Genomic DNA, 56248 nt, shown 5'->3' with positions numbered 1-56248 from the left:
GGGGCCCCGCGATAACCGGAGATGTGCAATCTGTGCTCCAGGTAGGCCCGGGTTTCATCGAAACGCAGCGGCCGCAGGCAGTAGGAGAAGCCGATCCGCTGGCGCAGCTGGCGCAGATGGGGCTTGGCCAGTCGGCTATCCAGCTCGGGCTGGCCGAACAGCACTATCTGCAACAGCTTGCTCGACTCGGTCTCCAGGTTGCCAAACAGCCGGATTGCTTCCAGCGTCTCGTCCGGCAGCGCCTGCGCCTCGTCGATCAGCACCACCACCCGGCTCCCCTGCCGATGCAGACTGATGAGGTGGCGATGGATGCGATCGGTCAGATCCAGCTCGCTCTGATCCCGCACCGCCAGTCCCAGCTCCAGCGCCAGGGCGATGCGCAGCTCGGCCGGCGTGAGATGGGGATTGGGCAGCCAGGCCAGACGCACCGGCCGCTCCTCCGAGCCCAGTTCGCTCAGCAGCTTGCGACAGAGCAGGGTCTTGCCGGTGCCGACTTCGCCGGTCACCTTGATGAAGCCCTCCCCCTGTGCCAGCGCCCAGTTGAGCACCTGCAGCGCCTCCTCATGCGGAGGCAGCCCGTAATAGAAACCGGTGTTGGGGGTGAGGCCGAAGGGGGCCTCCTGCAGCCCGAAGTGGTTCAGGTACATGTCGTCAGCTCCCATGCCAAGGCCGGATGGTCTGCAACAGACCACCCGCCAGCACCAGATCAGGGGACAGAGCCTGATACGCGTTCATGCCATCAACCCTTGGGGGGATACCATTTGTCGAGCAGTTCGGAGGAGCGCTGCAGTTCGTTCTGCCAGGTGTCCTTCTCCACCACGGTCGGTTTGAGCAGGATCACCAGCTCCACCTTCTTGGTGCTTTCGCGCCGGTTGGTGAAGGCCTCGCCGACCCAGGGAATGTCCCCCAGCAGCGGTACCTTGCTGACGATCTCCTGCTTGTCGGTCTTCATCAGGCCGCCGATGACAATGATGTCGCCGTTGTTGGCCTGCACCACGGTATCGGACTCGCGGATCGAGCTCTTGGCCAGCGGCAGTTCCAGCGGTTTAGCTGTGCCCACATTAATGATCTTTTTCTGTTCTTCGGTGTCGATGACGGAGGGGTGGATATGCAGCAGCACCTTGCCCTCTTCGTCGATCTGCGGCGTCACATCCAGTGCGATGCCGGAGAAGAAGGGGGTCAGCTCTACATTAGGCGTCACTATCGGCTCAGCCGTCCCCGTGGAGGTAACTGTAGTGGTCGAAGCGTTGGTGACGAAATACTCGTCGGTCCCTACCTTGATCACCGCCTTCTGGTTGTTGGTCGCCGTCACCCGCGGGCTGGAGAGGGTATTCACGTCCCCCTGGGTCTTGAGCAGGTTGACCGCCACGTTGAAGTTGCCGTCGGAAATTTTGAAGCCGGCCCCGCCCCCCAGCGCGCTGAAGATCTGGTTTGGCGTAGAGGGCAGCTGGGTCGGGGCAAGCGAGCCGCCGCCGGTGATGCCCTTGTTGCCATCCCAGCTGGCGGAGAGACCGCTCCAGTCCACCCCCTGCTCGTAACCCTCGTTGAGGGCCACCTCCAGGATCCGCGCCTCCAGCACCACCTGGCGCTTGAGGTGGTTCTCGGACTGGTTGAGGAACTCGCGCACCGCCTTGAGCTCCTTCGGATAGGCCCGGACGGTGACCAGACCCGCCTGCGGGCTGGTGATGACGGCGCGACCGTCACCGCTGCCGATCAGGGTCTGCAGGGTATCGCGCAGATCGGTCCAGTAGTCGCTGTTGGTGTCGGTCTCGATGCGGGTGCCGTTGCCGTCACTGCCCGAGCTGCCGTTGGAGGAGCGGTTGCTGGTGCTGTTGTTGGCACTGCCGTTGGCGTTATCTAAGTTGTTGTTATTACTATTGTTGTTGTCGTTAGAGGTCACCCCACCGGTGCTGACCGAGGTACGAGAGAGGCCGCGTCGGGACATCATCAGGTAGTTGACCGGAATAGTCTCGGTACGCAGCCCGGCCGGGTAGACGTGAAACACGTTGCCCTTGCGCTGCACGTCGAAGCCGTACATGTCCCCCACCACCGCCAGCACTTCGGTCAGGGTCACGTCCTTGAGCTCGACCGAGATCTGGCCGGCCACCCCGGGATGCACCGCCACGCTGTAGCGGGAGCCCTTGAACAGGGAACCGAAAAATTCCACCGCATCCACATCGTGCGCGGCGATGCGCAGCCTGGGCTCCGGCATGCTGATGGCCTGGGGCGGGCGGTTCAGTTGCAGCAGTTCGCTCTGTACCGACTTGGGTACGCTGGTCAATGCACCGGCCTTGCTCTGCTCGGTCATGGCGTGCCGAAGCGCGTCCTTGGCCTGCACGGGTTCTGGGTGGCGGTAGCTGGTACAGCCTGCCGTCAGCACGGCCACGGAAATCAGGCAGAGATGATGTTTTTTCATGTAATTAGTGCGCCCTGACTTGCAATTAAACTCGACAAACCTGGCCCCGCCCATCCCGGACGGAGCGCGTTCAGATGCGGATCTTGCTGGCAAACAGGGTCAGCGACTGGCGCTTGCCCCCCTTCTCCAGCACCACGGCATCTGCACTGATGGCCACCACGCGATAGCCCTCGACCTGCTGGCCGACCCGATAGCTGCTGCCGTTGAGCACCGCCAGTGCCGGGCCGTTGCCCAGCATGATGCTCTGCAGCCTGGGCAGACCGGCCTCGCGGGAACCGGTCGCACTGGCGCCACTGGTGACGCCGCTCAAGGGAGCGGTGGGATCCTGCAACACCTCTGTCTGTGCCTGTGTCTGTGCCTGGGCCAGCAGGGTGAACAGACACGCCCACAGGGGAAACCATCTAGCCACGAATGAACTCCTTGCTGGTGCTGAGGGTGTAGATCTCCATCTCCACCACGGCCCTGGGGTGCTCCTGCACCTGATAGTCAAACTGCTTCCAGTAGAAGTGGCGCGGCAGCGCCTCCAGCGCCTTGAGGTACTGGTAGACGTCGAAATAGCCGCCCTCCAGCTTGAGGCGGATGCCGTGCTTGAACAGGTTGATGCGCTGCTCGCCCGCCATCAACGGCTCGGGCGCCAGCGAGGTGAGCGCCACTATGTGCAGATTGGCGGAGCGCGACAGCAGCGCCTCCAGCACCTCAGGCATCTCGTGGGCCTGGATCAGATCCACCGTCTGGGCCTTGAGCGCCGCATCCAGCTTGCCGATCTCCTCATCCACGCCAGCCAGCTGGGTGCGCACATTTTGATCCGGATCCCGCGCCAGCCTGGCCTGCTTGCCCTGGTTCTCGAGATCCATGATCTCCAGATCCCGCTGGGCAGAACTCAGCGCCAGCCGATCCTGCTCCAGCCGCACGACGGCGGCATCCAGCCAGCCATAGGTAGCGATGGCACCGACCAGCACCACACCGGTCAGCATGATCAGCACCCGCTCACGCTGGCTGAGGGCGGCCAGCTTGTCCGCCCAGGCCTGCCACTGCGCTTTCAGGCTCATCAGGGCTTCTCCCGTTCGATGCCGCTGAGCTGGAAGGCCAGCCGGCCCTCCTTGTCGCGGCTCAAGGTCAATTCACCAAACTGCTTGCCCGCCAGACTGGGGGTCTGCTTGAAACGGTTGACCCAGGCCGGCACGTCCTGGCTGCGGCCGGCGAAACCGGACAGGTTGACACGCCCGTCGGCGATCTCGATCCGCTGCAAGGAGAGCTGCGGATCCCGGATGCGGGAGAGATCGGCCATCAGCCCGGCATAGCCCCTGGATTTTTGCAGCGCCAGGCTGCCCAGCTGCCTGATCAGGCCCTGCTTGGCGGTCAGCTCCTCCTGCCTGGTGGCAAGCTGTTGCTGCAGCAGGCCATCGGCCTGGTGACGGGCCAGCTCGGCATCCAGCCGCTGCGCCTCGCCGCGTTTGACCTCCAGTTCAGCCCGCAGCTGGGCCAGCTCGCGCGCGACCCCGTGCTGCTGCCAGCCGATGACGGCGGCGGCGCACAGCAGCGCCAGCACGCAAGCGCCCCACACCAGCGCCATCTGGTTGAGGCTGGCCCACTGCCGTCTGGGCCGAAACTCGGCGCCATAGAGGTTGATCTGACGTTTCATCAGGCATCCTCCCCCAGAGCAGCTGCATAGGCCGAGAGATATTCCACGCCGGACAGTAATTCGGACTTGTTGACCATGGCAGCCGACATGGCAAGCGCGCTCATTGCTCACCTCCCAGGGCGGCAGCATAGGCCGAGAGATATTCGACTCCAGACAGGATCGCCTTGTTGGCCATGGCGGAGACGGCAAAGCCGAAGGTCTGCTCCATGTGGCGCACCAGGGTGCCGATGAAGGGCGAGGCGATGGCGAGCTGCATCTGGCCGAGTTCCGGCAGCTTGAGCTGGCCCGCCAGGTAATCGAGGGAGCGCTGGATCTCCAGCGCCAGCGAGTCGAGCAGCATGGCGTCCGGCTCGTGCTCGCCGGCGAGGGCCGTGAAACCACGCAGCTGACGGGAGAAGCAGAGCCCCCCCTGATGGAACACCAGCAACTGCAGATCCTGCCCCTTCGGCTGCCACAACAGCATGCGCACCGTCTGATCCGGCTCGTAGAGGGCGGTCATCGCCAACTCGTCGCTGACGATGGCCTCCAGGGTCGCCACCTGATTGACCGCATCCGCCAGCTGCTGCACCCGGGCCTTGGGCACGCAGATCACGTTGATGCGCGGCCGGCCAGCGGGCGGGGTGGGCAGGTCCACATAATCCATGGCGAGCTGCAGCACGGGCTCGTTGACGTAATCCTTGACCGCCCAGGGCAGGGCGCCGGCCATTTCGGCATCGGGCACCGCCGGCTTGTCGATCTGGACCTGTTGATAAAGGCTGGCCGCGAGGGCGACTCGCACCTTAGACTTGGCGAGGCCGTGGCGGCTGAACAGCTCGCCCATGGCCTGAGACCACTCTTGCGGGCCGTTGATGGCGCGGGTGGCGAAGATGGGTGGGTTGCCGAGCGAAGCCAGCATGATCCGATCGCCGGCCAACAGGAGTCCCACCTGCCCGCCCGGGGTCGAACGTCTGAAAAGTTGTTTCATTGAAACCCGCACCTGGCCGCCAAAAATGGATTAAACCTTAGCATAAACAGAGCATTAGCCTCCAGATAAATGACGGATTACTCATTGCCACACCAGCCCCAATCCGGCTTGTCGTTGCCGTTGCAACCGGCCCTGCTGCCCTCGCCGCTGCAAGCTGTCTCGCACCCGCTGTTGAACGTCCATGATGTCCAGCTCTGGTGCAAACGGGACGATCTGATCCACCCCGCCATCTCGGGCAACAAGTGGCGCAAGCTCAAGTACCACCTGCGGTATGCCGAGGAGCAAGGCAAGCGCCATCTGCTCTCGTTTGGCGGCGCCTACTCCAATCATATCCATGCCCTGGCGGCGGCCGGGTGCCAATCTGGCCTGCGTACTACCGGCATCATACGCGGGGAACCGGAGGCCGTCAGCAACGCCACCCTGAGCGCGGCGAAAGGCTGGGGCATGGATCTCATTTTTGTCGACCGCCAGAGCTACCGGCGGCGGCAGGATCCCGCCTGGCTGGATCAATTCCAGGATGAAGAGACCCTGATAGTGCCGGAGGGAGGCAGCAGCCCGCTGGCCATCCCCGGGGTGGCCGAGCTGGTCGACGAGGTGCCCTTCTCGCCGGATCTCTGGGTGCTGCCCTGTGCCAGCGGCGGCACCCTGGCCGGACTCATCGCCGGCAAGCGGGATCCGGAACAGATCCTCGCCATCGCCGTGCTCAAGGGGGGGAGCTTCATCGCCGACGAGGTGAGCCGCCTCCATCCGGCCGCCGCCGACACGCCCGGCTGGCGGATCGCGCTGGATCACCACGACGGCGGCTATGCCAAATTCACTCCGGCGCTCTGGCAGTGGGTGCAGGCCTTCAGCGCCGAGACGGGTCTGCCACTCGAACCCATCTACAGCGGCAAGGCGATGTGGGGGCTGTTTCGCGAGCTGGCGGCCGGTCGCATCCCGCGCGGCAGCAAGATCGTCTTCATCCATACCGGCGGCATGCAGGGGCTGGCGGGACTGAGAGAGCAGGGGCGCCTGTGACGGACGGTCGGGCGCGGCGCAGGCGCTGAATCACCGCTCTTGACCACAAAAAAAGAGAGGGTCGCCCAAGCGACCCTCTCTTGCCTCCGTCAGGCGCCGGCCGGTTCCAGCACCAGCCGTTGTGGCTCGGCGAACCAGGGGCCCTGCCCGGCGTGCACCCCGAGGTGGCGCAGCATCTTCCACTCGTCGCCGCTCTCCACCCCCACGGCGATGACCCGGGTGCGGGTATTGGCACAGCCCCCCACCAGGCTGCGCACCGCCATCTGGTTGACCTGGCGGGTGTGGATCTCGCGCACCAGGCTGGGGTGCAGCTTGAGGAAGTTGATCTCGAACTCCTTGATGTACTGGGTGCTCACCACGTCCTGGCCGGCATGATCGATGGCCAGCTGGCAGCCCAGCATGCGCAGCGCCCGCAGCGGCCGCTTGAGCGCCTCGTAGTGGCGGGTCACCTGGGCCTCGGAGAGCTGCAGGATCAAGCGCTCGTTGGTGCTGCGCGGCAGCTGGAACAGATCGAAGAACAGCCAGCGCTGGAACTCCCGGTGCAGCAGGCTCTGGGCGCAGAGGGTCAGGCTGATGGGACAGCTCTGCTCGGAGCGCTGACGCAACAGGGTGAGGGTCTGTTGTGCCACCAACCGATCCAGCGGCAGCAGCAGCCCCGCCTTCTCCGCCATCGGCATGAAGACGCCGGCCTGCAGTTCCCGCCCCTGCTCGTCGTGGATCCGGATCAGCAGATCCTGCTGCAGCACCACCTGATCCCGCTCCTGCTGCACCGGCTGCACGTAGAAGTCGATGCCGTGCTCCTCGATGCGCCGGCCGATCAGGGTGCGCCAGCGCACCGTGCCCTTGCTGCTCTGCTCCTCGTCCAGCTGCTTCTCGTAGAGGAACCAGCCGGTGTGGCCCTGCAGCTGCGCGCTCTTGAGCGCCAGCTCCGCCTCCTCCTGCACCTTGAGCAGGAAGTCCTCGGCCTGATAGCAGACCGCCCCCAGATAGACGGCGGTGTCGGCATTGACCGCCTCGGGCCAGTGCAGCCGCTGCAGACTCTTGTGCAGCTGGCCGGCGGCATCCACCATCTCGCTCTCCGACATGTTGGGCAGCAGCACGGCAAACACCTGACCGGCATAGCGCGCCTGCAGGGCACCGCTGTGCTTGCGCACGAAGGCGGCGATGGAGGCGCTCGCCTCCATCAGCAGATCCTGGCTCTGGCGGCCGTTCAGCTCGGGATCCAGCTCCTCCAGCCCGGCCAGCTCGATCAGCAGCACGCCGCCACTCATCACGCTCGCTTCCATGATGGCGCTCTCCAGCCGGTTGTCGAAGAACAGCCGGTTGCCGATGCCGGTCAGCTTGTCGACGAAGGCGTTGCTGCGGATGAAGTTGTCGAAGCGGCTGCGCTCCTTGCGGGCATCCGCCAGCTCGGCCAGCAGATAATCGAGGGCCTGGCTGGCGGACTGCGGCCACTCGTCGGCCGGATCGTGGGCCAGCTTGGTCAGCTTGCCGTCCAGGATCAGCTGGGCTCGTTCCGCCAGCAGCTCGGCCCCGCGCAGTTGCAAACGCAGCCAGCGGATGGAGTACCAGAGACCGAACACCACGATGAAGATGCCCAGAGAGATGCCGGACATGGCCTTGATGGAGTACTCGAACTCCTTGAACGGTCGCTCCAGCTTGAAGTCGGCCTGCATGTCGGGTTGATGGGGAATGGCCTGGTGATAGGGGATCAGCAGGCTCTCGTCGGTCGGCTGCTGCACGTCGCGAAACCAGTAGATCCGCTGCTTGTTCTGGCGGATCTCCAGCTCAACCACGTGGGCCGAGCGCAGCAGGGTCGGCAGCCAGCGGGTGAGATCCTGATGATCGTCGGCGATCTCCAGCTGCTTGTCGATGATCTCCACCAGGGAGTTGACCTTCTTCTGCTGCAGCTCCATGCCCAGCTCGCGAAAGCTGAACACCCCGCCAAGCAGCACCATGGCCATGGCCGCGATGACGCACAGGGTAATAAACGAGACAAGCTGGGTGGTCAGTTTCATGTACCTTTCCGTATGCCCGACAACTTCCATGTGGCTTCATCGTATCAGCCAACCTTGAAGCGCGCCTATGGACGAAGATCCCGCTTCTGGAATTAAGCGGGCGAGCATACCCAAACAGGTGCGAGAACACCAAGCCCCGGACAGGGTGGCAGCCAAAAAAGGAGGATCAAGGAAGAGGAAAGGGAGGCAGGGCTCAGGGCCATGGCCGAATGACAGGCAGAAAAATGGTCCCGCAGAGGGGACCAAAAGAAACACTCATATCAAAACTAACACTCTGTGCTACTGACAAAAAAACAGATACAGGAGTATTGAACACACGGTGAGTCAAACCGCACGGCTACTCTAGCCACTTCAGATAAGCTGGACAATTGTCATTTATGACAGGTCAGCGATTGAATCTTCAGCAGCCGATTTTATAAAACCATTATTTATCAGCAGATTATAAATCTACGACACAAGTGTGATCGCCTCCGCTCAAATCGATGCAGCTAATGCACTATGATGATGCCACTCATATGCATCCTATTCGCCCATCAGGCAGGTGCCCCTTGCGAACCATCTCCCCACTCTGGCTCACTTTGTTGCTGTTCTGCCTGCCGCTGCTGGCCAGTCTTCCCCTCAGCCAGCTGCTCGGCGGTACCCTGGCCCACCAACTGCTGCAGAAGAAGAAAGAGGAGATCAATGCCGCCCTGGTGGAACGCCATCAGGTACTGGACGAGAGCATCCGCAACCAGCTGGTGCAGTTCCATTTTGACTGCGGCGAGCAGGACATGGCGTTGCTGCGAGCCCCCCGTTTTTACAACGAACACATCCGTATCCAGGGGCTGCTGCTCGCCTCCGGTGGCGGCTGCTCCAGCCTGGGGATGGATCTGCCCTTCACCCTGGCCGAACTGCCCCCCTACCCCAATCAGGATGCTTTCGGGATCGCGGCCACCCAGGCCCGCTTCAACACCGAACAGGAGATAGTCGCCTACTACCGCAGCGGCGGCAACATAGTCTACTGGGTGCTGAGCAACAGCTGGAGCCACGCTCTGCTGCAATATCCCTGCGCCAACTGCTTCTACCTCGAATTCAGCCAGCTGCAACCGGGGGGCTCCAGTCCGACCTTCCCCCGCGGCGACAGCGCCATCAAGGAGGAGGCAGGCAGTCAAAGCCTCAGCCTCAGTTTTCTCGATCCCCACGAGCAGATCCGGCAGACCCTGTGGGCCGGCCGGGCGCTCGAGCAGTACGCCCTGCAGCAGGCCCGCTACTACGGGCTCTGGTGCGGCGCCGCCATCGGGGCCCTGCTGGTCGCGGCCTACTGGGGGCTGCGCAACTACCGGCGCTCTCTCAAGGGATTGTTGCAGGCCGGGCTGGCGCGGCGGGAGTTCGTCCCCTTCTACCAACCCGTGGTGGACAGCCGCAGCCAGCAGGTGGTGGGATTCGAGGCGCTGCTGCGCTGGCAGCGGGGCGGCGGCCTGATCCCGCCAGGGGCCTTCATCGACTATGCAGAAGAGCAGGAGCTGATCCTGCCCATGACCAGCCAGCTGCTGGAAAAAGTCATCGCCGACCTGCCCAAGCTCATCCCCGGCCAGTGGGTCAGCGTCAACATAGTGGCCTCCCACCTGGAGCAACCGCACCTGCGCAACCTGCTGCTGCGCCACGGCTGGCCCTCTCCCGCCCAGCTCACCTTCGAGCTGACCGAGCGCAAGCCCATCACCGACATCGAGACGGCGAGCGCCGAGATCGGCGCCCTGCAGCAGCGGGGCTACCACTTCAAGCTGGATGACTTCGGCACCGGTTACGGCGGCTTCGCCTACCTGCAGCGGCTCGGCATCCGCCAGATCAAGATCGACAAGATGTTCGTCGACACCATAGGCACAGACGATCTCAAGCGCAGCGTGCTGGATGCCACCATCGCCTTTGGCCGCGAGTCGGGCATGGAGATGATCGCCGAGGGGGTCGAACGCCAGGATCAGGTGGACTATCTGGACCAGCACGGCGTGCACCTGATCCAGGGTTATGTCTATGCCCCGCCCATGGCCCTGACCAAGCTGAAGATTTGGCTGCTGGCCTGGTACCAGAACCACGGGGGCTAGCGCTGAGCCAGCCTCTGCCCCCTCGACCGCACAGGCGAGCACCACTCTGTGCTGGCAGCGGGTGAGGATGCGGCTCCCCTCATATCTTGCAACAAAATGTTTTTTCCTTGCGCGGACAACAGCCTTTATCATTGGCAGGGCCGTCACTGCGGTGACGTGCCATCCTGCTCCATACCCGTCGGCTCACGCCGCCCCGAGATGAGAACCACTGCCTATGAAGTCATTTATCCGGCAAGAGATTGCCCTGCCCGTCGGCCTGCTCACCCTGCTCTTCTTCAAGACGCTAGGTAGCGACCTGCTGACAGAGACAACTCCGCTCGGGATCTATCTTCCGGTGTCGGCTGTGCTGCTTGCCATCGTCACCTGGGCCATCTTCTCGGTGGTGCGCCACTCCGATGCCCTCGCCATCAAGCTGGGCGAACCCTTCGGCACCCTGATCCTGACCCTGTCGGTCATCTCGCTGGAGGTGGTGATGATCTCCTCGGTCATGCTGACCGGCGAACCCAATCCGGTGATGGCCCGCGACACCATGTTTGCGGTGGTGATGCTGGTGACCAACGGCCTGGTGGGCTTCACCCTGCTGTTTGGCGGCTGGCGCTACCACACCCAGAGCTTCAATCTGGACGGGGTCAAATCCTATCTGGTGGCCATCATTCCGCTGGCACTGCTCTGTCTGGTGCTGCCCAACTTCACCGAAGGGGGCAACATCGGCAGCATGTCGAGCGCCATGTCCTGGATGCTGATCATCATCTCTGTGCTGCTCTACGGCGTCTTCCTGCTAATCCAGACCCGCAGCCACAGCCACTTCTTCATCGACAGCGATCACGAGGATTACGAAGAGCACCACGGCCCGCTGCAGAGCAACGTCTACCACACCCTGTTGCTGCTGGCCTACCTGGTGGTGGTGATCCTGCTGGCCAAGACCCTCGCCATTCCCATCAACCACGGGGTCAAAGTGCTGGCGGCGCCGCCGGCGCTGGGGGGCTTCATCGTCGCCTGTATAGTGCTGGCCCCCGAGGCGGTCGGCGCCATCAAGGCGGCCTTCAACAATCAGCTGCAGCGGGCCATGAACCTCTACTTCGGCTCTGTGCTGGCCACCATCGCCCTCACAGTGCCCGCGGTGCTGTTCATCGGCGCCATGCTGGGGCAGGAGGTGCGCCTGGGCCTCTCCGCCGCCGACATGGTACTGCTTATCACCACTCTCATGGTGTGCAAGGTGACCTTCAGCAGCGGCCGCACCAATGCGCTGCACGGGGCTACCCACCTGGTGTTGTTCGTGGTCTACCTGTTCCTGATGTTCGAGCACGAGTAACCGCTGGATCATCGACCACAGCAACGAAAAGACCGCCCGATGGGCGGTCTTCTGTTATGGGCTGGGTGGCCGCTTAGAGGCTCGGCAGCACGCCGGTCGGGATCAGGTCGTTGTAGCTGGCACGGCCCAGCAGGGCGGCGGCCGCCTCGATGTCCGGCGCGAAGTACCTGTCCTTGTCGTAGAAGCTGACTTCTTCCCGCAGGCGGCCCTTGGCCAGCTCCACCAGCTCGGTGGAACGCAGCGGCGCGCGGAAATCCAGGCCCTGGGCCGCGGCCAGCAGCTCCACCGCCAGGATGCCGCGGGTGTTCTCGGCCATGTCCGCCAGCCGGCGGCCGGCGAAGGTGGCCATGGAGACGTGATCCTCCTGGTTGGCGGAGGTGGGCAGACTGTCCACCGAGGCCGGGTGGGCCAGGGTCTTGTTTTCGGAGGCGAGCGCCGCCGAGGTGACCTGGGCGATCATGAAGCCGGAGTTCACCCCGCCGTTGTTGACCAGGAAGGCCGGCAGACCGGACATGCGCGAGTCGATCAGCAGCGCCATGCGACGCTCTGAGAGCGAGCCTATCTCGGCGATGGCCAGCGCCAGGTTGTCGGCGGCGAAGGCCACGGGTTCTGCGTGGAAGTTGCCGCCGGAGAGAATGTCCTCATCCTCGGCAAACACCAGCGGGTTGTCGGAGACCGCGTTGGCCTCGCACACCAGCACCTCGGCCGCCTGACGGATCTGGGTCAGGCAGGCGCCCATCACCTGCGGTTGGCAGCGCAGGGAGTAAGGATCCTGCACCTTCTCGCAGTTGTGGTGGGACATGCCGATCTCGCTGCCATCCACCAGCAGGTGGCGGTAGCAGGCAGCCGCGTCGATCTGGCCGCGCTGGCCGCGCACCGCGTGGATGCGGGCATCGAACGGACGGCGGCTGCCGAGGGCCGCCTCCACGCTCATGGCCCCTATGGTGATGGCACCGGCGTAGAGATCCTCGGCGTGGAACAGCCCTTCCAGCGCGAAGGCGGTGCTCGCCTGGGTGCCGTTGAGCAGTGCCAGCCCCTCTTTCGGTGCCAGCGCGATGGACTCCAGCCCGGCAATCTTGAGGGCCGTGGTGGCATCGATCAGCTCGCCCTTGTGGCGGGCCTTGCCTTCACCGATCAGTAGACAGCTCATGTGGGCCAGCGGCGCCAGATCGCCGGAAGCGCCGACGGAGCCCTTCTTCGGCACCACCGGGTAGACCTCGGCGTTGATGAGGCGCATCAGGGCCTCCAGCACCAGTGGCCTGATGCCAGAAAAACCACGGGCGAGCGAGTTGAGTTTGAGCACCATCATCAGCCGCACGGTGGCGTCATCCATGTACTCGCCGATACCGGCGGCATGGGAGAGCACGATGGAGCGCTGCAGCTCGTCCAGCTGCTCCACCGGAATGCGGGTGTTGGCCAGGAGGCCGAAGCCGGTGTTGATGCCATACACCACCCGGTTTTGCTCGATCACCTTGGTGACCACGGCGGCGGAGGCGTGGATCCCCGCCAGGGCGGAGGGATCCAGCGAAACGTGTACCGGCTCGCGGCTGACGCGGCGCAGGGTGGCGAGATCCAGCTCGCCCGGGGTAATAGTCAATTCAAACATGGTGTTACACCTTTCCTTTGACACCGTTGGCGCCGTCAATCATCGGCAGATCCAGTTTCTCATCAACGGCACAGTTGATGGCAATTTCGTAGCCCGCATCGGCGTGACGCATCACCCCGGTGGCCGGGTCGTTGCGCAGCACGCGGCCGACCCGCTTGGCTGCGTCGTCGGTGCCGTCACAGACGATCACCACGCCGGAGTGCTGGGAGAAGCCCATGCCGACCCCGCCACCGTGGTGCAGGGAGACCCAGGTCGCCCCGCCGGCTGTGTTGAGCAGGGCGTTGAGCAGCGGCCAGTCGGAGACGGCGTCTGAGCCATCCATCATGGATTCGGTCTCGCGGTTCGGGCTCGCCACCGAGCCGGAGTCCAGGTGGTCGCGGCCGATGACGACGGGGGCTTTCAGCTCGCCGTTCTTCACCATCTCGTTGAAGGCCAGGCCGAGGCGTACCCGATCCTTGACCCCGACCCAGCAGATCCGCGCCGGCAGGCCCTGGAAGGCGATGCGCTCGCGGGCCATGTCGAGCCAGTTGTGCAGGTGGGGATCGTCCGGGATCAGCTCCTTCACCTTCTGATCGGTCTTGTAGATGTCTTCCGGATCGCCGGAGAGGGCCACCCAGCGGAACGGGCCAATGCCCTCGCAGAACAGCGGGCGGATGTAGGCCGGCACGAAGCCCGGGAAGTCGAAGGCATTCTTGACCCCCTCTTCCAGCGCCATCTGGCGGATGTTGTTGCCGTAATCGAGCGTGGCGGCGCCGCGGGCCTGCAGGGTCAGCATGGCCTCCACCTGGCGAGCCATGGAACGGCGGGCGGCCACATTGACCTCTTGCGGCGCGCTCTTCTGCAGGTCGCGCCACTGGGCCACGCTCCAGCCCTGGGGCAGGTAGCCGTGGATCGGGTCATGGGCGGAGGTCTGGTCGGTCACTACGTCCGGCGTGATGCCGCGGGCCACCAGCTCGGCGAAGACGTCGGCGGCGTTGCCGAGCAGGCCGACCGAGACGGCGCTGCCGCTCTGCCTGGCTTCCTCGACCATGGCCAGCGCCTCATCCAGGCTATGGGCCTTCTTGTCGACGTAGCGGGTCTTGAGGCGAAAATCGATGCGGGTCTCGTCGCACTCCACGGCGATCATCGAGAAGCCGGCCATGGTGGCGGCCAGCGGCTGGGCGCCGCCCATGCCACCGAGCCCGCCGGTGAGGATCCAGCGGCCCTTGGGCTCGCCGTTGAAGTGCTGGTTGGCCACCGCGAAGAAGGTCTCGTAGGTGCCCTGCACTATCCCCTGAGTACCGATGTAGATCCAAGAGCCGGCGGTCATCTGGCCGTACATCATCAGGCCCTTCTTATCGAGCTCGTTGAAGTGCTCCCAGTTGGCCCAGTGTGGCACCAGGTTGGAGTTGGCGATCAGCACCCGCGGTGCGTCCTTGTGGGTCTGGAACACGCCGACCGGCTTGCCGGATTGCACCAGTAGGGTCTCGTTCTCCTCCAGGCGGGTCAGCACCTCGACGATCTTGTCGTAGCAGGCCCAGTTGCGGGCGGCGCGACCGATGCCGCCGTACACCACCAGGGACTGGGGATGCTCGGCCACTTCCGGATCCAGGTTGTTCATCAGCATCCGCAGGGGCGCCTCGGTGAGCCAGCTCTTGGCAGTCAGCTGGGTGCCGTGGGGAGCACGGATGATCCGGCTCGGATCGTGGCGGGGATCCTGGTGTTGTACAGACATAGACACTCCTTGTTTAGCGATACGGTCAGGCGGCGCGGTGCGCCGCTACTTGGTCAACTGGTGAACCAGGCGCGCGGCCACGCGGGCGCTGCGGTTGTCCTGATCCAGGTTCGGGTTGTACTCGGCCAGATCGGCGAGCCTGAGCTTGCCGCTGGCCCGGATATGGGCGATCAGCGGTTCGATGACCGCCAGCTCCACGCCGCGGGCGGCAGGGGCACTTACCCCCGGCATCACGGCGGCGGGCAGCACGTCGAGATCGATGGTCAGATAGAGGTGGTCACAGCGGGCGATAAAGGCATCCAGCCCGTTGAGCAAGGCTGGCAGCTCGGTCGGCGTCATCGCCTCGTCCAGCACGTGCCACACCCCCAGCGCCTCGGCGCGGGCAAACAGGGCCGCCGTGTTGGCGGTCTCGGCCACCCCGAGGCAGGCATAGTTAAAGGGCGAGCCCTGGGCAGCGCACTGCTCGGCAATCTGGAAGAAGGGGGTGCCGGAACTCGCCTGCTCCAGCTTCATGCGCAGGTCGAAGTGGGCGTCGAAGTTGATGATGCCCACACGACCCTTGCCGTTGAGATGGCGGTTGAGGCCACTCCAGCTGCCGAAGGCCACCTCGTGGCCGCCTCCCAGCACCAGCGGGAACTGGCCCTGCCCCAGCGCAGCGGCGACCCGATCGGCCAGCCGGCCGTGGGCGGCGTCGAGATCCCCGTCCTCGCAGCACACGTCACCGCCGTCGTAGACGGGCTGACTCAGGTGCCAGGCCGTGTTGGCGAGCAGCTTGCGCACCGCCAGCGGCGCACCGGCCGCACCGACGCGCCCCTTGTTGCGGCGCACCCCTTCGTCGCAGGCGAAGCCGAGCAGCACCACGCCGGGTTCACCGCGTCCCTGCCAGGGCTGCACCCTGTCATGCCAGCGCAGGGCCAGTTCACCGTCTTCCGGATCCTGACGCCCCTGCCAGACCGACATGTCGATCCCGTTTAACTTATCCATGCAGGGTCTCCTCCCCGTTGACCACCCGGCTCACCAACTGATCGACGCCGATGAGGTAACTGAGTTCGGCCGGATGGCCACAGTTCCAGACCAGGAAATCCGCCAGCATGCCGACCCTGAGCTGTCCCAGGCGTTCCTGCTCGCCAAGCGCGCGGGCGGCGTGGCGAGTCACCCCGGCCATGGCCTCCACCGGGGTCAGGCCGAACAGGGTGCAGGCCATGTTCATGGCCATCCGCAGGGAGACGATGGGGGCCGTGCCCGGGTTGATGTCGGAGGAGACCGCCATCGGCACCCCTGCCTTGCGCAGGGCGGTGACCGGCGGCAGCTTGGTCTCCTTGAGGAAATAGAAGGCGGTGGGCAGCAGAGTCGCGACCACACCGCGGTGAGCCAGCGCCTGGACCCCTTCCGGATCCAGATACTCCAGATGATCCACCGAGAGGGCGCCGAAGTTGGCGGCCAGCGTGCTGCCCCCCAGGTTGGAGAGCTGATCCATGTGCCCTTTCACCGCCAAGCCATATTGATCCGCCGCCAGATAGACCTGCTCGGTCTGGGCCAGCGAGAAGCCGATGTGTTCACAGAAGACGTCCACCGCATCGGCCAGGCCCGCCTCGGCGGCGGCCGGGATGATCTCCTGACAGATGGTCTCGACCCAGGAGTCGGGATCGTCGCGATACTCCGGCGGCACCGCATGGGCTGCCAGCAGGGTGGTCTTGACCCGGATCGGCAGCGCCTCTCCCAGTCGGCGGGCCACCCGCAGCATCTTGAGCTCGTCTGCCAGGGTGAGGCCGTAGCCGGACTTGATCTCCACCGTGGTGACCCCTTCCCGGATCAGCGACTTGATCCGTGGCAGTGCCAGCTCAAACAGTTGATCCTCGCTGGCGGCACGGGTGGCACGCACCGTGCTGATGATGCCGCCGCCTTTGCGGGCGATCTCGGAATAAGGCACACCCTTCTGGCGCAGCTCGAACTCTTCGGCACGGCTGCCGGCGAAGATGAGGTGGGTGTGGCAATCGATGAGGCCGGGGGTAACCAGCTTGCCCTTCATGTCCTGCCAATGGGCGGGATAGGGGCCCTTGAGATCCTGCATGGGCACCAGGGCGTGGATCCTCCCCTCATGAACGCCGAGGGCATGGGGCTCCAGCAGACCGTAGTCAGCCAGATCGGAGCGCAGGGTGGCGGGTGTCACGTTGAGCCAGACCCGCTCGCAGTTCAACAGTTCCTTGTTCATACCGACCTCTAAATGTATATACATTAACTTATATCCGATCTCTGACGGGAAAGAAAGGATCAAGTTCACATCTTGATAACAGCGTGTTCATTAGAGCTTAAACACAAAAAAGCCCGCCAGAGGCGGGCTTTGTCAAAAATGATATGTATATACAATTAGCTGAGACTGGTCTTGGAGCTCAACTTGTAGCGGGAGCCTGGCGAGAGCAGGCGGGCATAGGAGACCAGATAACCACCTGACCAGGTACGCCGATGCAGCAGCAGGCAGGGGGTATCGACCCGTACCTGCAGCAAGCCGGCTTCGCCGGCGCTCGGCAGCACCGCCTCCACCACGTGCTCCATCTCGGAGAGGGGGCAGACCTCCATCAGATAACGATTGGGGGTCTGGCTGGCAAAATCCTGCTCGCCATACTCCGGCAGCCGCTCCGCATCGACGAAGCGCTCCTCCAGCTGCAGCGGCTCACCGTCGGCCTGATGGACGATGAGGCTGTGAAAGATGGGCGCCCCGACCCGCAGCCCCAGTTGCACCGCCACCTTCTCGTCGGCGGCCTGGCGCTGCAGCCGGATCACCCGGCCGCTGTACTCGCTGCCCCGCTCGGCGATCTCGTCGGCGATGTTGCGAATGGCCAGCAGCGGCGACTCGGTGCGCCGGTCCGCCACGAAGCTGCCGGAGCCGGCGGTGCGCACCAGCCAGCCCTCGGCCACCAGTTCGCGCAACGCCTTGTTGACCGTCATCCGGCTCACGGTGAACTGCTCGCACAGGGCGGCCTCGGTCGGGATCCGGTCGCCCGCCTGATAGTGGCGTTCGCGGATCCCGTCCAGGATGTGCTGCTTGATCTGCAGATAGAGGGCCGGTGCCAACGGGATGCTCCTCAGCGACGGCGATGGGGCGGACGCATGTCCGGCCAGGCGCGATAGACGTCCGGGATCTGCTCAGGCCCGCTGATGCAGAGATCGAGATCGTGCAGCAGACCGTCCTTGATGCCGTAGATCCAGCCGTGCACCGCCAGCTCCTGCCCCTTGCGCCAGGCGTTCTGGATGATGGTGGTGTGGCAGACGTTGGCCACCTGCTCGGCCACGTTCAGCTCGCACAGGTAGTCGAAGCGCTCGTGCTCATCCTCGATGGCATCCAGCTGCTCGCGATACTTGAAGTAGACATCCTTGATGTTGCGCAGCCAGTTGTCGATGAGCCCCAGCTCCTGGTTCTGCATCGCCGCCTTGACGCCGCCGCAGCCGTAGTGGCCGCAGACGATGATGTGCTTCACCTTGAGCACCTCGACCGCGTATTGCAGCACCGAGAGGCAGTTGAAGTCGGTGTGTACCACCAGGTTGGCGACGTTGCGGTGGACGAATACGTCCCCCGGCAGCAGCCCCATCAGCTGGTTGGCGGGTACCCGGCTGTCGGAGCAGCCAATCCAGAGGTATTCGGGGGCCTGCTGGGCGGAGAGGGTAGCAAAGAATTCGGGATCCTCGGCCTTGATCCGTTCCGCCCACTCGCGGTTGTTGGTAAACAAGTCGTTCAAGAGTTTCACTATCTGCTCTCCCTACTGTGGCAGTGGCGGCAACATACCATACACAAGGGTAACCAAGGCAAGGCCGACCAGATCCCCGCCAAACAAAAACAGGGCCATCAGGCCCTGTTTTCATCAGGAGGCATCAGGCCTCCCTCGTATCTTTCAGCTGCCTGGGCGCGTGCTGCTCAAGCTGACGCACCCGCCCGGCGCACAGGATTATGCTTCCATCGCATCCTTCAGCTTCTTGAGGGCGTTTTTCTCAAGCTGACGCACCCGCTCGGCGGAGACGCCGTAGGTATCGGCCAGCTCCTGCAGGGTGGTCTTGCTGTCATCGTCCAGCCAGCGGGCACGGATGATGTGCTGGCTGCGCTCATCCAGAGTGGCCAGGGCCGAGCTCAGACGACGGGTTGCGTGATCGTCCCAGTTGTCGTTCTCGATGGTGGCCGCCAGATCGGAGGATTTGTCCTCCAGATAGTGGACCGGCGCAAAACCGCCCTCTTCGTCCTCATCACCGACCAGATCGAACGCCTGATCGTAGTTGCTCATGCGCGCTTCCATCTCGGTGACGTCGGCGGCGGAGACGCCAAGGTCGGCGGCCACGGCCTGCACCTCTTCGTGGTTCAGCCAGCCGAGGCGTTTCTTGGACTTGCGCAGGTTGAAGAAGAGCTTGCGCTGGGCCTTGGTGGTCGCCACCTTGACCATGCGCCAGTTGCGCAGCACGTATTCGTGGATTTCGGCCTTGATCCAGTGCACCGCGAAGGAGACCAGACGCACGCCGACGCTCGGGTCAAAGCGCTTGACCGCCTTCATCAGGCCTATGTTGCCTTCCTGCACCAGATCGGCCTGGGGCAGACCGTAACCGGCATAACTCTTGGCGACGTGAACGACAAAACGCAGGTGCGACATAACGAGCTGACGGGCAGCCTCGAGATCGCCTTCCTGCTGCAAACGCTCAGCCAGCTCACGCTCTTCCTCTGCGCTCAGCACCGGAATCGAGTTTACTGCCTGGATATAGCCTTCCAGACTACCTTGCGGAATCAGAGCCATAGTGCGCTGCAATGAAGTTCCCATGTTCTACCTCTTACTTTTCAATCGAATCAGTCTAACACCCTGAGAGGGCCTGTCTACTGACCGGACGCCATTCTGCGGCCTGCATCAAACATGACTGGCATGTCTGAACCGGAATCATCTTAGGCCGGCAGGATGAATCATGAATGAACAGTCAAAAAAAGGGGGTCACAATGAAGGACCCCCGAAAAGTAGCATGCTAAGTCCATTGTTGCGGAGCTCGCAACCTTCACATGCTTGCCAAGTCAGACGAGCAAGGCATAGGGGCCACACCCGTATAAATTCTTCGCAATTGTAGACTGCTTATAAATCAGAAGGTTCACAGGATCCAGAGAAGATCCTGAAGACTGGTGCTATCCAGATTACTCCCAGAACGGTGGCCGTGCCAGAAACGGCCACTCTTTTACTTGATCCAGGTCGCAAAATCCAGCGCTTTGAAACGCTGATAAATTAATCAGGACGGTTCGATGTCGCGAATGTGGCGATGGACCGAAAACCAGGAGGCGATCAGCCCCAGCAGGGCCCCCAGCAGGATCAGGTTGATCCCGTCCACCGCTCCCATGCCCACCAGCCTGAAGTTGCTGTTGTAGAGACCCGCCAGCTCCTTCACCACCCCTTCGCTCCAGATCACCATCACCTCGGTCAGCCACCAGGCCAGCATGCCGCCAATGACCCCGAACCAGATGCCGGTATAAAGGAAGGGACGATGGATGAAGGCATCGGTCGCCCCCACCAGCTTGAGCACTTCGATCTCGGAACGCTGGTTGAGGATATTCAGGCGCAGGGTGTTGCCGACGATCAGCAGTACCGCGGAGAGCAGCAGCACGGCGATGCCGGTGATGGTGTGGCGCAGCAGGTTCATGATCCCCTGCAGCCGGGTCAGCCACTGCAGATCCAGCTTGCCCTGCTCGACCCCGTCTTCGTTGCTCAGTTTGTTGAGCAGCTCGGCCGCCCCTTCCGGGTTCTGCCAGCGCGGATCCGGGATCACGCTCAGCACCGGCGGCAGCGGGTTGCTGTCGAGGTAGTCGAGCGCATCGCCAAAGCCGGAGATCTCGCGAAACTCCTTGAGCGCCTCATCCCGGCTCATGTAGGTGACCGACTCCACCTCCGGGTAGAGCAGGATCCGCTGCTTCATGTCGAGGATGTTCTGCTCGGGCAGATCCTTGCGCAGGTAGAGGGAGATCTGGGAACTGGTCTGCCAGCTCCCCTCCACCACCTCGGCGTTTTTCAGCAGCACGTGGAAGCAGGAGGGCAGCGCCAGGCTGACCCCCAGCACCGCCAGCGTCATCAGGGAGGCGAGCGGATTGCGCCACAGCTCCCCCAGACTGGCAAAGGCCTGGCGGGCGTGGTCAACCCAGTACATCATGAAGCGCCGCAGCGGCGGCTGTTTGTGACGCGCACGAATGGCCATCAGAGCTCCTCCCCGGACGAATACATGCGACCCGCCTTGAGGGTCAGGGTGCGATAGCGCATGCGGGCGATCAGCCCCAGATCGTGGGTGGCAATCAGCACGGAGACGCCGAAGCGGTTGAACTCCTCGAACAGCCGCATGATGTCCATGGAGAGCTGGGGATCCAGGTTGCCGGTCGGCTCATCCGCCAGCAGCAGCGGCGGCTTGTTGACGATGGCGCGGGCGATGCCTACCCGCTGCTGTTCACCGCCGGAGAGCATGCGCGGCTGGTAGCGCTCCTTGCCGAGCAGCCCCACCTTGTCGAGCGCAGCGGCCACCCGCTTGTTGATGTCCCCATGGCTGTAGCCGTCGATCACCAGCGGCAGCGCCACGTTGTCGAACACGGTGCGGTCCATCAGCAACCGGTGATCCTGAAAGATCATGCCGATCTGGCGGCGCACATAGGGGATCTCCCCCCGCTTGATGTGGCTGACGTCATCGCCATGAAAGAAGACACGGCCGTCGGTCGGCCGTTCCATTACGCTGATGAGTTTGAGGAGGGTACTCTTGCCTGCGCCCGAGTGCCCGGTCAGAAAGGCCATCTCCCCCTTGCGCAGATGAAAACTGACCTTCTGCAGCGCCTGATGGCCGCCGCTGTAGACCTTGCTGACCTTGTCAAAACGGATCATAACGGTTCCCTGACAGTGACAAGCCCCGACCTGGGTCGGGGCAGGGGGCGCTCAACTCACAGCGCCCGAGCTTGCTCATCGCGAAGACACTCACTCCTCGCGACTGAAAAGCGCCTCGATGAAGTCGTTGGCGACGAACGGACGCAGATCGTCGATCCCCTCGCCCACCCCGATGTAGCGGATCGGGATCTGGAACTTGTCGGCCACCGCGAAGATGACGCCGCCCTTGGCGGTGCCATCCAGCTTGGTGAGGGTGATGCCGGTCAGCCCCACCGCCTCGCTGAACAGCTTGGCCTGGCTCAGGGCGTTCTGGCCGGTGCCTGCGTCCAGGGTCAGCATGATTTCGTGGGGGGCCGCATCGTCCAGCTTCTTCATCACCCGCACCACCTTCTTGAGCTCTTCCATCAGGTTGCTCTTGTTCTGCAGGCGGCCGGCGGTATCGGCGATCAGCACGTCGGCCCCGCGCGAGCGGGCCGCCTCGATGGCATCATAGATGACGGAGGCGGAGTCGGCGCCGGTGTGCTGGGCGATCACCGGAATGTTGTTGCGCTGACCCCACACCTGCAGCTGCTCGACGGCGGCGGCGCGGAAGGTGTCGCCAGCGGCCAGCATCACACTCTTGCCTTCGGCCTGGAACTGCTTGGCCAGCTTGCCGATGGTGGTGGTCTTGCCGACCCCGTTCACGCCCACCATCAGGATGACGTAAGGCTTCTTGTCGGTGTCGATCACCAGCGGCTGCTCGACCTTGGCCAGCATCTCGCCCATGTCCTGCTTGAGCAGGCCGTAGAGCGCCTCGGCATCCTTGAGCTGCTTGCGATCCGCATGCTGCACCAGCCCCTCGATGATACGGGTGGTGGTGTCGACACCGAGATCCGCTGTCAGCAGCTGGGTCTCCAGCTCCTCGAACAGCTCGTCGTCGATCTTCTTGCCACGGAACAGGCCGAAGAAGCCGGAACCGATATTCTCCTTGGTGCGCACCAGGCTGCGCTTGAGGCGGGCGAAGAAGCCCTCCCGCTGCGGCTTGTCCTGGGTGTCGTCGTCCACCTTGGCGGCCAGCGGCAGAGCTGCGAGGGCAGCGGCCTCAGCCTCCATCGCGGCGACCAGGCGCAAATCTTCCGCTCGCTGGGCCTCTTTGGCGATCCGGGCTTCCTCGGCAGCCTGCGCTTCAGCGGCAATACGAGCCTCTTCCGCAGCGCGAGCTTCAGCGGCAATACGGGCCTCTTCCGCTGCGCGGGCTTCAGCGGCAAGACGAGCCTCTTCTGCGGCACGGGCTTCGGAAGCAAGGCGAGCCTCTTCTGCGGCGCGGGCTTCGGCTGCGATACGGGCCTCTTCTGCGGCGCGGGCTTCGGCTGCGATACGGGCCTCTTCTGCGGCGCGGGCTTCGGCGGCAATACGAGCCTCCTCTGCGGCGCGGGCTTCGGCGGCAATAAGGGCCTCTTCCGCGGCGCGGGCTTCGGCGGCAAGACGATCCTCTTCCGCGGCGCGGGCTTCGGCGGCAAGGCGGGCCTCTTCCGCCGCCTTGAGATCGGCCGCCACCTGGGCAGCCTCAGCGGCTTGCGCCTCGGCAGCCGCGCGCTCCTCTTCGGCGATCAGGGCTTCATTGACGATCACCGGCTCCAGATCGGAGGCACACTCCTCCACCACCAGCGGACCATGGTCGTCCAGCTCGGCAGGCGGGCAGCAATCATCGTGCAAAACGGAATTCTGTGCGCTGGCGGGCACTTCAGCAGCGACGGCCGGCGTACTATCGGAAACAGTCGTCTCGGAAACGGGAGCGGGAGCGGGGTGAGCCGCGACTTCGGGCTCAGCGGTAGTCGGGGTGGCTTGCGGTGTCTGTGGTTGGACAGCCTCAGCCTCTTCTTTCTTGCGGCCGAAACCCAGCCAGGAAAACAAACCTTTTGCCATCTAAAAATACTCACATCAAAGGCTGACTGCTAAGATAGCCGTCCCTCGGCGGGTCGGCATAAAAATGAACCGCCTTATACTATCACTTTATTTTCTGACGACGAAACGCGATGCCCAGAGTGAAATCCAGCCGTAACGGCCCGAGCAAGAGCCCAGCCCCGCAGGGGAAATCGGGCTTTGTAAGAATCATCAGCGGCCAGTGGCGAGGCCGCAAACTGCCGGTCAGGGATGTGGAAGGACTCAGACCCACCACGGATCGCGTCAAGGAGACCATCTTCAACTGGCTGGCTCCCCATGTGCGCGGCACCCGCTGCCTGGATCTGTTCGCCGGCAGCGGCGGCCTGGGGCTGGAGGCGCTGTCGCGTTACGCCGAGCAGGTCACCCTGATCGAGATGGACAGGGGCGCCGCCGAGCAGATCAAGAAGAACCTGACCACCCTCGGCAGCAGCCAGGGTCAGGTGATCCAGACCGATGCCGTCAGCTGGCTGCAGGGGCCGGCCACGCCGTTCGACCTGGTGTTTCTCGACCCCCCCTTTCGCCGCGAGTTGCTGCCCCAGGTGTGCGAGCTGCTGGAGCAGCGCGGCTGGCTGGCGCCGGACGCCCTCATCTATCTGGAGCGAGAGAAGGAGATGGCCGATCTGCCGCTGCCGGCCAGCTGGCAACTGCTCAAGGACAAACAGGCAGGTCAAGTCTGCTACCAGCTCTATCTGCGCGAGATCAAGAATGACACCGCGGTTTAACAGCCGGGTGGCAGGGGAAGATGGGCACAGAGCTCCTCCCCGTCAATCTGGACAACGACTCAAGGACAAACAGGCCGATCAAATCAGGTCTGCTATCAATGCTATGTGCGGGAGGTAAACGATGAAGCGGGTGTTTAATCTGTTGGCGATGGGTCTGATCCTGTTCTTCTGGTTCGGCGTGCTGGTCAGCCTGATCGCCCCGCTGCCGGGCAAGCTCAACGGCTTCCTGCCGGTGTGCGGCGTGATCGTGATCCTGATGCACTGGGTGCAGGCCAGCATGGTCAAGGCTGCCTGCAAGCCCTACTTCGCAGTGAGCCGGCTCGAGTTTACCCAGGTGCTGGTGTTCGGGGTGTTCGGCATGGTGGAGATCCGCGCCAGGCTGCAGGCCATCGTCGATGCCAAGCGGCGCGGCGAAGACAACAAAGCCGGGTGATCCCGGCTCTGTCATGGTGGTGATGGAAGGAGTGCTGGTCACTCCTTCTCTTTTTTCCCCACGCTGATACCGAGCTTGATGGAGAGCACGGCCAGCAGCAGCAACATCATGATCAGCGAGAAGAAGTTGCTGCCAAGCTCTGGGTACTGCACCTTGACCAGCGCCGAATGGCCGAACACGCCGATGAAGAAGCTGAGCAGCATGCAGACCGGGGTGTTGCCCTCCAGCGAGACATGACGGTAGTGCTGGTAGAGCTGATAGGCGGCCAGCACGAAGGCGATCATCGGGAAGAAGGAGAAGGGCACCGCAGACTCTGACAAGACCGTCAGGGAGGCATCACCACAGATGCCGATGAGCAGGGCCAGCAGCAGGGGTTTCTTCGGAATCGTGTTCTGGTCATGCATGGAGCTGTCCATCCTTTGACTTAAGAGAGAGGTTCACGGCGCTTCTGGTTCTGGACCTCGGCGCCCATGGCGATCATGCGCAGCTGACGGATGGTGCGATCGGACAGGGCCCGGCACTCCTCGCTGGTCATGTCGAGGGCGTCGGCACCGGCACTGAAGACGATGGTCACCATGGCCTCGGCCTGGATGTAGGCCTCTTCCCGCGGCGCCCCCGTGGTGGCTTCGAGGTAGTCGGTCAGCTCGGCGATAAAGTGCTGGATCTCCCGCGCCACCGCCTGGCGAAATGCAGCAGAGGTGCCGGAGCGCTCGCGCAGCAGCAGCCGGAAGATGTTCGGGTTGTTCTCGACGAACTCCATGAACGTCTGTACCGAGGTGCTGATGACGCTGCCGCCACCCGCGATGCGCTGACGCGCCTGGCGCATCAACTGGCGCAGGGTCAGGCCGCCTTCATCCACCAGGGTCAGCCCCAGCTCCTCCATGTCACGAAAGTGGCGATAGAAGGAGGTGGGCGCGATGCCGGCCTCCCGCGCCACTTCCCGCAGACTGAGGTTGGAAAAGCTGCGATTGGCGCACAGTTGGCTGAACGCCGCCTCGATCAGAGTACGCCGGGTTTTTTCTTTTTGTTGCGCGCGAATACCCACGAAAACAGTCACCTTCAGGTTATCGAGGCCAAATGATAACCCGAAGGCTGCGCCAGGATCAGGTTTGTCTCCTACTTTTTTACCATTGACCCCAATTCCGGCTGCATGGAAAATAGCGCACAGCTGTTCGCTGAAAGGAACCGAGTGAGATGGAACGCCCCCCGATCATCATGACCAACACCCTGCTGTTCGCCCTCTCCGGGCTGACCGCACTGATCGCCGTGCCCTGGTACGGCATGACCCATGGCTATGACCTCTGGCAGTGGGGCAGCTTCCTGCTGCTGTTCTGCTATTGCGGCATCTCCATCACCGCCGGCTACCACCGGCTCTGGTCGCACAAGGCCTACAAGGCGCACCCGATCCTGCAGTGGATCTTCGCCATCGGCGGTGCCCTCGCCCTGCAAAACTCGGCGCTGCACTGGTCTTCCGATCATCGTCGCCACCACCGCCACGTGGATGACAACCAGAAGGATCCTTACAGTGCGGGCCGCGGCTTCTGGTTCTCCCACATCGGCTGGATGCTGCGGGAATATCAGCGCGACATCTACCACGACTACAGCAACGTGCGGGATCTGCAGAACAACCCAGTGGTCGCCTTCCAGCACAGGCACTATCTGGCGCTGACCCTGGCCACCAACATCGGCATCCCGCTGCTGCTGGGGCTCGTCCACGGCGATCTGCTCGGCATGCTGCTGCTGGCCGGGGTGCTGCGCATGGTGATGACCCATCACACCACCTTCTTCATCAACTCCCTGGCCCACATCTGGGGCAGTCAGCCCTTCACCGACCGCAACAGCGCGCGGGACAACGGCATCCTGGCCTTCTTCACCTTCGGCGAGGGCTACCACAACTTCCACCACCTGTTCGAGAACGACTATCGCAACGGCATCCGCTGGTGGCAGTTCGATCCTACCAAGTGGCTGATCCGCAGTGCCGCCTGGTGCGGGCTGGCACGGGATCTGCGCGCCTGCCCGGAAGAACGGATCGAGCAGGCCAGGCTGGAGATGCAGCTGAAACGGGCCCAGGCCAGGCTGCACAGACAGGACGACAGGGAGCTGTGGCAGGCGTTGCTGCAAGAGGAGTACGACAAGCTGAGCCAGCAGCTGCAGCACTACTACGCCAGCCGCAAACGCCTGCTGGAGCAGCGCAAGCGCAAGGCGCTGGCCCGCTACGACCAGCTGAAACTGCAGCTGGAGTATCGCAGCCTGCACGATGCCTTCACCGTGGCCAAACGCAACTGGAGCCGCCTGTTGGCAGGCATCGCCTGACCATAGACCGTCAGACGACACAAAGAAAAAGACCGCCAATCGGCGGTCTTTTTGTTCAGCCCAGCCAGCAGGCCATAAAAAATGGGGTGACACTCGCATGTCACCCCCTCGCAAATAGCATGTTCCATATTGGAATCCGGTCCCGTCGGGTTCCTCTCCTGCTTCCTGAGTTTCCGCTACCCATCTGAAGCAGGCTCCGGCTGGAGCGATCCAGTCGGCCGATTCCCTTCACGACCCTCTTCCGCACGACGGCAAACCGTCGTGTTGTCCTTGCAGTTGAAATATTACGCAGATAAATAAAATAAAAAACCGATATATTCGGCCATCTATGCAAGCATCTGCCGCTCATCCAACTTCAACCAGAAAACAATCTGATTAAAAACAATACGATAAATCACCCCATCGCCATTGGATGGCAAACGTTATCCTCGAAGGCGCACAAGGCTTTGCGAGATCTCGCACAAGCCGTGATCCACTCACAACCAGCGCTGCAACGGCAACCAGTCACTGACCCTGGCCAGCAGGCGGCGCAGGGTCGAGGGCGGGGCAGCCACCGAGTGGGATGAACGCTGCTGCCAGGTCGTCAGCCACTGCTGCAACTCGGCGCACAGCGCGGGGCAGGCCAGATGCAACACCAACTCGGTGTTGAGCAGCAGGGAGCGCGGATCCAGATTGAAGCTGCCGAGCAGCGCCTCCTCCTCCCCCACCAGGATCAGCTTGGCGTGCAGGCTGAGAGATGCCCCCTCCAGCTCCGACAGCGCTATGCCCTGGCGTATCAGCCAGGGGCGGTGACGGCGGTAGGCGCCGTACACCAGCGGCACATCCGTGCTGGCCAGGGAGTTGGTCAGGATGTCGATGGTCACCCCCGCTTGACGCTGCTGCCTGAGCCGGCGGCGCAGCCCCCGGGTCAGGATGAGATAGGGGGTGACCAGGCGCAATGTGCCCTGATTGTCGGCCAGTTTGCGCCAGAGCAGGCGCGCCGTGGTGGGCCGGGATACCAGCCCCTTGCCGGGGCGGTCAAACCACACCTCGGCCCGCCCGGCATGCCAGCGCAGGGGGATGGGCTCGGGATCGAACAGGCTGGCCGGCAGGTCATAGACGGCCGCGATCTGCGGCTCGTTCAGGGTCAGCAGGAAGTCGTTCACCACCTGCACCTCGGCCCGTTGCAGCGGGCGGCGCAACAGACGGCGGATCGGGTGGCTCCAGCGGCTGCGCCAGAATTGATCAAACCCCTGCTCGACCCGCTGGCAGAGCGGGCCGCGGCAGGCAAGATCCAGATCGACGAACTGGGGGGCACCGCCGAGTCCGAAGTAACGATCCCCGATATTGCGACCCCCGATCACCGCCTGGCTGCCGTCCACCAGCAGCAGCTTGTTGTGCATGCGGTGATTGATGCGGCGAAAGCTGAGCAGCCCTTCCAGCAGCAGGGTCAGTGGCCGCCAGCCGCGCAACCAGAAGGGATTGAACAGACGCACCTCGATGCCCGGCTGGTGGGCCACCATCTCCAGGAAGCGGTTGTCGCCGGCATAGAGGTCATCGATGAGCAGTTGCACCCGCACCCCGCGTTTGGCGGCATGCAGCAGCTCCGCCAGCAGCAGCTTGCCGCTGCTGTCCTCCTCCCAGCTGTAGTACTGAGCCTGGATCCGGCTTCTGGCGCCGCGGATCAGCTGACAGCGCAGCTTGAGCGCCAGCTCGGGCTGGTCTATCAGGGCGAATTCAGCGGGGATCATGGCGTCATCCGCCTGTCATGAGGAAATGGCATAACGCTGGCTAAGGGCCTCGTAGCAACAGGATGAAGGAATTTACCATGGAACTCACGGATCGCCCCGCCATCAGTCACAGACCGCAGGCCAGTGAGCCGGATCCCTCGCCGAGCGGCCAGCTGACCCCCTGGTATCTGCAACACAGGGATCAGGCCTGGCAGCCCTTCACCTCGCCCACCCCATCGCACTAGCCGGACGTCAGGGCTGGGCCACCGCCTCGATGGCGGCCGCCTTGCCCTCCAGCTGGGGCAGACTGAAGCGATAGGCCACATAGTACTTGTAGATGGTGCTGACATAGTTGATGGGACCCTGCCCCACCTCGTTGGCCACCAGCTGCTCCACGTTGCCGAACCAGACGTCGGGATCCAGCCCGGCGGCCTCGGCCTTGGCCTTGGCCCTGAGCGCCTGCACCCGGTTCGGGCCGGCATTGTAGGCCGCCAGCGCAAACAGATGGCGGTTGAGCACGTCCAGCTTGGGATCGTTGAAATAGGTGTCGAGGATCAACCGCATGTAGCGGCAGGCCGCCTCCACGTTACCCTCCAGGCTGGCGAGGCGAGCGCCGCGAATGCCCACTTCGCTGCCGGTACTCGGCAACAGCTGCATGATCCCCACCGCCCCCCGTTCGGAACGGATATTGGCATTGAGGCCAGACTCCTTGTAGGCCAGCGCCGCCAGCATCAGCCAGTCCAGCCGGTACTTGTCGGCCTGCTGCTCCAGCACCTTGCGGATGGTTGACAACCGGCCCAGCGGATCCGGCGCCAGTATGTTGCTCATCTGGTCGTTGCGAGCCAGCAGGCGGCGCAGGGTCATGTCGCTGTAAAGAGTGCGCTTGCCGGCATCGGCCAGATAGTCGTTGACCGCCTTGAGCAGCTCTGGGCTGTTGTTGCGCAGGGCCCAGGCGCTGCGGCCGTTGTCCCGCAGCGGGATCAACTTGTGGGCTCGCAGCCCGCTGATCATGCCGAGCCAGATCCGCCCCTTGAAGCTGTCGGTCACGGTGAGCGGTATGATGCCGGCCGCCACCATCTCCAGCAGATCCCCGTCCTGCAGGTATTCAGGCACGGTTTCGATATAGACAGGGGGCAGCCCCAGCTCGCGAAACAGCCAGTTGAGCTGGCGCAGGCTCTCGTAATAGCTGGAGCTGGCCCGCACCCAGACCCGCCGGCCTGAGAGCTGGGTAATGCGGTTGAAGGTCGGCAGGCTGTGCTGGCTCACTACCCACTCTTCGATGGGTGCGATCACCGGGTTGGAGAAGGTCACCTGCTCGCGCCGGGTCGGCGTCACCGTCATGTTGGCAGCCACCAGATCCCCCCGCCCCTCGGCGAGATAGTCCAGCAGCTTGTCCTGGCGCACCGGGATGTAGATGATCTTGAGCTTGATCTTCTCCTTGGCCAGGTAAGTCTGGTTCAGCCAGCGCTCGAACCCCTGCAGCTGGTTGACCAGGATGCCGTGCTGGGTCCCCTTGTCGAGGAAGAAAAAGCCCCGCTCATAGACCACCAAGGCCCTCAGCTCTTTCTTTTGCAATATGCTGGCGAGATCCCCTGGCTGGGGCAGCCGCTGCGGCTTGAGATCCGCCGCCAGCAGCGGCAGCGCCCACAGGATGAGCAGGCTCCAGAGCCAGCGCCGCCTCATGGCGTCACCGCCAGTGGCTGTCCGGGCAGGTCAAACGGGTGATGAGCGACGTGGAGGGGGGTGGCGAAGAGCCTGCGCTGAACCATGATGAGATCGCCTTCTGTTGGCCGACTCGCGTCGGGCAAAACCGTCTGTGGGATAACTAACTATAGAACGCAGACCCACAGCAGAAGGGTCAGCACGGCAGGCGAACCTGCCGTGTTTTCAGGGGGCTCAGATAGAGCGGGCACGCATCTCGAAAATGAGTTTTTCGGCGGTGCAGGTGAATTGCAGGCGGGCTTTCAGGATCACGCCGTTGGCGCCCTGGCTCAGTTCGCTGCTGCTCTTGGCTTCGGCGGTGACCTGCTTGGCCAGCGCCTCGTAGGCGGCCAGCTTGGCGCGGGCGTCGGCCTCTTCGGCGGCCTCGATCACCAGTTCCATCACATCGTCACCCTCGCCGATGATGGTGCCAATTTCGGCGAAGCAGCCGCAGCTGTCACAGGTCTCGTTCAATTCCACTTTCTCTTCTACGGACATCATTCAACTCCCACTTATTTCGGCTGTGATTCATCGTCACGCAAGGCTTTACGAAAATCCCTGATGGCGGTGCCCAGATCTTCCCCGGCGCCGGCCAGGCGTTTGCTGCCAAACACCACGACCACGACGACAAGCAGGATCAACAAATGCCAGATATGAATTCCACCGAGTCCCATAGGGATACTCCTGACTGATAGATACCGATCGTTTGTATCAAAAGAAGGCGCAAAGATTGTTGGGCAAAATCAAGACAGGCGCAAGTTTGCAAATAAATCACCAAAAAATACGGCGACCCGAAGGCCGCCGTATTGCTTGATGCTACTTGTCCCCTCAACCACTACATCCTGTACCAGCCGCCATTGAAGGCGAGAGACGTTTCGAGCATAAGTTCGCCTAGATATGAAAACAAATGGTATAAATTCATCTAAGAATTGAAGAGGATTCATATCATGTTGCTGGAACAGCTGGGGCGTATTGACCTCAATCTATTGATAATCCTGCAAGTTTTGCTGGAAGAACGAAACGGCAGCCGGGCGGCCCGTCGCCTGCATCTGAGCCAGTCTGCCGTCAGCAAGGCGCTCGGCCGGCTGCGGGAAACCTTCGATGATCCCCTGTTCGTGCGCTCGGCCTACGGGCTGGAACCCACCGCACGCGCCCTCAGCCTGCAGCAGCAACTGCAGCCGATCCTGCTGTCGCTGGACAACCTGATCCAGCCACCGGATTTTGATCCGACCACCACCGAGCGGGAGTTCGTCATCGCCAGCATGGACAGCGCCTTTACCCTGTTCGCACCGCTCTACCTGAGCGAGCTGAAACGGCAGGCACCCGGCATCCGGCTGCGCTACGAGGAGTGGACCGAGAACAGCCTGACCGAGATGAGCCAGGGCCAGGTGGACATCGCCTTCACGGTGCGGGAGAACTGCATCAACTCGGACTTTCGGCTCGACACCCTGCCCAACGCCATCTGCCAGCGATTGCTCGCCATCGACGATCTGACCTGCCTGGTGCAGCACGACCACCCTGCCCTGCACGAACCCGAATGGGATCTCACCCGCTACCTGGCCTATCCCCACGTGCAGACCTATTGCGAGGGGCGCGACCGCTGGATGCTGGATCACAAGCTGGCGGAGCAGGATCTCTACCGCCGCATCGAGGCGACCGTCCCCTCCTTCGAAGCGGCGCTGCGGATGGGCATGCACTCGGACATGATAGTGACCCTCTCCCGGCTCTACGCCCGCCATGCCACCCAGGTCTACCCGCTGGTACCGCTGCCGCTGCCCATCGCCCTCGACAGCATCTCCCACCTGCTGATCTGGCATCAGCGCCACGAGGAGGATCCTGGCCACCGCTGGCTGCGGGAAACCCTGCTGGCCCTGATCATGAGCAAACTGGAGCGCACTGCTGCCGAACCGTCCTGATACAGGCGCTGGGCCGTGAGCCAGGCAGAGCAAGCCGGCCCCGTCGGCAGCCGCAGGCTGCCTCATAGCCACAACGCCGGATCACAAGCAAAAAAACGGGGCTCATCGAGCCCCGTGTCTTGCTTGTTGGCATGCCGGCCAGTCAGTTCTGACCGGTTACCGCCAGGTAGTGGTGCACCCCGTCGAGCAGCATCTGCACCGAGATCATCACCAGCAGCATGCCCATCAGCCGCTCCACCGCGGTGAGCCCTCGCTCACCCAGCAGCTTGTTGAAAACCTCGTAGAACATCAGGATCACGGCGCTGGCGCCCCAGGCCATCAGCAGGGCCAGCGACCAGTCCGCCATCCGGGTCGGCTCCTGGTTGGCCAGCAACAGCAAGGAGGCCAGGATCGAGGGGCCGGCAATCATGGGGATCGCCATGGGCACCAAGAAGGGCTCCTCCCCCGCGGCCAGCCCGGTCACCCCCCCTTCACTCGGGAAGATCATCTTGATGGCGATGAGGAACAGTATGATGCCGCCGGCGATGCTGACCGCCTCCTGGCGCAGGTTGAGGAAATTGAGGATCTGCTGCCCGACAAACAGGAAGGCCATCATGATCACCAGCGAGAACAGCAGCTCCCGCATCATCACCTTGCGGCGTCGCTTGGGATCGATATGACGGAGGATCGACAGAAAGACCGGCAGGTTGCCCAGCGGATCCATGATCAGAAACAACATGACGGCAGCGGAGAAAGTATCCATACAACGCCCAGACCAAGCCTTCAACAGAGGAGGGGAAAGAGGGCGAATATAACAAAGGCGGCGGGATTCGGCGAGCGCGGCAGGCGCTCGCCGGCGGGGATCAACCGTGGTTGCAGATCTTGTCGGCGCGGGTCTGGAAACCCTGCGCCGATTCGATGAACTTGCCGCGTTTGGCAAGGAAGTCGATCAGGGCCTCGGCATCCATCTCGCTGGCGCTGCAGGTGTGGAAACGGGCATCCGCCCCGAAGCGTGCGTCGATGGCCTGCTTGAGGCTGGCCCGGGTGAACTGGCCGCCCTGCGCCAGCATCATCTCCATCACTTCGTGACCGTGTACCGATTGAGTCATTGCAAACCTCTTGAATAGACATATTTGATGCCTATTAAATCCTGCCCCACCGCCAGCGACCTTGATATAGGCCAACAAATTGCCGATTTCCCTGCCCCCGCACTGGTGATGGTCACGGCTTTGTCGATAATGTGGCAACCTGAGCAGGGGATGGCTACACTAACGCCCCTTTTTGCCACCGCAGACCGAATATAAGGACATTGGCGTCATGCTGTTCCATGGACTGGCTTTCAAACCCTGGCGGATCTGGACCCGCCGTCCGCTTTGGTTGAAGACCCTGCTCGGCATGCTGACGGGGATCGGGCTCGGCGCCGTTTTCAGCGAACAGGCATTGCTGCTCAAACCCATTGGCGTGCTGTTCGTCAACACCATCCAGATGCTGATGGTGCCCCTCATCTTCTGTTCGGTCATCGCCGGTCTCACCTCGCTGCTCAAGGGCAAGGCCCTCGACCGCATCGCCGGCAAGGCCATCGGCCTCTACCTCTGTTCCACCGCCGTCGCCATCTGCATCGGCCTGATGATGGGCTGGCTGCTGGAACCCGGCATGGGCGCCAATATGGGGCCCTATGAGCGGGTCGGCATGGCGGAGTCCCCCACCCTGGCCAGCGTGCTGAGCCACCTGGTGCCGCGCAACCCGGTGCAGGCCATGGTGGATGGCAAGATCCTGCAGGTGATCGTGTTCGCGGTGGCCCTCGCCCTCGCCCTCAACGCCACCGGTCGGCGCGGCCGCCCCGCCATCCTCTTCTTCACCTCGCTGGCGGAGGGGATGTTCAAGCTGACCCAGATGGTAATGGCGCTGGCCCCTTACGGTGTCTGCGCCCTGATGGCCTGGATGACCGGCAAGTACGGCATGAGCCTGCTGCTGCCGCTGCTCAAGGTGATCGGCGCCGTCTACCTCGGCTGCCTGCTGCACGTGCTCGGCGTCTACAGCAGCCTGCTGATCCTGCTGGCCCGCCTCAATCCGCTGCACTACTTCAAGAGCATCGTCGATGCCCAGGCGGTGGCCTTCACCAGCAGCTCCAGCAACAGCACCCTGCCCATCAGCCTGGCCTGCGCCGAGCGCCGGCTCGGGGTCTCCCCCGCCATCACCGCCAAGGTGTTGCCCATCGGCGCCACCATCAACATGGACGGTACCGCCCTCTATCAGGGGGTGACTGCCCTGTTCGTGGCTCAGGCCTTCGGGGTGGATCTGCACTTGGTGGATTACCTGACCATCATCAGCATCGCCACCCTGGCCAGTATCGGCACGGCGGGCACGCCGGGCACCGGCCTGATGCTGCTGACGCTGACCCTGACCGCAGTGGGACTGCCGCTGGAGGGGGTGGCACTGATCGCCGGGATCGACCGGATCCTCGACATGGCGCGCACCACGGTCAACGTCTCCGGCGATATTCTGGTTTCCGTATTGATTGCCCGCAGCGAGCGGGAGCTGGATCTGGCGACCTATCACGACGCCAGCGCGGGGGAGGACATCGACTTCACCCTGCGCTGAGGCAGGGCGAGCGATTAATTTTCGTGGGGATCGTGGTGGCAGCGCCAGCAGACATCGAAGTTGGCGCCGTTCTCCTCCCCGCACTGACCGCACAGCCAGCCGTTGCCCTGGCGCTGCTGATAGCGTTCGATGACCCGCCCCGCCTTGCTGCGATCCTGCTCGCGCACCATCAGGGTCACCTGCAGCATGTCCACCGGCAGTTCGCCCAGGGCGCCCGACAGCGCCTCGCCATTGAGCCGCACCGGCACTCCTTCCACTTCCAGCGCCCCTTTCAGGGCGTGGGCCTCCAGCGAATGGGAAGCCCGATACAGATTGATCCAGTGATCCATGTCTTCCCCCTCAGATCCCCCGCGATGCCGTTACCACGGCACCGGCTCTGGCCGGCTACAGCAGGGTGTCTATGCCGTAGTCGGCCCCCTTGGCCACGATGAAATCGATGAACACCCGCAATTTTCGCGGCATCAGCCGCCGCTCCGGAAACAACAGGTAAATCGGCACCCGAGGCTGCTGCCACTCGGGCAGCACGGACACCAAGGTCCCGCTCGCCAGCTCATCGTGGCAGAGCATGGCGGGCAGAGAGGCGATCCCCAGCCCTGCCTTCGCCGCCTCTCGGGCACAGGTTATATTATTAACCCGAAAGCGGGAGGGAGGGTCAACCAGCACCTCCTTGTCATCCCGCTCGAAGCACCAGTGCGAGGCCAGAAAGCCGCTGGTCACCGCCACCCGTTCATGTTGCACCAGATCCTCGGGATGAGTGATGGCGGGGCTGCGCGCCAGGTACGCCGGGCTGGCACAGATCAGGCGGGCATTGCTCCACAGCCGCCGTGCTGCCAGGTTCGAGTCGCTCATGTCGCCGATCCGCACGATCGCATCCAGCCCCTCGTTGATGGGATCCACGATGCGATTGGTCAGCTCCAGCTCCACTTGCAGGCCGGGATAGGCCTGCAGAAACTCCGCCACCAGCCTGCCTACCACCAGCTGCCCTGCCTCGATGGGCACTGCCAGCTTGAGGGTGCCGGTCACCTCCTGCTGGCTGGCGCTCACCATCAGCTCGGCCTGGGCCAGCTCATCCACCGCCTTGCTGCAGCGCAGATAGTACTGCTCGCCGGCCTCGGTGAGGGTGAGCTGGCGGGTCGAACGGTAGAGCAGCCGCACGCCAAGGCGCTGCTCCAGCTCGGCGATGCGCCGGCTCACCGTCGCCTTGGTCATGCCCAGCTCCTGGGCAGCCGCCGTGAAGGAACCCTTGTCGACGATCCGCACTAGAATCAATGCAGCGTTCAGATCCATTGTTGCACCAGTGAAACTGTATATCTCATAAATGGATACTAATCGAAACAGTTGGCCAGTGTTAGCCTGCCTCTCTTAAGTTCAGGAATCCCCCACATGAGTCAACACAAGAAGATCCCCCTGCTGGCCGCCATGATACTGGCCCTGCTCGGCCTGCTGTTTGCCGGTTACTGGTATCTGCACGGCCGCTACTTCGAGAGTACCGACAACGCCTACCTGCAGAGCGAGGTGACCGGCATCGGCTCCAAGCTCTCCGGCTACATCAGCGAAGTGCTGGTGACCGACAACCAGCCGGTGAAGGCCGGCCAGCTCATCGCCCGTCTCGACGACCGGGAGTACAAGACCAAGGTGGCCGAAGCCGAAGCCGACCTGCGTCTCAACCAGGCGACGGCGGAAAATCTCGCCGCCACCCGCACCCAGCAGCTGAGCCTCATTCGCCAGGCCGAGGCCAAGGTCAGCTCGGCCAATGCCGAACAGGTGCGGGCCCAGCAGCAGGTGCGCCGCGTCAGCCAGCTCAACCAGCGCCACTACAGCTCCCAGGACAGCCTGGACGAGGTGCGTGCCGGCCTGCAGGTCAATCAGGCCCAGGAGCAGGAGGCCAAAGCGGCCCTGCAGGCCGCCCGCGAGCGGCTGCTGGTGCTGGATGCCGAGGCCAAGCAGAACCAGGCCAAGCTGGCATTGAGCGCCGCCCAGCTGGAGCAGGCCAAGCTGGAGCTGGCCTATACCGAGCTGCGAGCACCGGCCGACGGCATCATCGGCAAGCGCAGCCTGCGGGCCGGGCTCTACGTCCAGTCCGGCATGCAGGTGGCCAGCCTGGTGCCGCTGCAGCAGGTGTGGGTCGAGGCCAACTTCAAGGAGACCCAGCTGCTCCACATGCAGCCCGGCCAGAAGGTGGAGGTGATCCTGGATGCCTATCCGGATCAGCCGGTCGAGGGGATCATCGACAGCCTGGCGCCGGCCACCGGTGCCAAGTTCGCCCTGCTGCCGCCGGAGAACGCCACCGGCAACTTCACCAAGATCGTGCAACGGGTGCCGGTCAAGATCCGCATTCCGGAGCCGGGGCCGCTGGCAGGCAAGCTGTTGCCGGGCCTCTCCACCGAGGTGATCGTCGACACCCGCAGCCCTGATCCCGTGGTCGCCGCCAACTGATGGACGCCATACCACGCCGCAACTGGATCGCGGTCATGGGGGGCCTCATCGGCGCCTTCATGGCCATCCTCGACATCCAGATCACCAACGCCTCCCTGAAGGACATTCAGGGGGCTCTGTCGGCCACCCTGAGCGAGAGCTCCTGGATCTCCACCTCCTATCTGGTGGCGGAGATGATCGCCATCCCGCTGAGCGGCTGGTTGAGCCGGGGGCTGAGCGTGCGGCGCTACCTGCTGTGGACCACAGGCGCCTTCATCGTCGCCTCCGTGCTCTGCTCGTTCAGCTGGAACCTCACCAGCATGATCGTCTTTCGGGCGCTGCAGGGCTTCACCGGCGGGGCGCTGATCCCCATGGCCTTCTCCCTCATCGTCAGCCTGCTGCCGCTGCACAAGCGAGCCACCGGCATGGCGCTGTTCGGCCTGTGCGCCACCTTCGCCCCCGCCATCGGCCCGACCCTGGGCGGCTGGCTGACCGAGCAGATGTCCTGGCACTACATCTTCTACCTGAACGTGCCGCCGGGACTGCTGGTGATGGCCATGCTGGCCCACGGGCTGGACAAGAAGCCGGTGGACTGGGAAGTGATCAAGCGGGTGGATCTCATCGGCATCCTTACCATGGCGGTGGGGCTTGGCCTGTTGGAAGTGGTGCTGGAAGAGGGCAACCGGGAGGACTGGTTCGGTTCCAGCTTCATCGTGCGGCTCACCGTCATCTCGGTGGTGGCGCTGGTGTTCTTCGTCATCAGCCAGCTGCTGCGCCGCCACCCGCTGGTCAACCTGCGGCTGCTGCACAACCCGCGCTTCGCGCTGGCCTGCTTCGCCTACCTGGTACTCGGCATGGCGTTGATGGGCTCCATCTATGTGCTGCCCCTCTACATGACCCAGATCCACAACTACAACGCGCTGGAAATCGGCGAGGTGCTGATGTGGATGGGGTTGCCCCAGCTGCTGGTACTGCCACTGGTGCCCAAATTGACCCACAAGATAGACCCGCGCTATCTGGTCAGCTTCGGTTTTCTGGTGTTCGCCGTCAGCTGCTTCATGAACATGAACATGAGCGCGGACTACGCCGGGCCCCAGCTGATCCAGTCGCTCATCGTGCGGGCGCTGGGACAACCCTTCATCATGGTGCCGCTCTCCCTGGTGGCGACCGCCAGCCTGACGCCGGACGAGATCCCCTCCTCCTCCACCCTGCTCAACGTGCTGCGCAACCTGGGGGGGGCCTTCGGCATCGCCATCATAGCGACCCTGATCGACAACGATACCCGCACCCACGTCAGCCAGATCGGCAGTACCCTGGCCGCCACCAGCATAGAGGGACAGGCCTATCTGCTGCAGCTGGCCCAGAGCATGATGGCCCAGGGCTCCGGCCCCGAGCTGGCCCGTCTGCAGGCTCAGGCCATGCTGTCGAACACCATCAGCCGCGAGGCGGCCATCATGGCCTACAACCAGGTGTTCTTCGTGATGGGTATCTTCCTGCTGATCGCCAGCGCCCTGATGCTGCTGCTCAAGCAGCCGGCCCCGAGGGCGCCGGATGCCGAACCGGTCGAGGCGTGAAAAGAGTGAGAAGGGAGTAGCAAAACGGGCCGGCAGGCCCGTTTTTTATTGCGGCCCGCCGGTCAACCCGCCAGCGAGGCGGCGATCAGGAACTGGGCGGCGAAGTAGCTGCTCATCACCCAGGCGGTGGCATGGGGGAAGGGGCGACGGAAGCGGTCCAGCGCCAGCATGCTGTCGGAGAAGAGGAACATCAGCGCCCCCACCAGGGCAGCGGCGCTGCCGGCGGTGAGGGAGGCGTGCCAGGCACCGGCGGCCACCCAGGCCATGCCGATGATCACCAGCATGTAGCAGAAGACGGGGATCTTCATCTCCCCGAGCTTGCCCCACAACAGGCCGAACACCATGCCGGCCACCAGCAGCAACAGCAGGCCATCCACCAGGTTCAGCACCAGCGGCCCCTGGGCGAAGCCGACGATGTAGCAGAGGTGCGCGACAAGAAATGCCGCCAACCCCTGGATGAAGCGGTCGCTCGGCAGCATCAGCAGCACATCGCCGGCCAGCGACAGGCAGAGACCGAGCAGGATCCAGGCGTGGGAGCCGTCGTGGTCATAGCCCTGATAGCCGAACGCCAGCGCTATGATGAGCAGCATGGTCAGCGGCTTGCTGATGTAGAACTGACGGGAGTCTGAGCCGTAGGCCGCACGAATGTGCCACCAGCCCGATGCGATGATCAAGAAACTCAATAACATGCCCTGCTCCTCACGTGTCGCTCGCAGTCATACGGCAACATCTTCTTGCTGACAGGGAGAGTAACAAATTCCCCCGGCCAGTGGCAGAGGCGCTCAGCAAACGAGCACTCTACGCCTAAAGTCTAATTGTCCCGTCCACCCGGTTCGGGCATAAGGAACGGGTTCGGAGGATCACCATGGAAGAAGCAATGAGAAACTATCTGCCCGCCATCGACATCATGATGTGTCACTTGGGAATCAGCTTTGAGCAAGCCTGCGAGCAGCTGGGATTGAGCCAGGTGGAGCAACAGACCCTGAGCCTGCTGCAGGAGCAGGATCCGCAAGAATAAGCCCTCCCGGTATCAGACATCATGATGTGTCACCTGGGAATCAGCTTTGAGCAAGCCTGCGAGCAGCTGGGATTGAGCCAGGTGGAGCAACAGACCCTGAGCCTGCTGCAGGAGCAGGATCCGCAAGAATAAGCCCTCCCGCGGCCCGTATAGATATCATGATGTGCCGCGTTGAATAGGTTTGAGAGCAGCCGGAACTGAGCCAGGTGAAGCAACAGCCTTTCAACCTGCCGCAAAAGCAAGCTCCGCAGGAATAACCCCACACGGGGTAAATAAAAACGGCGCCATCGTGGCGCCGTTTTTATTGGGTGCGGGATCAGCGTGCCTGACGGCGCCGCTGCAGCCAGATCACGGCACCGAACAGCAGGAAGCCCGGCAGCCACATCAGCTCCTTGGGCCAGCGCTCGGTGGGCGCCTTGACGCTCAGGATCTGCTGATCCATCTCCAGCCCCAGCTCGGCGGCCTGGCTGCCGAAGGTGACGCTGTCGATCAGGATCTTGCCGTCCTGCTCATAGGTCTGGATCCCCAGCTTGGTCAGACGATCCTCACCGCTCGCACCATCCGGCACCGGCAGCAGCACGGTGAAGCGGCGCAACTTGCCCACCGCATCTTCCCCTTCCATTCGCAGGCGCAGGGTGCTCTCGGCCTCCACCTGACCCATGGTCTGGGCCAGCTCGGCCGGCGCGGCGTCGCGATACGGGTCGTGCAGCATGTCCATCCAGAAGCCGGGACGGAACAGGGTGAAGGCCACCAGCAGCAGCAGCACGCTCTCGTACCAGCGACTCTTCACCAGGAAGTAGCCCTGGGTGGCGGCGGCGAAGATCAGCATGGCGATGGTGGCCACGATGAAGATCAGCACGCCGTGGGCGAAGTCCACGTTGATGAGCAGCAGGTCGGTGTTGAAGATGAACAGGAACGGCAGCGCCGCGGTGCGCAGGCTGTAGTAGAACGCCGTGATCCCGGTCTTGATGGGATCCCCCTTGGAGACGGCGGCCGCGGCGAACGAGGCCAGCCCCACCGGCGGGGTCACATCGGCCATGATGCCGAAGTAGAAGACGAACAGGTGCACGGCGATGAGCGGCACGATAAGGCCGTTCTGCTGCCCCAGGGTGACGATCACCGGTGCCAGCAGGCTCGACACCACTATGTAGTTGGCGGTGGTGGGCAAGCCCATGCCGAGGATCAGGCTCAGCAGGGCGGTCAGCAGCAGCATCAGCAGCAGGTTGCCCATGGAGAGAAACTCCACCAGATCCGCCAGCACCAGGCCGACCCCGGTCTGGGAGACGGCCCCGACTATGATGCCGGCGGTGGCGGTGGCGATGCCGATGCCGATCATGTTGCGGGCACCGGCGATCAACCCTTCGCGCAGATCCACCACGCCGTCGGTGAAGCTGCCGTAGTCATGCTTGCCGTCGGTGCGCAGCCAGTTCAGCAGCGGGCGCTGGGTCAGCAGTATGATGATCAGCATCACCGAGCCCCAGAAGGCCGACAGGCCGGGGGAGAGTCGCTCCACCATCAGACACCACACCAGCACCACCACCGGCAGCAGGAAGTGCAGGCCGGAGAGCAGCACGGCGCGGGTCTCGGGCAGATCGTCCAGCGGCTTGTCCGGATCTTCCGACGGCAACGGCTCGTTGCTGGCGGCGATCTTCAGCAGTCCCAGGTAGGCTGCGGCCAGCAGCACGCTGATCCCCGGCAGAGCGTAGTCGCCCAGCGTCGGTTTGAGCCAGCCCAGACCATAGTAGACTGCCATGGAGAGGCCGCTGATAAGAGCGGCACCGAAGGCGAAGCCGGTCAGGCGACGCAGCCAGGGGCGCGGCTGACGGTTGCCAATGGGCTGCATGCCGAGCTTGAGCGCCTCGAGGTGCACTATGTAGAGCAGGGCGATGTAGGAGATCGCCGCCGGCAGGAAGGCGTGCTTGATGATCTCGACGTAGGGAATGCCGACGTACTCCACCATCAGGAAGGCGGCGGCGCCCATGACCGGGGGCATGATCTGGCCGTTGACCGAGGAGGCCACTTCCACCGCGCCGGCCTTCTCCTTGGAGAAGCCGACCCGTTTCATCATGGGGATGGTGAAGGTGCCGGTGGTCACCACGTTGGCGATGGAGGAGCCGGAGATGACGCCGGTCAGGGCCGAGGCCACCACGGCCGCCTTGGCCGGGCCGCCGCGCAGGTGGCCGAGCAGGCTGAAGGCGAGCTGGATGAAGTAGTGGCCCGCACCGGCGCGCTCGAGCAGGGCGCCAAACAGCACGAACAGGAAGACGAAGCTGGTGGAGACCCCGAGGGCGATGCCGAACACCCCTTCGGTGGTGATCCACTGGTGGTTGGCCAGCGCGTGCAGGCTCACCCCACGGTGCGCCAGCAGGGAGGGCATCCAGGGGCCGGCCAGGCTGTAGGCCAGGAAGACGATGGCGATCACCGCCAGGGCCGGGCCGAGGGCACGGCGGGCGGCTTCCAGCAGCAGCGGAATGCCGATACAGGCGACCACGAAGTCCATGGTGGTCAGGTTGCCGGGGCGCTGGGCCAGCTGCTCATACATGATGAACAGGTAGCTGGCGACGGCGGCGCCGATGAGGCCAAGGGCGATGTCACCGAGCGGCACGCGGTCGCGCGGCGAGCTGCGCATGGCCGGGAACACCAGATAGGCGAGCAGGATGGCGAAAGCCAGGTGAATCGAGCGTGTTTCAGTGTCGTTGAGAACACCGATGCCGAGAGAGAACGGCAGCGGCGAAGCGATCCAGAGCTGGAACAGGGACCAGATCAGCGCAAGACCCGCGATGATCCAGCTCATGGTGCCCACCGGCAGGCGGGCTCCCACATCCTGGGCGATCAGCTCCTCGGCCGAGAGCGCCTCTTGTTGTTGTGTTTGCTGCATAGTGTGGCTCTGTTGGTACTGCAATAAATGAGACTCGCCCCCCCGAGGGAGGAGCGAGTCTGGGGCACATCCGAAACCGCAACCGGATTACATCCAGCCACGTTCCTTGTAGTAGCGCACCGCGCCTTCATGCAGCGGGGCGGAGAGACCCACCTTGATCATGTCGGCTTCCTTCAGGTCGGCGAAGGCCGGGTGCAGGCGCTTGAAACGATCCAGGTTGTCGAACACGGACTTGACCAGCTGGTAGACCACTTCCGGATCGGCCTTGGCGCTGGTGGAGAGTACGGCCTTGCCACCGATGGACGGGGTCGGGTTCGGGCTGCCCTTGTACAGACCACCCGGAATCTCGGCCTTGCTGTAGTAGCTCTTCTCGGCCAGCAGCTTGTCGATCTCGGGGCCGGTCACCGGCACCAGCACGGTGTCGGTGGTGGTGGAGGCTTCCTGGATGGCACCGTTGGGGTGGCCAACGAAGTAGCTCATGGCGTCGATGTTGTTGTCACCCAGGGCAGAGGCCTGCTCGGCGGGTTTGAGCTCGGAGACCAGGCTGAACACGGACTTGTCCCAGCCCTTGACGGTCATGATCTCTTCGAAGGTGTCGCGCTGGCCGGAGCCCGGGTTGCCGATGTTGACACGCTTGCCCTTCAGATCGTCGAAGCCGGCAATCTTGGCGTCCTTGCGGGCCAGGATGGTGAACACTTCGCTCTGCAGGGAGAAGACGGCGCGGATGTCATCCATCGGACCCTCGGCCTTGAACGGCTCGACGCCCTTCATCGCCTTGTACTGGTGGTCGGACTGCATGATGCCGAAGTTGAACTCGCCGGAGCGGATGCCGTTGACGTTGGCAACACCGCCGCCACTGGCCGGGGCGTTGCACTTGATCTGGTGATCGGCAGCGCCGCGGTTGAGGAAGCGGCAGATGGACTGACCCGCCACGTAGTAGACACCGGTCTGACCGCCGGTACCTATGGTCACGAAGCGCTCCTGCGCCTGTACCGGACCACCAAACGAGACACCGACCAGAGCTGCCGACAAGGCACACGCCAGGGATAATCCTTTCATGTTGTTCATCCTTTTTGATTGATTCAGCTCGCCCGTTCCACGGGCGAATGCAAGACAAACCGCCGTGCTGCGTCGGCGGTCGTCCGTGACCTCGCGATGAGGAAATGGGTGAACGACCAGCGTTCCCCAAAAAGCCACCAGCATCCTGTGGTGAGACAGTCGGCTTCATGCCAACCAGAGATAATTGGCACCGAGGGGGCCAATTAAAGAGTTATAACGGCATCGATTAAGCACACGGCGCCAACATAAATCAAACAAAAACACAAAATGAAGGATATCGGTCGCCAGAAATTTGAAGCCGATCATTAATTTGCCGATCGAAGATTAATTGGTTGTGCTACCGGACGGCTGTCGGGAAGAGGGAAAGGAGATTCTTTTGCAGCCCTTGTCTGGCAAGGGCTGCAACCTTGGTGACTTATGCTTTTGGCTTGGCCAGATCCAGGATAAACGCAAACTCCAGTGCGATATCCTCGTAGGCCTTGAAGCGGCCCGACTTGCCGCCGTGGCCGGCGTCCATGTCGGTACTCAGCAACAACTTGTTATCATCCGTCTTCAGCTCCCGCAGCTTGGCCACCCACTTGGCCGGCTCCCAATACTGCACCTGGGAATCGTGCAGGCCTGTGGTGACCAGCAGATTCGGGTAGGCCTGCGCCTTGACCTGATCGTAGGGGCTGTAGGCCTTCATGTAGTCGTAGTAGCGCTTCTGGTTCGGATTGCCCCACTCGTCGTACTCACCGGTAGTGAGGGGGATGGACTCGTCCAGCATGGTGGTGACCACGTCGACGAAGGGCACCTGGGCCACCACGCCGCGATAGAGCTGGGGCGCCTGGTTGATGACGGCCCCCATCAGCAGCCCGCCGGCGCTGCCGCCCATGGCGTAAACCTGATCCCTGGCACCATAGCCCTGTGCCACCAGCGCCTCGGTCACGTCGATGAAGTCGTTGAAGGTGTTCTGCTTTTTCAACAGCTTGCCATCTTCATACCAGTGGCGACCCAGCTCCTCGCCACCCCGGATGTGGGCGATGGCGTAGACGAAGCCGCGATCCAGCAGGCTCAGCCTGGCACTGCTGAAGTCCGGATCCATGCTGGCGCCATAGGAGCCGTAGCCGTAGACCAGCAGCGGATTGGTGCCTGCGCCGGTCCCCTCCTTCTTGAACTGGTCCTTGCGATAGACCAGCGACACCGGCACGGCCACGCCGTCACGGGCGGTGATCCAGAGCCGCTCGCTGGCATATTGGTCGGCCTTGAAGCCCGCCACCGGCTGCTGCTTGAGCAGGGTGCGCTTGCCGCTGTTCAGGTCGAGCTCGTAGGTGGAAGACGGCGTGGTCATGGATGAGTAGCCATAGCGCAGGGCGCTGGTGTCCGGCTCCGGGTTGTAGGCAAGCCAGGTGACATAGGCGGGATCGTCGAAGGCGATCTCCTTCTGCTCGCCGCTCTGCCAGTTGACCTGGCGCAGCCGGGTCAGCCCCTGACTGCGCTCCTCCAGCACCAGCCACTCCTTGAACAGGGCATAGCTCTCCAGCAGTACATCCGGATTGGGGGCGATCACCGCCTTCCAGCGCTCCACCGGGCTCTCTTTGGTCTCGTACAGGCCGAAGTTCTTGCCGTCCTTGTTGGAGCGCACATAGAAGCGGCCGCGGTAGTGATCCAGGCTGTACTCGTGATCCACCTGGCGCGGCAGGAACAGCCGCGGCGCCTGGGTCGGCACGTTGGCATCGATGAGGCGCGCCTCGCCGGTAGTGGTGCTGGAGAGGGCGATGACGATGAAATCTTCCGAGGTGGTGGCATAGAGGCTCACATAGAAGGTGTCGTCCTTCTCCTCGTAGACCAGGGTATCCTTGGCGGGATCCGTGCCCAGCTCGTGGCGATAGACCTGGTAGGGCAACAGGGTCTTGGGGTGCTTGCGCACGTAGAACACCGTCTTGCTGTCGTTGGCCCACACCAGATTGCCGGAGGTATTCGGAAGCGTGTCGGTGGCCCACTTGCCGCTCTCCAGATCGAAGAACTGGATCTGGTACTGGCGGCGGGAGAGGAAATCTTCCGCCACCGCCAGCCAGCGGTTGTTGCGGCTCACCTCGAGCGCCCCCAGGGCGTAGAACTCGTGGCCCTCGGCACGCTGGTTGCCGTCCAGCAGCAGGCTTGTAGCCTCTTCACCAATTTTGCTGCGGGAATAGATGGCGTACTCCTTGCCCGGCTCGTAGCGGGTCTGGTAGCGATAGCCGTTCTTCACATAGGGCACCGACTCGTCCTGCTGGGGAATGCGGGCCACCATCTCCTGATAGAGTTGGTCGCGCAGCGGCTTGACCGGTTTGAGCATGGCGTCGGTGTAGGCGTTTTCGGCCTCCAGGTAGGCCAGCACCTCGGGTTTCTGGCGCTCGTCATCGCGCAGCCAGTAGTAGTTGTCGACCCGGGTATCCCCGTGTTTTTTCAGGGCATGGGGGTGTTTGGCGGCCACGGGAGGCTGGATCTGGGTGTCGCGTGTGGGCATGGCGGACTCATCATTGGCATATGAACAGGGAACGGCGGCCAGACAAGCCAGCAGCAGAAGCCCTCGGGAAAAGGTGAACATGTCGCATCCTTTGCGCTTTAAAAGGGTTGGCGGACCTGAGCCTTGGCTCCTTGGACAGGGGACCAATCTGCCCCTTGTCGCCTTCAGTTGCAAGTTCTCCCGCGCCGGGATGTAAAAGGGCCGCCATCTCGCGATGGCGGCCCCCATACCTGACCGTGAGCGACACGGGCTCGCTCAGGTGTGCCTCACATGATGGAAGTGTGTCTGCTCACGGCCAGTCTTCATCAGCCGGGGTAGCTCGACCAGACCCTGGTCGCGCCCTCATTGCTGATGCTCAGCACCTGATAGGGCTGACCCGGAATATCCATGCCCGGCGCACTCTGGGGCATGCCCGGAATGGTCAGGCCGCGGATCGCCGGTTTTTCCTTGAGCAGTTTCTGCACATCGGCGGCGGGCACGTGTCCCTCGATCACATAGCCGTTGACCACGCCGGTGTGGCAGGAGGCCAGCTGCGGAGTGATGCCGTACTGCTGTTTGACCGGTGCAAGCTGTTCGGTTTCGATGACCTCGAGCTCGAAGCCATTCTCTTCCATGTGCTTGTTCCAGGCCTGGCAGCAGCCGCAGTACTTGGATTTGTAGACGGTCATCTTCTCGGCCGCGAGAGCAGAAAAGCTGACGGTACCGGCCAGCACGGCCAGTAGCAGGGATTTGTACATAACTCACCTCAGATTGAATGAAACATGCCCGGAAACGGGGGTCAGATTCAAGCCAGGGTGCGGGGAGGACGCTCCAGCCGGTCGGTCGGGACATCCGGCATGAACTGGGAAGGGGAGATGAAATCCGGGGAGTCTGGTTCCAGCATGGCAACCGTCAGGCTGTCACTGCTGAGCACCGTCATGGCGAGCGCCGAGGTGAAGCTGCCGCAGGGCATGGCCTTCTCCAGGGTGCGTTCGCTCTGGCTGCAATGAGGCGTCAGGGTACAGAGATCGGTCGCCGCCCGGCTGCCAAACGACATCAGCACCATCAGCAGACTCCACAGGGGGAGCCAGCGGCGGGCGCGAGCGAGTTGGCGACGGGTCAGAACCATGAGACGACTCATTGACGAAAGGTGGCCTATGGTAACCCCTGGCCCAGGGGGAGGGTCAAGCCCTCCCCCCTCTTCCAGTCAGCCTCCATCAAGGTTGCTGACGGGTGGCCGCCAGCACGATCTCGCGCACGCAGACATTGGCCGGCTGGTTCCATGCATAGAGCACGGCCTCGGCGATCACCTCGGGCGCAATGACGCCTCCCATCTGATCCTTCCAGTCGTGGTAGCCGGCCTTGATGCTCTCGTCCGTGGTGTGGCTGAGCAGCTCGGTCTCCACCGCGCCCGGTGCTATGGTCACCATCCGCACGCCGACATCGGCCACCTCTTCCCGGATGTTCTCGGTCAGGGCGTGTACCGCGAACTTGGTGGCGCAGTAGGCGGCATGGTTCGGGAAGGTCTTGCGACCGGCGATGGAGCTGATGTTGATGATGGTGCCGCTGCGGCGCGCCTTCATCCCGGCCAGCACGGCGTGAACGCCGTTCAATACCCCCATCACGTTGATGTTGAGCATCTGCTGCCACTCGGCCGGATCCTGCACGTCGGCCTGGCCCAGCAGCATGACGCCGGCATTGTTGACCAGGCAGCCGACCGGACCGAATTGCGCCTCGGCCTGCTGGATGGCGGCTTTCATGGCGGTGGTGTCGGTCACGTCGACCCCGATGCAGAGGGTATCGGACAGGCCCAGCGCCTGCATGGGCTCGACCCGGCGGGCCAGCAGCAGCAGCGGATGGCCGGCAGCGGAGAAGGCGCGGGCGATGGCGGCACCGATCCCGGCGGAGGCACCGGTGATCACGACGAGAGGCTTGGACATGATGTTTTCCTTCTGATTCAAGAGTCGGTTTGAGCAAACAAGCGGCTGGCCAGCACGGAACGGGATCACTATAGTCACTGCATCCATCAGTGATAAATATTGTTTTCCGCTGGTTATCATCTGAAAAAACTATGGTTGGGCTTATGCTGGATTTGAGACTGCTGCGTTTCTTCATCGCCATCTATGAAGAGAAGAACATCACGGCGGCGGCCGAACGCTGCCACGTCAGCCAGCCCTCCCTCTCGGCGGGGCTGCGCCAGCTGGAAGAGACCCTGGGTGACAGCCTGTTCATTCGGGGCAAGAAGGGGGTGGAGGCGAAGGACCCGGCCCACTACCTCTATCCCCACGCGGTCAAGCTGGTGGAGGAGGCGCGCCGTCTGCCCGAGCTGTTTCGCCAGAAGGCGACGCGTGCGCGGCTCAATCTTGCCATCATGCCGGACCTGAGCCGGCGCCGGCTGGCGGGATTGCTGCAGCAGGTGCAGGCGGTGCTGCCCGAGCTGGATCTCACCCTCTCCGATTACGGGACGCCTGCCGACTGTCGGCTGACCCTGGATGCCCTGCGCCGGGAGGACGAGATCTTTCTGCCGCTGTGGGAGGAGGACTATGTCTTGTGCGTGCGAAGCGACCATCCCCTCGCCGGCCGCCGGCAACTAGAACTGGCCGAGCTGCAACATTATGATTTTATTGAGTGCCCACCCTGCGAGGCCCATCAGCAGACCATAGGCCTGCTGGCCTGTGACCGGCTCACCCTCAATCTGGTGGCCAAGGCAGAGAGCAAGGGGCTGGTGATGGCGCTGGTACTGGCCGGGGTCGGCATCAGCTTCCTGCCGGACGGGCTGGTGGAGGACGAGGCGAGTCTGTGCACCGTGCCCGTGAGCGGGCCCCGGATGTTCCGGCGCATCGGCCTCTGCTATCCCGCCCACCAGACCCTCAATCCGGCGCTGCGCGAGCTGATCCCGGAGCTGGCGGGCCACGGCGCTTCTTGCTAACGTCGCTGCGCAATGCATCTTTTGCCGGCATCCACTCCTCTTCAGGTCAGGACCCCATGAAACGCATTCTGGTCATCTTCTCACACCCGGCGCTGCAGAGCTCCCGGGCCAACAAGCAGCTGCTGCAGGCCATCGACGGGCTGGAGGGCATCACCCTGCACGACCTCTATCTGCACTACCCGGACATGTTCATCAACGTGAAGCGGGAGCAGGCCCTGCTCTCTGAACACGACATCATCGTCTTCCAGCACCCCTTCTACTGGTATTCCTGTCCGGCCATCATGAAGGAGTGGATGGATCTGGTGCTGGAGTACGGCTACGCCTATGGCCCGGAAGCCCACGCCCTCAACGGCAAGCAGTGGCTGTCGGCCATCACCACCGGTGGTGCCCCCGAATCCTACTGCAGCGCCGGCTACAACCAGCGCCCGCTGCTCGACTTCCTGCTCCCCTTTCAGCAGACGGCCCAGCTGTGTGGCATGAGCTGGCTGCCCCCGTTCGTGCTGCACTCCTTTCACAAGATCCGGGACCCGGAGGCACTGCGCCGCTGCGGCCAGGACTATCGCCAGTTGCTGTGCGCCCTGCGCGACGAGCAGCTGACCCCGGAACAACTCGGCGGCAGCCCCTATCTGCGCGATCTGCTGGAGGTACTCCCATGACCCGAACCCGCTCCGGGCGTAGTCCCGGCCTGCCTTCATCGGCCTCCACCACGACGCGGAGGATCCGCTGATGGGACACGGTTTGCTGTTCGATGCCTTCATCTACCTCTCAGCAGCGGTGATCGCGGTGCCGCTGGCCAAGCGCTGGGGGCTGGGATCCGTGCTCGGCTACCTGCTGGCGGGGATCATCATAGGCCCCTTCCTGTTGGGGCTGGTGGGTGAGCAAAAAGATGTGATGCACTTCGCCGAGTTCGGGGTGGTGCTGATGCTGTTTCTGGTCGGGCTGGAGCTCAGGCCGGCGCTGCTGTGGCAGCTGAAGGGGCCCATTCTCGGCACCGGCGGCCTGCAAGTGCTGCTCACCACGGCAGCCCTGACCGGCGTGGCCCACCTCATTGGCCTGCCCTGGCAACAAGGGCTGGCCATCGGCCTCATCCTGGCGCTCTCCTCCACCGCCATCGTGCTGCAGAGCCTGCAGGAGCGCAAACTGATGCAGAGCGAGAGCGGCCGCTCCGCCTTCGCCGTGCTGCTGTTCCAGGACATCGCCGTCATCCCCATCCTGGCGATCCTGCCGCTGCTGGCCATTGCGCCGGTGGCCAGCAGCGGCAGCTCGGAGCTGGCCGGCTGGCAACACGGCCTGCTGGTGGTGGCCGCCATCTCCGGCATAGTGTTGGGTGGTCATTACCTGATGCGCCCGGTGTTTCGCGCCATCGCCCAGTCCCACATGCGGGAGATCTTCGTCGCCGCTGCCCTGCTGCTGGTGATCGCCATCGCCGTGCTGATGGAGTCGGTCGGCCTCTCCCCCGCTCTCGGCTCCTTCCTCGCCGGCGTAGTGCTGGCGGACAGCGAATATCGCCACGAGCTGGAGGCGGACATAGAGCCGTTCAAGGGGCTGCTGCTCGGCCTCTTCTTCATGTCGGTGGGCGCCGGTATCAACTTCGGGCTGTTTGCCGAACATCCGCTGCTGATCCCGGCCCTGGTGGTCGGCCTGATGCTGCTCAAGTGGCTGGTGTTGATGGCGCTCGGCTTCATCATCCGCATCTCGCCGAGCCAGCGCTGGACCTTCGGGCTGGCGCTGGCCCAGGGGGGGGAGTTCGCCTTCGTGCTGTTCTCGTTCGCCGCCCAGAACAGGGTGTTGCCGGGAGACACCATCGCCCTGCTGACCCTGGTGGTGGCGCTCTCCATGGCGCTGACGCCGCTGCTGCTGATCCTCAACGATAGGGTGATCCAGCCCTGGTTCGACTATCGCAACCAGAGCGAGGTCCCGCAGCACGAGCAGCCGGAGCTGGTGGAGCACCCGGTGATCATCGCCGGCTTCGGCCGCGTCGGTCAGATCGTGGGACGCTTGCTGCACGGTCACGGCATAGGTACCACCATCCTTGAGCAGGATGCCAGCCAGATCGAGATGCTGCGCAAGTATGGCTATCAGGTGTTCTACGGGGATGCCAGCCGGCTCGACCTGCTGCACGCCGCCGGTGCCCACAAGGCTAAATTGCTGGTGCTCTCCATCAACGACCCTGCGACGTCACTCGAAGTGATTGAAATGGTGAAGAAACACTTCCCGCACCTTAAGATACTGGCGCGAGCCCAGGATCGTCCCCACGCTCACGAGATCCTGCGCCAGGGCGTGGGCAGCGTGTATCGGGAAACCCTGGGTTCCGCCGTGGATCTGGGGGTGGAAGCCCTGACCCAGCTCGGTTTTCGGGCCAACCAGGCCTGGCGGGCCGGGCAGACCTTCAAGCAGCACGACAACTGGCTGCTGCGGGAGCAGGTCAACTACCTGGACGACGAACACACCTATATCAACAAGAGCCTGCAATACCGGGACATCCTCTCCGATCTGCTGCAAGACGATCAGGAAGGACAGGAGCGCATTCACGCCCACAACTGGAACAGCGGTCTGCCCGACAACGACAAGGAAGCAATATGATTGCCTATTACCCCCTGCTCAAACACCTGCACATGACGCTGGCGCTGGTCAGCGTGCTGTTGTTCCTCTATCGCTGGCTGTTAGCCCTGGGGGGCAGTGCCCGCCTGCAGCAGAAGTGGCTGAAGATCCTGCCCCATGTCAACGACACCTTCCTGTTGCTGTTCGGGGTAGTGCTGGCGGTGACCCTGCAGATGAGCCCGGGTCAGCAGCCCTGGCTGATGGCCAAGCTGATCGCGCTGGTGGTTTACATCGGCCTCGGCGTCATGGCGCTCAAGCGCCCTGCGCGCAGTCAGAAGCTGGTGGCCGGCCTCGCTGCCCTGGCGGTATTCGGCTATATGGTGGGCGCCGCCATCACCAAGTCGGCCTGGTCCTGGTTGGCCTGATCCGACAGCAAAAATCCCCGCCCGGTGGAGGAGAGCCCTCTCCTCCACATCATATTCTGCGCTTACCCATCATTTCTGTTTTTTCTTCTGCACCAAATCCGTAAGACAGCACTTTCATTTGGCGAATTTTCATCATTTTTTAGCCTCAATTGCTGCCAGAAAAGAGAGCGTTCTCTTTTGTGATCATATAGTTAGCTTGGTTTGTATGAAAATGGCGACAGTTGTCGCAGCAAAACTTGCGACATAGACTGTCGCAAGGCATGGCTAGGATACACTCAACGCTAAACCAGTGAAGGCATGCACCATGAGTAAGAAGCTGTTACGACAACTGACCTTGGCGCGTTGCATCCCGCACCGCCCTTACAAGCTGACCGCCAGCCAACTCCAGGTAAAACTGGAAGAAGAAGGCATTCATGTCAGTCTGCGTACCGTGCAACGGGACCTGGAAGAGATGTCCGGCATGGGGTTGTTCGATCTCACCTCGGATGAACGCAGCAAACCACACGGCTGGTGCTTCGAGCGCCATGGCCTCAACGATTTTGCCAACATCATGCCGCTGTCGCTGGCAGTGGCGCTGAAAACCTGGAGCGACCAGGCCAGCCAGCTGCTGCCCGCCAGTGTCCTGACCGAATTGAACCCGCTGGTCGACAAGGCCAGCCAGGTGATCCGTGACAGCCAGAGCGAACTGGCGGAACGCTGGCTCGAAAGCGTGCACCAGTCACCGCGCCCGTTTGCCGGCAACCCGGAGATCCGCCGCAGCACCCTGATCCGCGATGCTCTGTGGCGTGGCCGCAAGTTCAGCGCCGAGATCCAGCGTGTCATCAAGGAGCGCACCGTGTGGCTCTGCTATGACCGCATCAATCCGCTCGGCATTCTGAACCAGGCGGAGGGGCCGACCCTGCTCTGCACCCTGTCCGAGCTGGATCCCAAGGTCTACGGCATCCCGTTCGACCACATCAAGAACGTGGAGCTGACCAACTTCAGCGCGACCCAGCCGAAGGATTTCAATATCCAGAAACTGATCCGCGATCAGGGGTACCAGGATGTCAGCGGGCCGATCCGCTTCGTCGGCCGCATCGATGCCAACTGCCCAACCCTGGTCGACGGCCAGATCCCCGGCCACAACCCGCGCATGACCCGTTACGACAAGCGCAGCGTGGTGGTGGAAACCGAAGTGCAGGACACTCCGGAGTTCCGTACCTGGCTCAACAACATGAGCGGGAACCTGGAAGTGCTGGCGCCAGAATCCTTGCGCAAGGCATATCCGACACCGGGTAGCCGCGTCAGCTGACACCTTCTCAAAAAGCCGGGCCAAGCCCGGCTTTTTGTATTCTTTTTGAGCATATTTATTCAACTAATTTTTAAGCCTTACCCTCCGAATTGAGCCTGTTTTTACCATCGTTTTCGCCCTGTTTTTGCGTGTGAGAGATCAGCCATCGCCGCTGTAAGAGGCCACTGTGTCGAACCGTACGCGAAGCCATCTTTGAATCCTTATGCTTTCCTATGAAACAAACTAACACCATGATTAATATGAATTTATTATCACAAGCATGATCGTTTAAGCGCTCCCATCACGCCGACAACGCCGGATCCTCCCTTGTTCTGCCCTCTGGTTCCCTTAATATGGGTCTCACAAGGACGAAGCTGATTCGGCAGGATGCAGAAGCAGCGCATAAGCAGGGAATAAACCACAGGACGTGGGCAGGGAACACCTCAGGATGAGGCCGATAGCCAGGATGGTTATCAAAGGGAATACAGGACACCGCGGGACGTGGTTGAGGACACCTCGGGATGAGGCAGAGCAGCAGGATGGTTGCTCTTCAGGACGAACAGGAACCTCGCCGGAGGCGAGCAGGACAGCTTCAGGATGAAGCGAGATAACCCGGATGGTTATCTGTCAGGATGACGCAAGGAACACCACGGGATGTGGTAACGGACACCTCCAGGATGGAGAGAGTGCAGCAATCAGGATCGATTGCCAGGCTAGGATGGCCACAGGACACCTCAACGGATTGGGAAGGGGATATTCCGAAGGATCAGGATAAAGTCAGGGATTGCAGGGAGCGTTGCAGTTCAGGGACTGGACGAAATGACTCGAGGGGACGGCAGCTGCCGTCCCCTTTTCTTTTAGCGCTGTCCCAATTATGTGTTGGAAGGCTAATCTGGAAGTAGGTCATCACCATGAGGACCTCCATCATGGATACCCCAGCCTTCCAACACCTGTTGTCCCTCTTTCCATTACTTACTCTGCGTCAGCGCCGTGTCGCTCAGCATGAGCTCGCCGCTCCACACCCGATTACGTCCCTCCATGCCCAGTTACCCACATGCTGCGGCTGTCCCCACTGTCAGGCGGATGCCACCCAGCTAGCCCCCTGGGGCTGGAGCCGTGGGCTGCGTCGTTACCGTTGCAAGCAGTGTCGGCGAACCAGCTCCCTCCTCACCAAGACGCCTTTGGCCAGATTACGTAAGGCTGAGCATTGGGAGGACTACGCCCAGGCCCTCATTGAGGGGCTCACTGTCCGCCAGGCCGCCGTCCGATGCGGTGTTTGCAAGAACACCGCCTTCTTGTGGCGTCACCGCTTCCTGAAGGCGATGGCAAACCACCAGGCAACACGGGAAGAAGGCATCGTGGAAGTGGATGAAACCTTCTTCCTCGAATCGTTCAAGGGGCAGCGAGGGTTGCCTCGCCCGGCAAGACATCGTGGCGGGAAAGGGCGCACCCGGGGGACCGGGCGGGATTACATCCCGGTGATGGTGGTGCAGGACAGGGCGGGCCATCAAGCCGACTTTCAGCTGGAAAGGCTGGATGCGCAGACGGTGAAAGCGGTGTTGCAGCCACTCATCGCGCCCGATGCAGTGCTCTGCAGTGATGGTGCAGGGGTGTATGCCAGTTTCAGCCAAGCGCGGGGCATACCACATCCAGCATGTGAACGGATATCACCGGCGGTTGAAGGGGTGGATGGAGCGATTCCATGGCGTGGCGACCCATTACCTGAGGAATTATCTGGGCTGGCGCAGGATGCTGGAACGTTACGGCAGGGAGGTAAATACCAAGATGTGTTTGCATGAGGCGCTAGGGCACCCCATACAACACGTAATTGGGACATAGCCTTTCTTTTTGCGCTTTTTACTAGATGCAACCCAATCAAATCACTTACGCTGCAGATGTTGTGCATGCCACTTCCCTGCGCTTGTTCCTGCTGCTCGTCACTCTCGCCCATGCCTTGACTGAGTCTTTCGACAAGACCTCTCTCAAGGCCTGAAAGAAGCACCAAGGCATTCAAACTGCACTTCGTATGCGTGACGGAGCATAGAGGCGCTCTGCAGTCTTCCAGGACACTCAGTGGAGTGCCCTTCTCCCCTAATATCATTGCAGGCAAGAGAGACAAAGATAGCAGCTGATCCAGCAGGGTCCGGGGGATCACATCAATATCCCTGCCCGCCAGAAGCACAGGGTCGAGTGGACCCATCCCGACATGACCACCGTCTGGCTCTGCGTGTTTTACTGAAGTGAGTAAGGAGAAAAGAGGTAATCCGGGGAAAATAAGACGAAAAAAAGCCCAGTCTGTCGACTGGGCTTCTTGTTAGTGGCACAGCGGACGGGGAGACGGACAGAGTCCGGCTCAAGCACAAAGGACAACAGACAGAGACCGAGTTGCCAGTGGCAAGTAGCAGCCCTGGCGGTTGTCTCTTGTTTCCTCATCCCGTTTGCAAAAGCCAGATAGCAAAAAGGCCTTCCCGTCAGGGAAGGCCTTTCAATTTAGTGGCGGAGCGGACGGGACTCGAACCCGCGACCCCCGGCGTGACAGGCCGGTATTCTAACCGACTGAACTACCGCTCCGCATTCGGTTAGCTTTCGCTAAAGCTGTTGCTGCTTGTTTTTGAGGTGTCATCCTCGCAGCCGGTCATGTCTTTCACATCACCGTTTAATTGGGTGCCTGGCAGTGTCCTACTCTCGCATGGCGAATGCCACACTACCATCGGCGCTACAGCGTTTCACTTCTGA

51 protein-coding genes, 1 tRNA gene and 2 pseudogenes (1 of these 54 cut by a window edge) are annotated in these 56248 nt (G+C 62.8%); 19 read left to right on the top strand and 35 right to left on the bottom strand.

Going from position 1 to position 56248, the window contains the following annotated elements; genetic code table 11:
* The 6 genes from mshM to mshI form a co-directional block, all read right to left on the bottom strand.
* A protein-coding gene (mshM, locus tag AB5Y81_RS14615) for an MSHA fimbrial biogenesis protein MshM (protein WP_279484987.1) crosses the window boundary here: on the bottom strand, positions 1-647 show its 5' portion. It extends 244 nt beyond the left edge of the window; only the first 647 of its 891 coding nucleotides appear in the window; it begins with the start codon at positions 645-647; the stop codon falls past the left edge of the window.
* Between the two features lie 92 nt (positions 648-739).
* Positions 740-2416 carry a pilus (MSHA type) biogenesis protein MshL gene (gene mshL, locus AB5Y81_RS14610; protein WP_279484988.1) on the bottom strand — a complete coding sequence of 559 codons (1677 nt, stop codon included), beginning with the start codon at positions 2414-2416 and terminating at the stop codon, positions 740-742.
* A gap of 70 nt (positions 2417-2486) precedes the next feature.
* Positions 2487-2825, bottom strand: coding sequence for an MSHA biogenesis protein MshK (locus AB5Y81_RS14605; protein ID WP_017785707.1), 339 nt, complete (start codon positions 2823-2825; stop codon positions 2487-2489).
* Positions 2818-3465 (bottom strand): MSHA biogenesis protein MshJ, encoded by a 648-nt coding sequence (locus AB5Y81_RS14600; RefSeq protein WP_279484989.1) that lies wholly within the window; start codon positions 3463-3465, stop codon positions 2818-2820. Before AB5Y81_RS14600 ends, AB5Y81_RS14605 begins: the two co-directional genes overlap by 8 nt.
* Positions 3465-4058: a PilN domain-containing protein gene (locus AB5Y81_RS14595; protein ID WP_024942724.1), complete on the bottom strand. Its 594-nt coding sequence runs from the start codon at positions 4056-4058 to the stop codon at positions 3465-3467. The genes AB5Y81_RS14600 and AB5Y81_RS14595 overlap by 1 nt, the downstream gene beginning before the upstream one ends.
* 100 nt (positions 4059-4158) lie before the next feature.
* Positions 4159-5022 carry an MSHA fimbrial biogenesis protein MshI gene (gene mshI, locus AB5Y81_RS14590; protein ID WP_017778487.1) on the bottom strand — a complete coding sequence of 288 codons (864 nt, stop codon included), beginning with the start codon at positions 5020-5022 and terminating at the stop codon, positions 4159-4161.
* A gap of 69 nt (positions 5023-5091) precedes the next feature.
* Between mshI and AB5Y81_RS14585 the strand changes: the two genes are divergently transcribed.
* On the top strand, positions 5092-6039 hold the full coding sequence (locus tag AB5Y81_RS14585; protein ID WP_279484990.1) for a 1-aminocyclopropane-1-carboxylate deaminase/D-cysteine desulfhydrase: 948 nt from the start codon (positions 5092-5094) through the stop codon (positions 6037-6039).
* Between the two features lie 89 nt (positions 6040-6128).
* Here the strand turns inward: AB5Y81_RS14585 and AB5Y81_RS14580 are convergent, their stop codons facing one another.
* Entirely contained in the window at positions 6129-8057 is a 1929-nt protein-coding gene (locus tag AB5Y81_RS14580; RefSeq protein WP_279484991.1) for an RNase E specificity factor CsrD, read from the bottom strand.
* Positions 8058-8605: 548 nt separating this feature from the next.
* Here AB5Y81_RS14580 and AB5Y81_RS14575 point away from each other — a divergent pair.
* Both AB5Y81_RS14575 and AB5Y81_RS14570 read left to right on the top strand, forming a co-directional pair.
* Complete coding sequence (locus AB5Y81_RS14575) at positions 8606-10135, top strand: EAL domain-containing protein (RefSeq protein ID WP_279484992.1); 1530 nt, start codon at positions 8606-8608, stop codon at positions 10133-10135.
* A gap of 214 nt (positions 10136-10349) precedes the next feature.
* On the top strand, positions 10350-11447 hold the full coding sequence (locus AB5Y81_RS14570; protein WP_005308064.1) for a calcium:proton antiporter: 1098 nt from the start codon (positions 10350-10352) through the stop codon (positions 11445-11447).
* Between the two features lie 73 nt (positions 11448-11520).
* Here the strand turns inward: AB5Y81_RS14570 and hutH are convergent, their stop codons facing one another.
* The 10 genes from hutH to ftsY all read right to left on the bottom strand — a co-directional run bounded on the left by hutH (position 11521) and on the right by ftsY (position 23544).
* Positions 11521-13053 carry a histidine ammonia-lyase gene (gene hutH / locus AB5Y81_RS14565; RefSeq protein ID WP_279484993.1) on the bottom strand — a complete coding sequence of 511 codons (1533 nt, stop codon included), beginning with the start codon at positions 13051-13053 and terminating at the stop codon, positions 11521-11523.
* 4 nt (positions 13054-13057) lie between these two features.
* Positions 13058-14767 (bottom strand): urocanate hydratase, encoded by a 1710-nt coding sequence (hutU, locus tag AB5Y81_RS14560; RefSeq protein WP_279484995.1) that lies wholly within the window; start codon positions 14765-14767, stop codon positions 13058-13060.
* A 45-nt stretch (positions 14768-14812) separates the two neighbouring features.
* Entirely contained in the window at positions 14813-15751 is a 939-nt protein-coding gene (gene hutG / locus AB5Y81_RS14555) for a formimidoylglutamase (protein ID WP_279484996.1), read from the bottom strand.
* Positions 15744-16979: an imidazolonepropionase gene (gene hutI / locus AB5Y81_RS14550; RefSeq protein ID WP_279484997.1), complete on the bottom strand. Its 1236-nt coding sequence runs from the start codon at positions 16977-16979 to the stop codon at positions 15744-15746. The genes hutG and hutI overlap by 8 nt, the downstream gene beginning before the upstream one ends.
* Before the next feature lie 155 nt (positions 16980-17134).
* Positions 17135-17839: a histidine utilization repressor gene (hutC, locus tag AB5Y81_RS14545; protein WP_279484998.1), complete on the bottom strand. Its 705-nt coding sequence runs from the start codon at positions 17837-17839 to the stop codon at positions 17135-17137.
* A gap of 11 nt (positions 17840-17850) precedes the next feature.
* Positions 17851-18510: a carbonate dehydratase gene (gene can, locus AB5Y81_RS14540; RefSeq protein WP_005308055.1), complete on the bottom strand. Its 660-nt coding sequence runs from the start codon at positions 18508-18510 to the stop codon at positions 17851-17853.
* A gap of 198 nt (positions 18511-18708) precedes the next feature.
* Complete coding sequence (gene rpoH, locus AB5Y81_RS14535) at positions 18709-19563, bottom strand: RNA polymerase sigma factor RpoH (protein WP_005308053.1); 855 nt, start codon at positions 19561-19563, stop codon at positions 18709-18711.
* 451 nt (positions 19564-20014) lie between these two features.
* Positions 20015-20971 carry a permease-like cell division protein FtsX gene (gene ftsX, locus AB5Y81_RS14530; protein WP_005308051.1) on the bottom strand — a complete coding sequence of 319 codons (957 nt, stop codon included), beginning with the start codon at positions 20969-20971 and terminating at the stop codon, positions 20015-20017.
* Positions 20971-21639 (bottom strand): cell division ATP-binding protein FtsE, encoded by a 669-nt coding sequence (ftsE, locus tag AB5Y81_RS14525; RefSeq protein WP_005308049.1) that lies wholly within the window; start codon positions 21637-21639, stop codon positions 20971-20973. The genes ftsX and ftsE overlap by 1 nt, the downstream gene beginning before the upstream one ends.
* A gap of 90 nt (positions 21640-21729) precedes the next feature.
* Positions 21730-23544 carry a signal recognition particle-docking protein FtsY gene (gene ftsY, locus AB5Y81_RS14520; RefSeq protein WP_279484999.1) on the bottom strand — a complete coding sequence of 605 codons (1815 nt, stop codon included), beginning with the start codon at positions 23542-23544 and terminating at the stop codon, positions 21730-21732.
* A 110-nt stretch (positions 23545-23654) separates the two neighbouring features.
* Between ftsY and rsmD the strand changes: the two genes are divergently transcribed.
* Together rsmD and AB5Y81_RS14510 are read left to right on the top strand one after the other, a co-directional pair.
* Positions 23655-24284 (top strand): 16S rRNA (guanine(966)-N(2))-methyltransferase RsmD, encoded by a 630-nt coding sequence (gene rsmD, locus AB5Y81_RS14515; RefSeq protein ID WP_117405509.1) that lies wholly within the window; start codon positions 23655-23657, stop codon positions 24282-24284.
* A 121-nt stretch (positions 24285-24405) separates the two neighbouring features.
* On the top strand, positions 24406-24717 hold the full coding sequence (locus tag AB5Y81_RS14510; protein WP_005308045.1) for a DUF1145 domain-containing protein: 312 nt from the start codon (positions 24406-24408) through the stop codon (positions 24715-24717).
* 38 nt (positions 24718-24755) lie between these two features.
* Here AB5Y81_RS14510 and AB5Y81_RS14505 read toward each other — a convergent pair whose 3' ends face one another.
* A complete protein-coding gene (locus AB5Y81_RS14505) occupies positions 24756-25121 on the bottom strand; it encodes a YijD family membrane protein (protein WP_005308044.1) in 366 nt (121 codons plus the stop codon).
* Between the two features lie 20 nt (positions 25122-25141).
* On the bottom strand, positions 25142-25762 hold the full coding sequence (fabR, locus tag AB5Y81_RS14500; protein ID WP_005308043.1) for an HTH-type transcriptional repressor FabR: 621 nt from the start codon (positions 25760-25762) through the stop codon (positions 25142-25144).
* A 149-nt stretch (positions 25763-25911) separates the two neighbouring features.
* Here fabR and AB5Y81_RS14495 point away from each other — a divergent pair, with 149 nt between their 5' ends.
* Positions 25912-27030, top strand: a complete 1119-nt coding sequence (locus AB5Y81_RS14495) for a fatty acid desaturase (protein WP_065017355.1) — start codon at positions 25912-25914, stop codon at positions 27028-27030.
* 476 nt (positions 27031-27506) lie between these two features.
* Here AB5Y81_RS14495 and AB5Y81_RS14490 read toward each other — a convergent pair whose 3' ends face one another.
* A complete protein-coding gene (locus tag AB5Y81_RS14490) occupies positions 27507-28760 on the bottom strand; it encodes a phospholipase D family protein (RefSeq protein ID WP_124250226.1) in 1254 nt (417 codons plus the stop codon).
* A gap of 77 nt (positions 28761-28837) precedes the next feature.
* Here AB5Y81_RS14490 and AB5Y81_RS14485 point away from each other — a divergent pair, with 77 nt between their 5' ends.
* Entirely contained in the window at positions 28838-28984 is a 147-nt protein-coding gene (locus tag AB5Y81_RS14485; RefSeq protein ID WP_176452780.1) for a hypothetical protein, read from the top strand.
* Positions 28985-28991: 7 nt separating this feature from the next.
* On the opposite strand, the gene AB5Y81_RS14480 is transcribed toward AB5Y81_RS14485, so the two are convergent.
* The 3 genes from AB5Y81_RS14480 to tatA all read right to left on the bottom strand — a co-directional run bounded on the left by AB5Y81_RS14480 (position 28992) and on the right by tatA (position 31114).
* Positions 28992-30422, bottom strand: coding sequence for a transporter substrate-binding domain-containing protein (locus AB5Y81_RS14480; protein WP_368146711.1), 1431 nt, complete (start codon positions 30420-30422; stop codon positions 28992-28994).
* A gap of 213 nt (positions 30423-30635) precedes the next feature.
* Entirely contained in the window at positions 30636-30938 is a 303-nt protein-coding gene (locus AB5Y81_RS14475) for a YfcZ/YiiS family protein (protein WP_005308037.1), read from the bottom strand.
* 14 nt (positions 30939-30952) lie between these two features.
* A complete protein-coding gene (gene tatA / locus AB5Y81_RS14470; RefSeq protein ID WP_005308036.1) occupies positions 30953-31114 on the bottom strand; it encodes a twin-arginine translocase TatA/TatE family subunit in 162 nt (53 codons plus the stop codon).
* Positions 31115-31387: 273 nt separating this feature from the next.
* Between tatA and AB5Y81_RS14465 the strand changes: the two genes are divergently transcribed.
* Positions 31388-32356 carry a LysR substrate-binding domain-containing protein gene (locus tag AB5Y81_RS14465; protein ID WP_065017352.1) on the top strand — a complete coding sequence of 323 codons (969 nt, stop codon included), beginning with the start codon at positions 31388-31390 and terminating at the stop codon, positions 32354-32356.
* Positions 32357-32498: 142 nt separating this feature from the next.
* Here AB5Y81_RS14465 and AB5Y81_RS14460 read toward each other — a convergent pair whose 3' ends face one another.
* Both AB5Y81_RS14460 and AB5Y81_RS14455 read right to left on the bottom strand, forming a co-directional pair.
* Positions 32499-33098 (bottom strand): YhgN family NAAT transporter, encoded by a 600-nt coding sequence (locus AB5Y81_RS14460; RefSeq protein WP_010635400.1) that lies wholly within the window; start codon positions 33096-33098, stop codon positions 32499-32501.
* A 100-nt stretch (positions 33099-33198) separates the two neighbouring features.
* Positions 33199-33444, bottom strand: a complete 246-nt coding sequence (locus AB5Y81_RS14455) for a YecH family metal-binding protein (protein ID WP_164465058.1) — start codon at positions 33442-33444, stop codon at positions 33199-33201.
* Positions 33445-33652: 208 nt separating this feature from the next.
* On the opposite strand from AB5Y81_RS14455, the gene AB5Y81_RS14450 reads away from it, so the two are divergent.
* Positions 33653-34936 (top strand): dicarboxylate/amino acid:cation symporter, encoded by a 1284-nt coding sequence (locus AB5Y81_RS14450; RefSeq protein ID WP_024942741.1) that lies wholly within the window; start codon positions 33653-33655, stop codon positions 34934-34936.
* A 14-nt stretch (positions 34937-34950) separates the two neighbouring features.
* On the opposite strand, the gene AB5Y81_RS14445 is transcribed toward AB5Y81_RS14450, so the two are convergent.
* Both AB5Y81_RS14445 and AB5Y81_RS14440 read right to left on the bottom strand, forming a co-directional pair.
* Positions 34951-35265, bottom strand: a complete 315-nt coding sequence (locus tag AB5Y81_RS14445; protein ID WP_005308027.1) for a DUF2007 domain-containing protein — start codon at positions 35263-35265, stop codon at positions 34951-34953.
* A 55-nt stretch (positions 35266-35320) separates the two neighbouring features.
* Complete coding sequence (locus AB5Y81_RS14440) at positions 35321-36223, bottom strand: LysR family transcriptional regulator (protein WP_279485001.1); 903 nt, start codon at positions 36221-36223, stop codon at positions 35321-35323.
* 96 nt (positions 36224-36319) lie between these two features.
* On the opposite strand from AB5Y81_RS14440, the gene AB5Y81_RS14435 reads away from it, so the two are divergent.
* Positions 36320-37372, top strand: coding sequence for an HlyD family secretion protein (locus tag AB5Y81_RS14435; RefSeq protein ID WP_139398719.1), 1053 nt, complete (start codon positions 36320-36322; stop codon positions 37370-37372).
* Positions 37372-38925 (top strand): DHA2 family efflux MFS transporter permease subunit, encoded by a 1554-nt coding sequence (locus AB5Y81_RS14430; protein ID WP_017764707.1) that lies wholly within the window; start codon positions 37372-37374, stop codon positions 38923-38925. Before AB5Y81_RS14435 ends, AB5Y81_RS14430 begins: the two co-directional genes overlap by 1 nt.
* A gap of 62 nt (positions 38926-38987) precedes the next feature.
* Here the strand turns inward: AB5Y81_RS14430 and AB5Y81_RS14425 are convergent, their stop codons facing one another.
* Positions 38988-39614 carry a lysoplasmalogenase gene (locus AB5Y81_RS14425; RefSeq protein WP_005308018.1) on the bottom strand — a complete coding sequence of 209 codons (627 nt, stop codon included), beginning with the start codon at positions 39612-39614 and terminating at the stop codon, positions 38988-38990.
* Between the two features lie 188 nt (positions 39615-39802).
* Between AB5Y81_RS14425 and AB5Y81_RS14420 the strand changes: the two genes are divergently transcribed.
* Positions 39803-39943 (top strand): hypothetical protein, encoded by a 141-nt coding sequence (locus AB5Y81_RS14420; protein ID WP_010635406.1) that lies wholly within the window; start codon positions 39803-39805, stop codon positions 39941-39943.
* 316 nt (positions 39944-40259) lie between these two features.
* On the opposite strand, the gene AB5Y81_RS14415 is transcribed toward AB5Y81_RS14420, so the two are convergent.
* From AB5Y81_RS14415 to AB5Y81_RS14390, 6 genes are all read right to left on the bottom strand, one after another.
* Positions 40260-42821 (bottom strand): TRAP transporter permease, encoded by a 2562-nt coding sequence (locus AB5Y81_RS14415; RefSeq protein WP_017764709.1) that lies wholly within the window; start codon positions 42819-42821, stop codon positions 40260-40262.
* Positions 42822-42908: 87 nt separating this feature from the next.
* The gene (locus tag AB5Y81_RS14410) at positions 42909-43880 is read right to left on the bottom strand and encodes a TAXI family TRAP transporter solute-binding subunit (protein ID WP_005308013.1); all 972 of its coding nucleotides are present in this window, start codon (positions 43878-43880) and stop codon (positions 42909-42911) included.
* A gap of 415 nt (positions 43881-44295) precedes the next feature.
* Positions 44296-46449, bottom strand: a complete 2154-nt coding sequence (locus AB5Y81_RS14405; protein ID WP_042005466.1) for an oligopeptidase B — start codon at positions 46447-46449, stop codon at positions 44296-44298.
* Positions 46450-46673: 224 nt separating this feature from the next.
* The gene (locus AB5Y81_RS14400; RefSeq protein ID WP_005308011.1) at positions 46674-47105 is read right to left on the bottom strand and encodes a DUF411 domain-containing protein; all 432 of its coding nucleotides are present in this window, start codon (positions 47103-47105) and stop codon (positions 46674-46676) included.
* A gap of 47 nt (positions 47106-47152) precedes the next feature.
* Positions 47153-47476 carry a hypothetical protein gene (locus AB5Y81_RS14395; RefSeq protein WP_042005464.1) on the bottom strand — a complete coding sequence of 108 codons (324 nt, stop codon included), beginning with the start codon at positions 47474-47476 and terminating at the stop codon, positions 47153-47155.
* 88 nt (positions 47477-47564) lie between these two features.
* A complete protein-coding gene (locus AB5Y81_RS14390; protein ID WP_042005463.1) occupies positions 47565-48287 on the bottom strand; it encodes an SDR family oxidoreductase in 723 nt (240 codons plus the stop codon).
* 143 nt (positions 48288-48430) lie between these two features.
* Here AB5Y81_RS14390 and AB5Y81_RS14385 point away from each other — a divergent pair, with 143 nt between their 5' ends.
* From AB5Y81_RS14385 to AB5Y81_RS14355, 7 genes and pseudogenes are all read left to right on the top strand, one after another.
* Positions 48431-49276 carry a LysR family transcriptional regulator gene (locus AB5Y81_RS14385; RefSeq protein ID WP_042005462.1) on the top strand — a complete coding sequence of 282 codons (846 nt, stop codon included), beginning with the start codon at positions 48431-48433 and terminating at the stop codon, positions 49274-49276.
* A gap of 56 nt (positions 49277-49332) precedes the next feature.
* The gene (locus tag AB5Y81_RS14380; RefSeq protein ID WP_005308007.1) at positions 49333-49932 is read left to right on the top strand and encodes an NAD(P)H-dependent oxidoreductase; all 600 of its coding nucleotides are present in this window, start codon (positions 49333-49335) and stop codon (positions 49930-49932) included.
* A 70-nt stretch (positions 49933-50002) separates the two neighbouring features.
* Positions 50003-51859 (top strand): monovalent cation:proton antiporter-2 (CPA2) family protein, encoded by a 1857-nt coding sequence (locus tag AB5Y81_RS14375; protein WP_279485002.1) that lies wholly within the window; start codon positions 50003-50005, stop codon positions 51857-51859.
* Positions 51856-52242 (top strand): SirB2 family protein, encoded by a 387-nt coding sequence (locus AB5Y81_RS14370; protein WP_010635416.1) that lies wholly within the window; start codon positions 51856-51858, stop codon positions 52240-52242. The genes AB5Y81_RS14375 and AB5Y81_RS14370 overlap by 4 nt, the downstream gene beginning before the upstream one ends.
* Positions 52243-52546: 304 nt before the next feature.
* A complete protein-coding gene (locus AB5Y81_RS14365; protein ID WP_005308002.1) occupies positions 52547-53533 on the top strand; it encodes a YafY family protein in 987 nt (328 codons plus the stop codon).
* Positions 53534-54438: 905 nt separating this feature from the next.
* Positions 54439-55351: pseudogene (locus AB5Y81_RS14360) on the top strand (IS1595 family transposase).
* A 277-nt stretch (positions 55352-55628) separates the two neighbouring features.
* Positions 55629-55751: pseudogene (locus AB5Y81_RS14355) on the top strand (phosphoribosylaminoimidazole carboxylase); the annotation flags it as partial.
* Positions 55752-56006: 255 nt separating this feature from the next.
* Here the strand turns inward: AB5Y81_RS14355 and AB5Y81_RS14350 are convergent.
* Positions 56007-56083, bottom strand: a tRNA-Asp gene (locus tag AB5Y81_RS14350).
* Positions 56084-56248: the final 165 nt, after the last annotated feature.

The sequence above is a fragment of the Aeromonas sp. s2 genome (assembly GCF_040907935.1).
Taxonomy (GTDB): Bacteria; Pseudomonadota; Gammaproteobacteria; order Enterobacterales; family Aeromonadaceae; genus Aeromonas; species Aeromonas dhakensis.
This window is presented reverse-complemented; position numbering and strand designations above follow the sequence as displayed.

What these genes read in the sequence shown, in the direction of transcription:
- hutI (WP_279484997.1), bottom strand. Translation starts at nt 16,979, where the DNA reads ATGAACAAGGAACTGTTGAACTGCGAGCGGGTCTGGCTCAACGTGACA.
- AB5Y81_RS14365 (WP_005308002.1), top strand. Translation starts at nt 52,547, where the DNA reads ATGAGTAAGAAGCTGTTACGACAACTGACCTTGGCGCGTTGCATCCCG.
- AB5Y81_RS14435 (WP_139398719.1), top strand. Translation starts at nt 36,320, where the DNA reads ATGAGTCAACACAAGAAGATCCCCCTGCTGGCCGCCATGATACTGGCC.
- AB5Y81_RS14495 (WP_065017355.1), top strand. Translation starts at nt 25,912, where the DNA reads ATGGAACGCCCCCCGATCATCATGACCAACACCCTGCTGTTCGCCCTC.
- rsmD (WP_117405509.1), top strand. Translation starts at nt 23,655, where the DNA reads ATGCCCAGAGTGAAATCCAGCCGTAACGGCCCGAGCAAGAGCCCAGCC.
- AB5Y81_RS14425 (WP_005308018.1), bottom strand. Translation starts at nt 39,614, where the DNA reads ATGTTATTGAGTTTCTTGATCATCGCATCGGGCTGGTGGCACATTCGT.
- AB5Y81_RS14375 (WP_279485002.1), top strand. Translation starts at nt 50,003, where the DNA reads ATGGGACACGGTTTGCTGTTCGATGCCTTCATCTACCTCTCAGCAGCG.
- AB5Y81_RS14410 (WP_005308013.1), bottom strand. Translation starts at nt 43,880, where the DNA reads ATGAAAGGATTATCCCTGGCGTGTGCCTTGTCGGCAGCTCTGGTCGGT.
- AB5Y81_RS14455 (WP_164465058.1), bottom strand. Translation starts at nt 33,444, where the DNA reads ATGACTCAATCGGTACACGGTCACGAAGTGATGGAGATGATGCTGGCG.
- AB5Y81_RS14510 (WP_005308045.1), top strand. Translation starts at nt 24,406, where the DNA reads ATGAAGCGGGTGTTTAATCTGTTGGCGATGGGTCTGATCCTGTTCTTC.
- AB5Y81_RS14380 (WP_005308007.1), top strand. Translation starts at nt 49,333, where the DNA reads ATGAAACGCATTCTGGTCATCTTCTCACACCCGGCGCTGCAGAGCTCC.
- AB5Y81_RS14460 (WP_010635400.1), bottom strand. Translation starts at nt 33,098, where the DNA reads ATGGATACTTTCTCCGCTGCCGTCATGTTGTTTCTGATCATGGATCCG.
- mshI (WP_017778487.1), bottom strand. Translation starts at nt 5,022, where the DNA reads ATGAAACAACTTTTCAGACGTTCGACCCCGGGCGGGCAGGTGGGACTC.
- AB5Y81_RS14480 (WP_368146711.1), bottom strand. Translation starts at nt 30,422, where the DNA reads ATGAGGCGGCGCTGGCTCTGGAGCCTGCTCATCCTGTGGGCGCTGCCG.
- AB5Y81_RS14430 (WP_017764707.1), top strand. Translation starts at nt 37,372, where the DNA reads ATGGACGCCATACCACGCCGCAACTGGATCGCGGTCATGGGGGGCCTC.
- AB5Y81_RS14385 (WP_042005462.1), top strand. Translation starts at nt 48,431, where the DNA reads ATGCTGGATTTGAGACTGCTGCGTTTCTTCATCGCCATCTATGAAGAG.
- AB5Y81_RS14400 (WP_005308011.1), bottom strand. Translation starts at nt 47,105, where the DNA reads ATGTACAAATCCCTGCTACTGGCCGTGCTGGCCGGTACCGTCAGCTTT.
- AB5Y81_RS14405 (WP_042005466.1), bottom strand. Translation starts at nt 46,449, where the DNA reads ATGTTCACCTTTTCCCGAGGGCTTCTGCTGCTGGCTTGTCTGGCCGCC.
- AB5Y81_RS14580 (WP_279484991.1), bottom strand. Translation starts at nt 8,057, where the DNA reads ATGAAACTGACCACCCAGCTTGTCTCGTTTATTACCCTGTGCGTCATC.
- AB5Y81_RS14390 (WP_042005463.1), bottom strand. Translation starts at nt 48,287, where the DNA reads ATGTCCAAGCCTCTCGTCGTGATCACCGGTGCCTCCGCCGGGATCGGT.
- ftsX (WP_005308051.1), bottom strand. Translation starts at nt 20,971, where the DNA reads ATGGCCATTCGTGCGCGTCACAAACAGCCGCCGCTGCGGCGCTTCATG.
- AB5Y81_RS14570 (WP_005308064.1), top strand. Translation starts at nt 10,350, where the DNA reads ATGAAGTCATTTATCCGGCAAGAGATTGCCCTGCCCGTCGGCCTGCTC.
- mshL (WP_279484988.1), bottom strand. Translation starts at nt 2,416, where the DNA reads ATGAAAAAACATCATCTCTGCCTGATTTCCGTGGCCGTGCTGACGGCA.
- AB5Y81_RS14415 (WP_017764709.1), bottom strand. Translation starts at nt 42,821, where the DNA reads ATGCAGCAAACACAACAACAAGAGGCGCTCTCGGCCGAGGAGCTGATC.
- hutG (WP_279484996.1), bottom strand. Translation starts at nt 15,751, where the DNA reads ATGGATAAGTTAAACGGGATCGACATGTCGGTCTGGCAGGGGCGTCAG.
- AB5Y81_RS14475 (WP_005308037.1), bottom strand. Translation starts at nt 30,938, where the DNA reads ATGTCCGTAGAAGAGAAAGTGGAATTGAACGAGACCTGTGACAGCTGC.
- AB5Y81_RS14600 (WP_279484989.1), bottom strand. Translation starts at nt 3,465, where the DNA reads ATGAGCCTGAAAGCGCAGTGGCAGGCCTGGGCGGACAAGCTGGCCGCC.
- AB5Y81_RS14505 (WP_005308044.1), bottom strand. Translation starts at nt 25,121, where the DNA reads ATGCATGACCAGAACACGATTCCGAAGAAACCCCTGCTGCTGGCCCTG.
- AB5Y81_RS14450 (WP_024942741.1), top strand. Translation starts at nt 33,653, where the DNA reads ATGCTGTTCCATGGACTGGCTTTCAAACCCTGGCGGATCTGGACCCGC.
- AB5Y81_RS14420 (WP_010635406.1), top strand. Translation starts at nt 39,803, where the DNA reads ATGAGAAACTATCTGCCCGCCATCGACATCATGATGTGTCACTTGGGA.
- ftsY (WP_279484999.1), bottom strand. Translation starts at nt 23,544, where the DNA reads ATGGCAAAAGGTTTGTTTTCCTGGCTGGGTTTCGGCCGCAAGAAAGAA.
- AB5Y81_RS14595 (WP_024942724.1), bottom strand. Translation starts at nt 4,058, where the DNA reads ATGAAACGTCAGATCAACCTCTATGGCGCCGAGTTTCGGCCCAGACGG.
- AB5Y81_RS14370 (WP_010635416.1), top strand. Translation starts at nt 51,856, where the DNA reads ATGATTGCCTATTACCCCCTGCTCAAACACCTGCACATGACGCTGGCG.
- AB5Y81_RS14465 (WP_065017352.1), top strand. Translation starts at nt 31,388, where the DNA reads ATGTTGCTGGAACAGCTGGGGCGTATTGACCTCAATCTATTGATAATC.
- tatA (WP_005308036.1), bottom strand. Translation starts at nt 31,114, where the DNA reads ATGGGACTCGGTGGAATTCATATCTGGCATTTGTTGATCCTGCTTGTC.
- AB5Y81_RS14440 (WP_279485001.1), bottom strand. Translation starts at nt 36,223, where the DNA reads ATGGATCTGAACGCTGCATTGATTCTAGTGCGGATCGTCGACAAGGGT.
- AB5Y81_RS14445 (WP_005308027.1), bottom strand. Translation starts at nt 35,265, where the DNA reads ATGGATCACTGGATCAATCTGTATCGGGCTTCCCATTCGCTGGAGGCC.
- hutH (WP_279484993.1), bottom strand. Translation starts at nt 13,053, where the DNA reads ATGTTTGAATTGACTATTACCCCGGGCGAGCTGGATCTCGCCACCCTG.
- AB5Y81_RS14490 (WP_124250226.1), bottom strand. Translation starts at nt 28,760, where the DNA reads ATGATCCCCGCTGAATTCGCCCTGATAGACCAGCCCGAGCTGGCGCTC.
- AB5Y81_RS14585 (WP_279484990.1), top strand. Translation starts at nt 5,092, where the DNA reads ATGACGGATTACTCATTGCCACACCAGCCCCAATCCGGCTTGTCGTTG.
- rpoH (WP_005308053.1), bottom strand. Translation starts at nt 19,563, where the DNA reads ATGGGAACTTCATTGCAGCGCACTATGGCTCTGATTCCGCAAGGTAGT.
- AB5Y81_RS14485 (WP_176452780.1), top strand. Translation starts at nt 28,838, where the DNA reads ATGGAACTCACGGATCGCCCCGCCATCAGTCACAGACCGCAGGCCAGT.
- ftsE (WP_005308049.1), bottom strand. Translation starts at nt 21,639, where the DNA reads ATGATCCGTTTTGACAAGGTCAGCAAGGTCTACAGCGGCGGCCATCAG.
- AB5Y81_RS14395 (WP_042005464.1), bottom strand. Translation starts at nt 47,476, where the DNA reads ATGGTTCTGACCCGTCGCCAACTCGCTCGCGCCCGCCGCTGGCTCCCC.
- hutU (WP_279484995.1), bottom strand. Translation starts at nt 14,767, where the DNA reads ATGTCTGTACAACACCAGGATCCCCGCCACGATCCGAGCCGGATCATC.